The organism is Streptomyces sp. WM6372 (assembly GCF_001279655.1).
GTDB lineage: Bacteria > Actinomycetota > Actinomycetes > Streptomycetales > Streptomycetaceae > Streptomyces.
In genome coordinates this window covers 1-56,810 of record NZ_LGDB01000233.1, presented here as the reverse complement: position 1 = coordinate 56,810, position 56,810 = coordinate 1, and the positions used below count along the sequence as shown (strand labels likewise).

49 protein-coding genes, 6 tRNA genes and 1 pseudogene (1 of these 56 running past the window's edge) are annotated in these 56,810 nt (G+C 72.8%); 30 read left to right on the top strand and 26 right to left on the bottom strand.

The annotated features are described in order from the left end of the window. The 5 genes from purS to ADK52_RS34690 form a co-directional block, all read left to right on the top strand. Nucleotides 1–110: the final stretch of a phosphoribosylformylglycinamidine synthase subunit PurS gene (purS, locus tag ADK52_RS34710; protein WP_008740952.1), read on the top strand. The gene continues 142 nt to the left of window position 1, outside the view; the window shows 110 of its 252 coding nt (coding positions 143–252); the start codon falls outside the window, past its left edge; the stop codon is at nt 108–110. 2 nt (nt 111–112) lie between these two features. After that, the gene (gene purQ, locus ADK52_RS34705) at nt 113–793 is read left to right on the top strand and encodes a phosphoribosylformylglycinamidine synthase subunit PurQ (RefSeq protein ID WP_030160145.1); all 681 of its coding nucleotides are present in this window, start codon (nt 113–115) and stop codon (nt 791–793) included. Then, complete coding sequence (gene purL / locus ADK52_RS34700) at nt 790–3,039, top strand: phosphoribosylformylglycinamidine synthase subunit PurL (protein ID WP_053693836.1); 2,250 nt, start codon at nt 790–792, stop codon at nt 3,037–3,039. The genes purQ and purL overlap by 4 nt, the downstream gene beginning before the upstream one ends. 104 nt (nt 3,040–3,143) lie before the next feature. Further along, complete coding sequence (locus ADK52_RS34695) at nt 3,144–3,935, top strand: maleylpyruvate isomerase family mycothiol-dependent enzyme (protein WP_053693835.1); 792 nt, start codon at nt 3,144–3,146, stop codon at nt 3,933–3,935. 91 nt (nt 3,936–4,026) lie between these two features. Further along, nucleotides 4,027–4,839, top strand: coding sequence for an META domain-containing protein (locus ADK52_RS34690; protein ID WP_053693834.1), 813 nt, complete (start codon nt 4,027–4,029; stop codon nt 4,837–4,839). A gap of 95 nt (nt 4,840–4,934) precedes the next feature. Here the strand turns inward: ADK52_RS34690 and ADK52_RS34685 are convergent, their stop codons facing one another. Both ADK52_RS34685 and ADK52_RS45145 read right to left on the bottom strand, forming a co-directional pair. Beyond that, on the bottom strand, nt 4,935–6,317 hold the full coding sequence (locus tag ADK52_RS34685; protein ID WP_420714991.1) for a sulfatase-like hydrolase/transferase: 1,383 nt from the start codon (nt 6,315–6,317) through the stop codon (nt 4,935–4,937). A 170-nt stretch (nt 6,318–6,487) separates the two neighbouring features. After that, complete coding sequence (locus ADK52_RS45145; RefSeq protein WP_350325720.1) at nt 6,488–6,583, bottom strand: putative leader peptide; 96 nt, start codon at nt 6,581–6,583, stop codon at nt 6,488–6,490. Nucleotides 6,584–6,730: 147 nt separating this feature from the next. Here ADK52_RS45145 and purF point away from each other — a divergent pair, with 147 nt between their 5' ends. Both purF and purM read left to right on the top strand, forming a co-directional pair. After that, on the top strand, nt 6,731–8,248 hold the full coding sequence (purF, locus tag ADK52_RS34680; RefSeq protein ID WP_030160137.1) for an amidophosphoribosyltransferase: 1,518 nt from the start codon (nt 6,731–6,733) through the stop codon (nt 8,246–8,248). A 108-nt stretch (nt 8,249–8,356) separates the two neighbouring features. Continuing rightward, on the top strand, nt 8,357–9,427 hold the full coding sequence (purM, locus tag ADK52_RS34675; RefSeq protein WP_030160135.1) for a phosphoribosylformylglycinamidine cyclo-ligase: 1,071 nt from the start codon (nt 8,357–8,359) through the stop codon (nt 9,425–9,427). Nucleotides 9,428–9,525: 98 nt separating this feature from the next. Here the strand turns inward: purM and ADK52_RS34670 are convergent, their stop codons facing one another. Next, nucleotides 9,526–9,792: a DUF3073 domain-containing protein gene (locus ADK52_RS34670; protein ID WP_030292353.1), complete on the bottom strand. Its 267-nt coding sequence runs from the start codon at nt 9,790–9,792 to the stop codon at nt 9,526–9,528. Between the two features lie 282 nt (nt 9,793–10,074). Continuing rightward, complete coding sequence (locus ADK52_RS34665; RefSeq protein WP_053693832.1) at nt 10,075–11,199, bottom strand: Leu/Phe/Val dehydrogenase; 1,125 nt, start codon at nt 11,197–11,199, stop codon at nt 10,075–10,077. Nucleotides 11,200–11,463: 264 nt separating this feature from the next. On the opposite strand from ADK52_RS34665, the gene ADK52_RS34660 reads away from it, so the two are divergent. Together ADK52_RS34660 and bldC are read left to right on the top strand one after the other, a co-directional pair. Continuing rightward, nucleotides 11,464–12,318, top strand: coding sequence for a hypothetical protein (locus tag ADK52_RS34660; RefSeq protein ID WP_182508621.1), 855 nt, complete (start codon nt 11,464–11,466; stop codon nt 12,316–12,318). A gap of 500 nt (nt 12,319–12,818) precedes the next feature. After that, complete coding sequence (bldC, locus tag ADK52_RS34655) at nt 12,819–13,025, top strand: developmental transcriptional regulator BldC (protein WP_003949541.1); 207 nt, start codon at nt 12,819–12,821, stop codon at nt 13,023–13,025. 462 nt (nt 13,026–13,487) lie between these two features. On the opposite strand, the gene ADK52_RS34650 is transcribed toward bldC, so the two are convergent. Together ADK52_RS34650 and hrpA are read right to left on the bottom strand one after the other, a co-directional pair. Next, nucleotides 13,488–13,561, bottom strand: a tRNA-Asp gene (locus ADK52_RS34650). 69 nt (nt 13,562–13,630) lie between these two features. Then, the gene (gene hrpA / locus ADK52_RS34645) at nt 13,631–17,566 is read right to left on the bottom strand and encodes an ATP-dependent RNA helicase HrpA (protein WP_053693831.1); all 3,936 of its coding nucleotides are present in this window, start codon (nt 17,564–17,566) and stop codon (nt 13,631–13,633) included. 118 nt (nt 17,567–17,684) lie between these two features. On the opposite strand from hrpA, the gene ADK52_RS40815 reads away from it, so the two are divergent. The 3 genes from ADK52_RS40815 to ADK52_RS34630 are packed head-to-tail and all read left to right on the top strand — an operon-like array spanning nt 17,685 to nt 19,840. Further along, nucleotides 17,685–18,101 carry a hypothetical protein gene (locus tag ADK52_RS40815; RefSeq protein WP_234344373.1) on the top strand — a complete coding sequence of 139 codons (417 nt, stop codon included), beginning with the start codon at nt 17,685–17,687 and terminating at the stop codon, nt 18,099–18,101. A 54-nt stretch (nt 18,102–18,155) separates the two neighbouring features. Beyond that, a complete protein-coding gene (locus ADK52_RS34635) occupies nt 18,156–18,995 on the top strand; it encodes a DsbA family protein (protein ID WP_078988821.1) in 840 nt (279 codons plus the stop codon). After that, nucleotides 18,992–19,840, top strand: coding sequence for a cytochrome c biogenesis CcdA family protein (locus ADK52_RS34630; protein WP_053693829.1), 849 nt, complete (start codon nt 18,992–18,994; stop codon nt 19,838–19,840). Before ADK52_RS34635 ends, ADK52_RS34630 begins: the two co-directional genes overlap by 4 nt. Before the next feature lie 36 nt (nt 19,841–19,876). On the opposite strand, the gene ADK52_RS34625 is transcribed toward ADK52_RS34630, so the two are convergent. The 3 genes from ADK52_RS34625 to ADK52_RS34615 form a co-directional block, all read right to left on the bottom strand. Beyond that, nucleotides 19,877–19,953, bottom strand: a tRNA-Phe gene (locus ADK52_RS34625). A 22-nt stretch (nt 19,954–19,975) separates the two neighbouring features. Then, a tRNA-Asp gene (locus tag ADK52_RS34620) sits at nt 19,976–20,049 on the bottom strand. A 39-nt stretch (nt 20,050–20,088) separates the two neighbouring features. Next, nucleotides 20,089–20,161: transfer RNA gene (locus ADK52_RS34615), tRNA-Glu, on the bottom strand. Nucleotides 20,162–20,289: 128 nt separating this feature from the next. On the opposite strand from ADK52_RS34615, the gene ADK52_RS34610 reads away from it, so the two are divergent. From ADK52_RS34610 to ADK52_RS34585, 6 genes and pseudogenes are all read left to right on the top strand, one after another. After that, nucleotides 20,290–20,640, top strand: coding sequence for a metallopeptidase family protein (locus ADK52_RS34610; RefSeq protein WP_030160118.1), 351 nt, complete (start codon nt 20,290–20,292; stop codon nt 20,638–20,640). Between the two features lie 140 nt (nt 20,641–20,780). Beyond that, nucleotides 20,781–21,269, top strand: a complete 489-nt coding sequence (locus ADK52_RS34605) for a fluoride efflux transporter FluC (RefSeq protein ID WP_053693846.1) — start codon at nt 20,781–20,783, stop codon at nt 21,267–21,269. Beyond that, entirely contained in the window at nt 21,266–21,640 is a 375-nt protein-coding gene (locus ADK52_RS34600) for a fluoride efflux transporter FluC (protein ID WP_053693828.1), read from the top strand. Before ADK52_RS34605 ends, ADK52_RS34600 begins: the two co-directional genes overlap by 4 nt. Before the next feature lie 261 nt (nt 21,641–21,901). Next, entirely contained in the window at nt 21,902–22,414 is a 513-nt protein-coding gene (locus ADK52_RS42720) for a hypothetical protein (RefSeq protein ID WP_053693827.1), read from the top strand. 280 nt (nt 22,415–22,694) lie between these two features. Continuing rightward, nucleotides 22,695–24,825: pseudogene (locus tag ADK52_RS34590) on the top strand (DEAD/DEAH box helicase). A gap of 162 nt (nt 24,826–24,987) precedes the next feature. Further along, nucleotides 24,988–25,060, top strand: a tRNA-Lys gene (locus ADK52_RS34585). A gap of 50 nt (nt 25,061–25,110) precedes the next feature. Here the strand turns inward: ADK52_RS34585 and ADK52_RS42715 are convergent. Further along, on the bottom strand, nt 25,111–25,266 hold the full coding sequence (locus tag ADK52_RS42715; RefSeq protein ID WP_159046098.1) for a hypothetical protein: 156 nt from the start codon (nt 25,264–25,266) through the stop codon (nt 25,111–25,113). A 322-nt stretch (nt 25,267–25,588) separates the two neighbouring features. Between ADK52_RS42715 and ADK52_RS34580 the strand changes: the two genes are divergently transcribed. Beyond that, complete coding sequence (locus ADK52_RS34580; protein WP_053693826.1) at nt 25,589–26,572, top strand: helix-turn-helix transcriptional regulator; 984 nt, start codon at nt 25,589–25,591, stop codon at nt 26,570–26,572. A gap of 15 nt (nt 26,573–26,587) precedes the next feature. On the opposite strand, the gene ADK52_RS34575 is transcribed toward ADK52_RS34580, so the two are convergent. The 12 genes from ADK52_RS34575 to ADK52_RS34520 form a co-directional block, all read right to left on the bottom strand. Then, the gene (locus ADK52_RS34575; RefSeq protein ID WP_053693825.1) at nt 26,588–27,073 is read right to left on the bottom strand and encodes a rhodanese-like domain-containing protein; all 486 of its coding nucleotides are present in this window, start codon (nt 27,071–27,073) and stop codon (nt 26,588–26,590) included. Continuing rightward, nucleotides 27,018–28,103, bottom strand: a complete 1,086-nt coding sequence (locus ADK52_RS34570; protein ID WP_053693824.1) for a hypothetical protein — start codon at nt 28,101–28,103, stop codon at nt 27,018–27,020. Before ADK52_RS34570 ends, ADK52_RS34575 begins: the two co-directional genes overlap by 56 nt. Next, nucleotides 28,100–29,743, bottom strand: coding sequence for a methionine--tRNA ligase (locus tag ADK52_RS34565; RefSeq protein WP_053693823.1), 1,644 nt, complete (start codon nt 29,741–29,743; stop codon nt 28,100–28,102). Before ADK52_RS34565 ends, ADK52_RS34570 begins: the two co-directional genes overlap by 4 nt. Continuing rightward, complete coding sequence (gene epsC / locus ADK52_RS34560) at nt 29,740–30,378, bottom strand: serine O-acetyltransferase EpsC (protein ID WP_078988819.1); 639 nt, start codon at nt 30,376–30,378, stop codon at nt 29,740–29,742. Before epsC ends, ADK52_RS34565 begins: the two co-directional genes overlap by 4 nt. Continuing rightward, nucleotides 30,365–31,573: an NAD(P)/FAD-dependent oxidoreductase gene (locus ADK52_RS34555; protein WP_053693822.1), complete on the bottom strand. Its 1,209-nt coding sequence runs from the start codon at nt 31,571–31,573 to the stop codon at nt 30,365–30,367. The genes epsC and ADK52_RS34555 overlap by 14 nt, the downstream gene beginning before the upstream one ends. Next, complete coding sequence (locus ADK52_RS34550) at nt 31,570–32,007, bottom strand: cupin domain-containing protein (RefSeq protein WP_053693821.1); 438 nt, start codon at nt 32,005–32,007, stop codon at nt 31,570–31,572. The genes ADK52_RS34555 and ADK52_RS34550 overlap by 4 nt, the downstream gene beginning before the upstream one ends. A 15-nt stretch (nt 32,008–32,022) precedes the next feature. Next, nucleotides 32,023–33,339, bottom strand: coding sequence for a SidA/IucD/PvdA family monooxygenase (locus ADK52_RS34545; protein WP_053693820.1), 1,317 nt, complete (start codon nt 33,337–33,339; stop codon nt 32,023–32,025). Continuing rightward, nucleotides 33,336–34,751 carry a diaminobutyrate--2-oxoglutarate transaminase family protein gene (locus ADK52_RS34540; protein WP_053693819.1) on the bottom strand — a complete coding sequence of 472 codons (1,416 nt, stop codon included), beginning with the start codon at nt 34,749–34,751 and terminating at the stop codon, nt 33,336–33,338. Before ADK52_RS34540 ends, ADK52_RS34545 begins: the two co-directional genes overlap by 4 nt. Nucleotides 34,752–34,772: 21 nt before the next feature. Beyond that, nucleotides 34,773–36,116, bottom strand: coding sequence for a lysine N(6)-hydroxylase/L-ornithine N(5)-oxygenase family protein (locus tag ADK52_RS34535; RefSeq protein ID WP_053693818.1), 1,344 nt, complete (start codon nt 36,114–36,116; stop codon nt 34,773–34,775). Beyond that, the gene (locus ADK52_RS34530; RefSeq protein ID WP_053693817.1) at nt 36,113–37,636 is read right to left on the bottom strand and encodes an ABC transporter substrate-binding protein; all 1,524 of its coding nucleotides are present in this window, start codon (nt 37,634–37,636) and stop codon (nt 36,113–36,115) included. Before ADK52_RS34530 ends, ADK52_RS34535 begins: the two co-directional genes overlap by 4 nt. Before the next feature lie 130 nt (nt 37,637–37,766). Further along, nucleotides 37,767–39,047 carry an ATP-grasp domain-containing protein gene (locus tag ADK52_RS34525; protein WP_053693816.1) on the bottom strand — a complete coding sequence of 427 codons (1,281 nt, stop codon included), beginning with the start codon at nt 39,045–39,047 and terminating at the stop codon, nt 37,767–37,769. After that, on the bottom strand, nt 39,044–40,324 hold the full coding sequence (locus ADK52_RS34520) for an ATP-grasp domain-containing protein (protein WP_053693815.1): 1,281 nt from the start codon (nt 40,322–40,324) through the stop codon (nt 39,044–39,046). The genes ADK52_RS34525 and ADK52_RS34520 overlap by 4 nt, the downstream gene beginning before the upstream one ends. Before the next feature lie 245 nt (nt 40,325–40,569). Here ADK52_RS34520 and ADK52_RS34515 point away from each other — a divergent pair, with 245 nt between their 5' ends. The 8 genes from ADK52_RS34515 to ADK52_RS34480 all read left to right on the top strand — a co-directional run bounded on the left by ADK52_RS34515 (nt 40,570) and on the right by ADK52_RS34480 (nt 46,821). Beyond that, nucleotides 40,570–41,826, top strand: a complete 1,257-nt coding sequence (locus ADK52_RS34515) for an MFS transporter (protein WP_159046097.1) — start codon at nt 40,570–40,572, stop codon at nt 41,824–41,826. 153 nt (nt 41,827–41,979) lie between these two features. Further along, nucleotides 41,980–42,594: a DinB family protein gene (locus ADK52_RS34510; RefSeq protein WP_053693813.1), complete on the top strand. Its 615-nt coding sequence runs from the start codon at nt 41,980–41,982 to the stop codon at nt 42,592–42,594. A 42-nt stretch (nt 42,595–42,636) separates the two neighbouring features. Then, nucleotides 42,637–43,413, top strand: a complete 777-nt coding sequence (locus ADK52_RS34505) for a 2OG-Fe dioxygenase family protein (protein ID WP_053693812.1) — start codon at nt 42,637–42,639, stop codon at nt 43,411–43,413. Beyond that, the gene (locus ADK52_RS34500) at nt 43,413–43,955 is read left to right on the top strand and encodes a GNAT family N-acetyltransferase (RefSeq protein ID WP_053693811.1); all 543 of its coding nucleotides are present in this window, start codon (nt 43,413–43,415) and stop codon (nt 43,953–43,955) included. Before ADK52_RS34505 ends, ADK52_RS34500 begins: the two co-directional genes overlap by 1 nt. A 116-nt stretch (nt 43,956–44,071) precedes the next feature. Continuing rightward, entirely contained in the window at nt 44,072–44,845 is a 774-nt protein-coding gene (locus ADK52_RS34495) for an AzlC family ABC transporter permease (RefSeq protein WP_063784008.1), read from the top strand. Then, the gene (locus ADK52_RS34490) at nt 44,842–45,168 is read left to right on the top strand and encodes an AzlD domain-containing protein (RefSeq protein ID WP_053693810.1); all 327 of its coding nucleotides are present in this window, start codon (nt 44,842–44,844) and stop codon (nt 45,166–45,168) included. The genes ADK52_RS34495 and ADK52_RS34490 overlap by 4 nt, the downstream gene beginning before the upstream one ends. 121 nt (nt 45,169–45,289) lie before the next feature. Further along, nucleotides 45,290–45,363, top strand: a tRNA-Met gene (locus ADK52_RS34485). Between the two features lie 432 nt (nt 45,364–45,795). Beyond that, on the top strand, nt 45,796–46,821 hold the full coding sequence (locus ADK52_RS34480; RefSeq protein WP_053693809.1) for a M23 family metallopeptidase: 1,026 nt from the start codon (nt 45,796–45,798) through the stop codon (nt 46,819–46,821). Here ADK52_RS34480 and ADK52_RS34475 read toward each other — a convergent pair. The 4 genes from ADK52_RS34475 to ADK52_RS34460 all read right to left on the bottom strand — a co-directional run bounded on the left by ADK52_RS34475 (nt 46,730) and on the right by ADK52_RS34460 (nt 52,109). Beyond that, entirely contained in the window at nt 46,730–48,043 is a 1,314-nt protein-coding gene (locus ADK52_RS34475) for a PrsW family intramembrane metalloprotease (protein ID WP_053693808.1), read from the bottom strand. The genes ADK52_RS34480 and ADK52_RS34475 overlap by 92 nt on opposite strands. Before the next feature lie 52 nt (nt 48,044–48,095). After that, nucleotides 48,096–48,884 carry a tRNA (guanosine(46)-N7)-methyltransferase TrmB gene (gene trmB / locus ADK52_RS34470; RefSeq protein WP_234344374.1) on the bottom strand — a complete coding sequence of 263 codons (789 nt, stop codon included), beginning with the start codon at nt 48,882–48,884 and terminating at the stop codon, nt 48,096–48,098. Nucleotides 48,885–49,064: 180 nt separating this feature from the next. Next, a complete protein-coding gene (gene lhgO / locus ADK52_RS34465; RefSeq protein ID WP_053693845.1) occupies nt 49,065–50,282 on the bottom strand; it encodes an L-2-hydroxyglutarate oxidase in 1,218 nt (405 codons plus the stop codon). 165 nt (nt 50,283–50,447) lie between these two features. Then, complete coding sequence (locus ADK52_RS34460) at nt 50,448–52,109, bottom strand: hypothetical protein (protein ID WP_053693806.1); 1,662 nt, start codon at nt 52,107–52,109, stop codon at nt 50,448–50,450. 739 nt (nt 52,110–52,848) lie between these two features. Here ADK52_RS34460 and ADK52_RS34455 point away from each other — a divergent pair. The 3 genes from ADK52_RS34455 to ADK52_RS34445 all read left to right on the top strand — a co-directional run. Further along, nucleotides 52,849–55,086, top strand: a complete 2,238-nt coding sequence (locus ADK52_RS34455; protein WP_053693805.1) for an asparagine synthase-related protein — start codon at nt 52,849–52,851, stop codon at nt 55,084–55,086. 237 nt (nt 55,087–55,323) lie between these two features. Beyond that, nucleotides 55,324–55,620: a hypothetical protein gene (locus tag ADK52_RS34450; protein WP_053693804.1), complete on the top strand. Its 297-nt coding sequence runs from the start codon at nt 55,324–55,326 to the stop codon at nt 55,618–55,620. Between the two features lie 524 nt (nt 55,621–56,144). Further along, a partial coding sequence (locus tag ADK52_RS34445; RefSeq protein WP_267887313.1) for an AfsR/SARP family transcriptional regulator occupies nt 56,145–56,810 on the top strand: 666 nt, incomplete at its 3' end.

Sequence of the window (56,810 nt, the reverse complement as noted above, 5' to 3'; positions counted from 1 at the left end):
AAGTGGAGGGACCGGTCGACCAGGCCGCCCTCGACCGCATCCACAAGATGGCCGAAACGTTCCTCGCCAACACCGTCATCGAAGACTTCACCGTGAAGGTCGAGGCCTGACGGTGACCACTCGCATCGGAGTCGTCACGTTCCCCGGAACGCTCGACGACCGTGACTCGCTGCGCGCCGTCCGCCTCGCGGGGGCCGAGCCCGTATCGCTGTGGCACCGCGACAAGGACCTGCACCAGGTCGACGCGGTCGTCCTCGCGGGCGGCTTCTCCTACGGGGACTACCTGCGCGCCGGAGCCATCTCCCGGTTCTCGCCGGTGATGGAGACCATCATCGAGCAGGCCAAGGCCGGCATGCCGGTCCTCGGCATCTGCAACGGCTTCCAGGTCCTCACCGAGGCCCACCTGCTGCCGGGGGCGATGCTCCGCAACAACCACCTGCACTTCATCTGCCGCGACCAGAAGCTGCGGGTGGAGAACGCGGAGACCGCGTGGACCGGCGACTACACCGCCGGCCAGGAGATCTCCGTACCGCTCAAGAACATGGACGGCCGGTACGTGGCCGACGAGCGCGTCCTCGACGAGCTCGAGGCCGAAGGCCGCGTGGCCTTCCGGTACGTGGACGTGAACCCGAACGGTTCGCTCCGCGACATCGCCGGCATCACCAACGCCGCGGGCAACGTGGTCGGCCTCATGCCGCACCCCGAGCACGCGGTCGAGCCGCTGATCGGGACGGGCCGCACCGACGGCCTCCCGTTCTTCACCTCGGTCCTGAAGAAGCTGGTCTCCGCATGAGCCTCGACACCGTCAAGAACGCCACCGAGACGCCGGACGCCTCCCAGCCCTGGAAGGAACTCGGCCTCAAGGAGGACGAGTACGCCCGCATCCGGGAGATCCTCGGCCGCCGCCCCACCGGCGCCGAGCTCGCCATGTACTCCGTCATGTGGTCCGAGCACTGCTCGTACAAGAGCAGCAAGGTCCACCTGAAGCAGTTCGGCGAGAAGGTCCCCCAGAACGACGCGATGCTCGTCGGCATCGGCGAGAACGCCGGCGTCGTCGACGTCGGCCAGGGCTACGCGGTCACCTTCAAGGTCGAGTCGCACAACCACCCGAGCTACATCGAGCCCTACCAGGGCGCGGCCACCGGCGTCGGCGGCATCGTCCGCGACATCCTCGCCATGGGCGCCCGCCCGGTCGCGGTCGTCGACCCGCTGCGCTTCGGCGCGGCCGACCACCCCGACACCAAGCGCGTCCTGCCGGGCGTGGTCGCGGGCATCGGCGGCTACGGCAACTGCCTGGGCCTGCCGAACATCGGCGGCGAGGTCGTCTTCGACGCCTGCTACCAGGGCAACCCGCTGGTCAACGCCGGCTGCATCGGCGTGATGAAGCACGAGGACATCCACCTCGCCAAGGCCTCCGGCCCCGGCAACAAGGTCATCCTCTACGGCGCCCGCACCGGCGGCGACGGCATCGGCGGCGTCTCGGTCCTCGCGTCCGAGACCTTCGACGACTCCAAGCCGACCAAGCGTCCCGCCGTGCAGGTCGGCGACCCCTTCCAGGAGAAGCTCCTCATCGAGTGCACCCTGGAGATCTTCAAGGAGAAGCTGGTCGCGGGCATCCAGGACCTCGGCGGCGCCGGGCTCTCCTGCGCCACGTCCGAGCTGGCCTCCGCCGGTTCCGGCGGCATGCGCGTCGAGCTGGACACCGTCCCGCTGCGCGACGCGACGCTCTCGCCCGAGGAAATCCTCATGAGCGAGTCGCAGGAGCGCATGTGCGCGATCGTCGAGCCGCAGTACGTCGACCGCTTCATGGAGATCTGCGAGAAGTGGGACGTCATCGCCACCGTCATCGGTGAGGTGACCGACGGCGAGCGCCTGGAGATCTTCTGGCACGGCGAGCAGATCGTGGACGTGCCCCCGGGCACCGTCGCCCACGAGGGCCCGGTCTACCACCGCCCGTACGCGCGCCCCGAGTGGCAGGACGCCCTCCAGGCCGACGACGCGGGCAAGCTGCCCCGCCCGCAGACCTCCGAGGAGCTCCGCGCGCAGGTCCTGGCGCTGGTCTCGTCCCCGAACCAGGCCTCGAAGTCCTGGGTCACGGACCAGTACGACCGCTTCGTCCAGGGCAACACGGTGCTCTCGCAGCCCGAGGACGCGGGCATGGTCCGCATCGACGAGGAGACCAACCTCGGCGTGGCCATGGCCACCGACGGCAACGGCCGCTTCGCGAAGCTCGACCCGTACACGGGTGCGCAGCTCGCGCTGGCCGAGGCGTACCGCAACGTCGCCGCGACCGGCGCCAAGCCGCTGGCCATCTCCGACTGCCTCAACTTCGGCTCGCCCGAGGACCCGGGCGTCATGTGGCAGTTCGCCGAGGCCACCCGCGGTCTCGCGGACGGCTGCCTGGAGCTGGGCACCCCGGTGACCGGCGGCAACGTCTCGCTGTACAACCAGACCGGTGACATCGCGATCCACCCGACCCCGGTCGTGGCGGTCCTCGGTGTGATCGACGACGTCAACCGCCGTACGCCGATGGCGTTCGCGGAGGACGGCCAGCTGCTGTACCTGCTCGGTGACACGGCCGAGGAGTTCGGCGGGTCGGCCTGGTCCCAGGTCGTCCACGACCACCTCGGCGGCATGCCGCCCAAGGTGGACCTGGGCCGCGAGAAGCTGCTCGGCGAGATCCTCATCTCGGCGTCCCGCGACGGCATGGTCGACGCGGCGCACGACCTGTCCGACGGCGGCGTGATCCAGGCGCTCACCGAGTCCTGCCTGCGCGGCGGCAACGGTGCGCGGATCGTGGTGCCCGAGGGCCTGGACGCGTTCACCTTCCTGTTCTCCGAGTCGGCGGGCCGGGCCATCGTGGCCGTCCCGCGCAGCGAGGAGCTCCGCTTCACCGACATGTGCGGTGCGCGGGGGCTGCCCGCCACCCGCATCGGCGTGGTGGACGGCGAGGAGATCGAGATCCAGGGCGAGTTCACGATTCCGCTCGCGGAGCTGCGGACCGCTCACGAGGCGACGATCCCGGCGCTGCTCGCCTGATCCCGCCCGCGTTCGTTCCCGAGCCCCCGTCCGGAATCCTCCGGGCGGGGGCTCGGGCGCTCGGGTCCCGGCCCGTCGTCGGCTCCGGCGGATAGGGTCGGGCCATGCCACCCGCCAAGAAGAGGGCGCGTACCTACGACGCCGCGAAGGTCCGTGCAGCCGTCACCGCGCAGTTCGGGCATGTGGCCGATGCCGTAGGGGAGTTGGACGACGAGCAGCTCGCGCGGCCCAGCGGGGTCGGCGGGTGGAGCGTCGCCGAGCTCGCCGCGCACATCGCGTGGATCGCCGACTCGCTGGCCGCCGGGCTGGCCCGGCCCCCGGCCGCCGTACCGGAGCTGACGGCCGTCGAATGGCCCTTCGCCACCGCCTCGCTCGCGGGGAAGATCGCCGAGGCGGCCAAGGAGACCCTGGAGGGCGCCCCGCTGCTCGCGCTGTACGAGCGCGCCGGCGCCCGTCTGGCCGAGCAACTGGCCGCGAATCCGGGCAGCCGGGTGCTGGACCTGTGGATCGGGGACATGACCCTGGCCGATTTCCTGGTCACCCGGACCGTGGAGCTCGTGGTGCACACCGACGACCTCAACCGGGCCGCGGGCCTGGACATCCCGATCGAGCGGCAGGCCCTGGCGGCGGGTACCCGGCTGCTCGCCGACGCCCTCGCGCTCAAGGCCCCGGGCGGCTCGGTGGAGGTGCGGATCCCGCCGTACGCGGTGGTCCAGTGCATCGAGGGGCCCCGGCACACCCGCGGGACCCCGCCGAACGTGGTGGAGACGGATCCGCTGACCTGGATCCGACTGGCCACCGGGCGTACGGACTGGGCCGCGGCCGTAGAGGAGGCGCAGGTCAGGGCCAGTGGCGAGCGGGCCGACCTGTCGGCGCTGCTCCCGGTCATGAGCTGAGCCGGCCCGCGTGGGACCCTCGCCGCCGCGATCTCCGCGTGGAACCCGGCCCCGCGTGGAACCGCTTCCGCGCGGGATCCGTCCCAGGGGCATGCGCACGCTACGGCACCTCCCCGCTGCCCTCGTCGCCCTCCTGACCCTGGCCGCCGCCACCGCCTGCAGTGACGGCGGTACGCGCGGCACCTCCCCGGGACACGGTTCGGCCGGGACCTGGTTCGTGCAGAGCCTGACCGTGGGCGGAAAGACCCTCACGGCGCCCTCCGCCGCCCGGGTCACCTTCCCGCAGGCCGAACCCGACCAGGCCACCGGCAACTACGGCTGCAACGGGTTCACCGCCGCGGTCACCCACGACGGCGCGAGCGCCATCACCGTGAAACCGGGCTCCACCACCGCCATGGCCTGCGAGAACACGGAATTCGAGACGGCCTTCGCCAAGCTCTTCACCGGCCGTCTGGCGGTCGACCGGCAGCCGGACCGGCTCACCCTGAAGACCGCCGACGGGAGCACCATCGCGATGAGCTCGGAACCCCCGGCCCCGGACGCCCCGTTCACCACCACCGCGTGGACCGTGACCTCCCTGGTCAGCGGCCAGAGCGCCGCCTCCCTGCCGGCCGAGGCGGCCGGCAAGGCCGTCTTCACCATCAGCGCCGACCTGGCCGCGAGCGGCAGCCTCGGCTGCAACCGGTTCAGCGCCAAGGCCACCGGTGACGGCGCCCAGCTCACCTTCGGGCCGCTGACCACGACGCGGATGGCCTGCGAGGGCCCGGTGGGCGAGGTCGAGCGGAAGCTGACCGAGCTCTTCGCCGCCTCGCCGCTCACCTGGAGCATCAAGGGCGGGACGCTCACCCTCACCGCGCCGGACGGCACGGGCCTGACCGCGACGGCCGCCTCGGCCGCGGAATGACCCGCCCGACGCCCGACGCCCGACGCCCGACGCCCGACGCCCGACGCCCGACGCCCGACGCCCGGCACCCGACGCCGGCACCCGGCACCCGCAGGTCAGCCCGGGTACGGCAGCAGCCCCGCGTCCACCTTCTCCCAGGCCGCGCGGAGCTCCGCCAGCCGGGCCGGTTCCAGGGCCGCCTTGTCGGCCTGTTCGCGGACGTCCCCGGCCAGGTTGAACAGCTGGTCCTTGCCCGTCTTGCCGCGGTAGTACTTCCAGTCCCCGCGGCGCAGGGCCCGCTCCCCGCGCACCCGCCAGAACAGGTTCCGCTCCGGGGTCTTCTCGCCGCGCAGCAGGTATCCGGCCAGGCTCACCCCGTCCAGCGGGTGGGCCGGGTCGGGCCGGGTCCCGGCCAGCTCCAGCAGGGTCGCCGTCCAGTCCGGGGTGAACACCGGGACCCGGCTGACCTGGCCGCCGTCGATCCGGGCGGGCCAGCGCACGATGTTCGGCACCCGGATCCCGCCCTCCTGGAGGGAGGCCTTGTTGCCGGAGAGCGGCCAGTTGTACGAGAACCGCTCGCCGCCGTTGTCGCTGGAGAAGAAGACCAGGGTGTCCTCCTCCTGGCCGGAGCGCTTGAGGGCCTTGAGCACGTCGCCGACCGAGCGGTCGAGGTCCTCCACCATCTGCCGGTACTTCTCGACGGAGCCGCCGTCCTGGTGCCACAGGGCCCGGGCGTCGCCCGCCTTGATCCGCCGCTCGACCTCGGCGCTCTCCGCGGTGTCCCCGTCGGCGATCCACGGCCAGTGCGGGGTGGTGAAGTTGAGGTTCAGCAGCCAGGGCTTGCCACCGTGGTCGCGGGAGACGTACTCGGCGGCGCGCTCGGTGATGATCCGCGTGTAGTAGCGCAGGTCCTTGTAGGTGGCGTCGCCCTCGTAGAGGTCGTACTCGCCGCCCAGGCCCAGCTTGGAGTAGTACTCCAGGGCCCCGCCGAAGTTCCCGAAGAACTCGTCCCAGCCCGACTTGGTCGGGCTGTAGTCGGGCAGGTAGCCGCAGTGCCACTTGCCGATCAGCGCGGTCGCGTAGCCGGAGGCGCGCAGCAGTGAGGCCAGCGTCGGGTGGGTGGGTTCCAGGCCGGCGCTCTTGTCGGCGATGGGCTCGGCGAGCCCGCCGGCGGTCCGGCCCGGGTAGCGGCCGGTGTACAGGCTGAACCGGGTCGGCGAGCAGGTGGCGGAGCCGGAGTAGGCATCGGTGAAGCGGACCCCCTGGCGGGCCAGCCGGTCCAGGTTCGGGGTCTTGATGTGCGGGGAGCCGTACGAGGACAGGTCGGCCCAGCCCAGGTCGTCGCCGAGGATGAACAGGACGTTCGGGCGCCGGGAACGCCGGCCGCGGGCGGCCTGGAACGGACGCTCCTCGGGGCCGGTCCGAGCGGGGTCGGAGGCGGTGTCGGAGGCGGCGGCCGGGCCGGCCCCGAGCCCCACCGCGGCAGCTGCCGCGCTCACTCCGACGGCACTTCCGAAGGCCCGGCGGGACAGATGGTTGTCGTACGAAGACACAGGAACTCCAAGGCGCGGCTCGGCGGCCCCGCCCCGGGCGGGCGCGGGACGGCGCGCGGGCACGGCGGGGCAGGGCTGGGCGGAGCGAAAGGGAAAAGGAAGACGGAGAGTTGTGGCTACGCAGAACAGCGACAGATGGCGCTCGCGACACGGACCAGGTCTACGTGGCGGCGCTCGACGAGGGTGACGGAACGGTCACCGAGAGGCTGCATGAGGCGAGAGCCTGTACGAATACCTTCGTAGATGTCAACAAAGGCTCCGAATAGCGAGACAGAGTCGCGCCGTCACCCTCTGTGCTGTGAGATTTCCCGGCCGTCCCCAATTCGGACCAGTGGTCGATCTCGCCTACACTCGGAAGCGTGCCTCGTGGTGATGGACGACTCAACCACGACCTGCTCCCCGGCGAAAAGGGCCCCCAGGACGCTTGCGGCGTCTTCGGTGTCTGGGCTCCGGGTGAAGAGGTCGCCAAGCTCACCTACTTCGGACTGTATGCGCTGCAGCACCGTGGACAAGAGTCCGCGGGAATCGCTGTGAGCAACGGTTCCCAGATCCTCGTCTTCAAGGACATGGGCCTCGTTTCCCAGGTCTTCGACGAAACCTCTCTCGGCTCGCTCCAGGGTCATATCGCGGTCGGTCACGCCCGCTACTCGACCACCGGAGCCTCCGTCTGGGAGAACGCGCAGCCCACTTTCCGCGCGACCGCCCACGGCTCCATTGCCCTGGGTCACAACGGCAACCTGGTGAACACCGCCGAGCTCGCCGAGATGGTCGCCGACCTCCCCCGTCAGGACGGCCGCGCCACCCAGGTGGCGGCCACCAATGACACCGACCTGGTCACCGCCCTGCTGGCCGGCCAGACGGACGACGACGGCAAGCCCCTGACCATCGAGGAGTCGGCCACCAAGGTCCTCCCGAAGGTCAAGGGCGCGTTCTCGCTCGTGTTCATGGACGAGGGAACCCTCTACACCGCCCGTGACCCGCAGGGCATCCGCCCGCTGGTCCTCGGCCGCCTGGAGCGCGGCTGGGTGGTCGCGAGCGAGACCGCCGCCCTCGACATCTGCGGAGCCAGCTTCGTCCGCGAGGTCGAGCCGGGCGAGCTCATCGCGATCGACGAGAACGGCCTGCGCACCTCTCGCTTCGCGGAAGCAAAGCCCAAGGGCTGTGTCTTCGAGTACGTCTACCTGGCGCGCCCGGACACCGACATCGCCGGCCGGAACGTCTACCTCTCGCGTGTCGAGATGGGCCGGCGCCTGGCCAAGGAAGCCCCCGTCGACGCCGACCTGGTGATAGCGACGCCGGAATCCGGCACGCCCGCCGCCGTCGGCTACGCCGAGGCCAGCGGGATCCCGTACGGCTCCGGCCTGGTCAAGAACGCCTACGTCGGCCGGACCTTCATCCAGCCCTCGCAGACGATCCGCCAGCTGGGCATCCGCCTGAAGCTCAACCCCCTCAAGGAAGTCATCCGGGGCAAGCGCCTGGTGGTCGTCGACGACTCGATCGTCCGCGGCAACACCCAGCGCGCCCTGGTCAAGATGCTCCGCGAGGCCGGCGCGGCCGAGGTCCACATCCGGATCTCCTCGCCGCCGGTGAAGTGGCCGTGCTTCTTCGGCATCGACTTCGCCACCCGGGCCGAGCTGATCGCCAACGGCATGACGGTCGACGAGATCGCCACGTCGCTCGGCGCGGACTCGCTCTCGTACATCTCGCTCGACTCGATGATCGAGGCGACGACCATCCAGAAGCCCAACCTCTGCCGTGCCTGCTTCGACGGCGAGTACCCCATGGAGCTGCCCGACCCGCAGCTCCTGGGCAAGCAGCTCCTGGAGAGCGAGCTGGCCGGCGGCACCGACGCCGCCGACGCGCTCCGGCGCCCGTAGCGCCGCGACCCGCGACCCCGGCTCCACCTGCGCCGGGCCCTGTCTTTACGAGTGCTTCTCCCAGGGCCCGGCACCACCCGCAGTAACGACACGAAAGCTCTCCCTGTCATGACAGAGAAGACCACCGGTGCCAGCTACGCAGCCGCGGGCGTGGACATCGAAGCCGGAGACCGCGCGGTCGAACTGATGAAGGAGTGGGTGAAGAAGACGCAGCGCCCCGAGGTCCTCGGCGGCCTCGGCGGATTCGCCGGCCTCTTCGACGCCTCCGCCCTCAAGCGCTACGAACGCCCGCTGCTGGCCTCCGCGACCGACGGGGTCGGTACGAAGGTGGACATCGCCCGCCAGCTGGGCGTGTACGACACCATCGGCCACGACCTCGTCGCGATGGTCATGGACGACATCGTCGTCTGCGGCGCCGAGCCCCTCTTCATGACCGACTACATCTGCGTGGGCAAGGTCCACCCCGAGCGTGTCGCGGCGATCGTGAAGGGCATCGCCGAGGGCTGTGTCCTCGCCGGCTGCGCCCTGGTGGGCGGCGAGACCGCCGAACACCCGGGTCTGCTGGGCCCGGACGACTTCGACGTGGCGGGCGCCGGAACCGGTGTCGTCGAGTACGACCGCCTGCTCGGCGCGGATCGCATCCGTACGGGTGACGCCGTCATCGCGATGGCATCGTCCGGCCTTCACTCGAACGGGTACTCGCTGGTCCGGCACGTCCTCTTCGACCGCGCCGGCATGTCGCTCGACCAGCACGTGGAGGAGCTCGGGCGGACCCTCGGCGAGGAGCTGCTGGAGCCGACCAAGATCTACTCGCTGGACTGCATGGCTCTCACCCGTACGGCCGAGGTCCACGCGTACTCGCACATCACCGGCGGCGGACTCGCGGCGAACCTGGCCCGGGTCATCCCGGACCACCTGCACGCCACGGTCGACCGTACGACCTGGGCGCCCGGCGCGATCTTCGACCTGGTCGGCAAGGCCGGTCAGGTGGAGCAGCTGGAGCTGGAGAAGACCCTCAACATGGGCGTCGGCATGATGGCCGTGGTCCCGCAGGAGTCGGTGGACGTGGCGCTGACCGCGCTGGCCGACCGGGGCGTGGACGCCTGGGTCGCCGGCGAGATCCTCGACCGGGGTGACCGTACCGAGGGCGCGACCCTCACCGGTTCCTACGCGAGCTGAGCAGCACTGAACCCGGTCCGGGGCGATGCCCTGGACCGGGTTCGGTGTTTTTTGCGTTTATGCCTTCGTGCAGACGCGAAAGAAGACGCGGGAGGGCGTCAAGCGCCGCGACGCTGTGCCGACGGACCGGACTCCTCGTCCTCGTCGTCGTCATCATCGCTGTTGTACAGATCCGCGTACTTGGCGTACGGGTCGTCGTCGTCCAGATCGTCATCGACTTCGACCGGCTCGCTGACAGGCAGCAGCGGTTCCGTCGGCGATGCGCCCAGCTCATTGGCCAGACGCGAGAGGTCAGTCCCGCCGCTGTTGTACTTCAGCTGGCGGGCGACCTTTGTCTGCTTGGCCTTGGCCCGGCCGCGCCCCATGGCTCGACCCCCTCGGTGACGGGGCTCGACGGCCCCAGAGTCTGACACGCGTTCATGGTTCGGAGCGGGCTCTCCGTGGAGAGACCGTCCGTAGGGGTTTAACGGTACCTGCTTCCGCGGCCATACGGTACGCCGCCCGCATGACGTGCCCCGGTGCAGGACCAATGAGGCGCCCCGTCCTCGCTGGTCAGCTGCGATTTTAACCCTTTCCTGGCGGGCGACCCGCCGAAGTGCAGTGAGTTCCGTCTCGCCGCAACCCCGGCGGGCGCACGTCAGGGGCGGTTACGACGCGTCGGCAGCCCGGGACGAGCCCTTCGCGGCCTTCGCCGCACGGGCGTCCGCCATCCGCTGCTCGGCGATCCGGTCGGCCGCCGCGGCCGGCGGGATCCCATCCGCCTTCGCACGAGCGAAGATCTCCAGAGTGGTGTCGAAGATCTTCGTGGCCTTCGCCTTGCAGCGGTCGAAGTCGAAGCCCTGGAGCTCGTCGGCGACCTGGATGACCCCGCCCGCGTTCACCACGTAGTCGGGCGCGTAGAGGATCCCGCGGTCCGCGAGGTCCTTCTCCACGCCCGGGTGGGCGAGCTGGTTGTTGGCCGCGCCGCAGACGACCTTCGCCGTGAGGGCGTTCACCGTCTCGTCGTTCAGGGCCCCGCCGAGCGCGCAGGGGGCGTAGATGTCCAGGCCCTCCACGCGGATCAGCGCCTCCGTGTCGGCGACCGCGGTGACCTTGCCCGGGTGCTTGTCGAGGATCCGTCGCACGGACTCTTCGCGCACGTCCGTGATGACGACCTCGGCGCCGTCCTCCAGCAGGTGCTCGACCAGGTGGTGGCCGACCTTGCCGACGCCCGCCACGCCGACCTTGCGGCCGCGCAGGGTCGGGTCGCCCCACAGGTGCTGGGCGCTGGCCCGCATGCCCTGGAAGACGCCGAAGGCGGTGAGGACCGAGGAGTCGCCGGCGCCGCCGTTCTCGGGGGAGCGGCCGGTCGCCCAGCGGGTTTCGCGGGCCACGACGTCCATGTCCGCCACGTAGGTGCCGACGTCGCAGGCCGTGACGTAGCGGCCGCCGAGGGACTCCACGAACCGGCCGTAGGCCAGCAGCAGTTCCTCGGACTTCAGTACGTCGGGGTCGCCGATGATGACGGCCTTGCCGCCGCCGAGGTCGAGACCGGCGAGGGCGTTCTTGTACGACATGCCGCGCGAGAGGTTCAGCGCGTCGAGGACGGCCTCCTCGTCCGAGGCGTACGCGTGGAAGCGCGTACCGCCGAGGGCGGGGCCCAGGGCGGTGGAGTGGATCGCGATGACGGCCTTCAGGCCGGAGGCTCGGTCCTGGCACAGCACGACTTGCTCGTGGCCGCCCTGTTCCGTGCGGAACAGGGTGTGCAGGACGCCGTCGGTCATTTCGGTCACGGTGGTGACTCCCATGGAAGAGATGCGGCGGAATGACGCCCGCCCTGCGGGTGGGGGGAGGGCGTGCTGGGAGCAGAGTAAGACCTGCGGGCCGTGCGCAGGCGACCTGTCCGGAGATCGGAACACTCCCGAAGTACGGGAGCCCCCCGCGGCGGGGCCGGCGGGGGTCGGCGGGGGCCCGGCGCGGCGCCCGGCGCGGCGCCCGGCGCGGGGTCGGCGGGCGCCCGGCGAGTAGCTCCCCGCGGGGCGGGGGAGTACGAGAGCGTGAGCGAATCCTCCGACCCCAAGCTGCCAGCGGCGCGCTCGGCGCCGACCGTCCCGTACGCCTCCTACCTGCGCGTCTACGAGCCCCTGGCGGCCTTCGCGGAGCCGGAGCGCACGCACTGGGCCTCGTACGCGCGGCGCGGCGTGGTGGCGACGGCCCAGGACGAACTGCGTCGCTCCCTCTCCGACTTGGTGCGGGTCCCGGTGGTCGGGGTGCCGGCGCACGAGAGCGCGGACGCCTTCACGGCGGAGGTGGACGGGGTGCTGCTGGTCTGCCCGTGGCGGACCAGACTGCGCGGCTGGCTGGCGCTCCAGGAGCTGGACGGGCAGTTCCCGCCGCCGGTGCTGGACGCGGCGCTCCCGCCGGGGGCGCGGCGGCGGGCGGCCGAGGAGTACGAGCGCTGGCGCGAGCGGAACCCGGACGCGCGCCCGTGGATCCGTACCGCGGTGTGGCAGGTGCCGCTGCGCTGGTTCGTGCTGGTGGCCGACGACGAGCGGGATTACCTGCCGGGCGAGCGGATGCGCTACCGGACGCCGATGGTGCAGGCCCGGCGGCGGCTCGCGCGGGCGCTGCGGATCCTGCGGGCGGCCGAGGGGTACGCGGGGCTCGCGGAGGGGCTGGTGGACGTCGGCAGCTGGCTGGAGGAGTTCCACCCGCGCTCGATGGTCGAACTGGACTACGCGGGGCTGGTCCACGCGCTGCCGGCGGAGCGGCTGCGCACCGACCGCTCGGCCCGGGACGTGGCGGTGGGGATCGCGGCGCTGCGGGCCGGGGACGAGGCCGCGGCGGCGGAGGCGTACGCGGAGCTGGCGGAGCGCTGGCGGGAGGTCCGGGAGAGACTGTTCGCGAACTGACCCCCGGACCGCTCCCCCGGGTTCTTGATCGCGACACATTCGGGCCTTAGTTCCAGGACCTACGTCCCGATACGGGCCATTGGCTCAAGCGTGACGGACCGCACTATCTACACCCTTGCGCCCTTCCCCTACCCTCGTGCCAAAATAGGACAAGGAGTCCGGGGAGGGTTCCTTCCACCCAACTTTGGGCGGAATGCTCGGCATTGCACTCTACGGGGGGTCCTGACGACTCCTGATCGCTCTGTGACTGATCGTCACAGTGGGGTGACTGTCCGTTATGGGGCGGTCCATCGGCTTCCGCCGCTGATGAACACCTCGGAGGGCAATTCCATCGGTTTGGCCGTCGCGGCTGGACGGATGGTGTAGTTGTAGTGCCGAGGACAAGCCGTTCGTCCTATAACCGACTCGGCCCGCGTGTGTCCATTTCGGGCAACGCGGGCCAAGGTGCAGAATTTAGAGGAAAGAACCGAGATGGTTCGGTTCTCCCGAGGAGGCCGCTCATGACCGCTCGCACCCCTGATGCCGAGCCGCTGCTGACCCCGGCTGAGGTTGCCACGATGTTCCGCGTGGACCCGAAGACGGTCACCCGCTGGGCCAAGGCTGGCAAGCTCACGTCCATCCGCACCCTGGGTGGACACCGCCGTTACCGCGAGGCCGAGGTTCGCGCTCTGCTCGCGGGAATTCCGCAGCAGCGCAGCGAGGCCTGAGGTCGCGCAAGCACCCCGCTTTACCGGGCTTGAATCGGGTCCCCCAATCCGATGAAACCCACAGTGCTTCACACGCTTGGACCTGCCCCAACAGGTTCTTGTCGTCGGATCGCGCTGGACTCCGCCGGGTCCAGCGCGATCCTTTTTTGTGCCCGGGGGGATGGAATCGGGCGCGCGCGGGAGGCCGACAGAGTGGGTGCCATTGCACATATTAAATCGAGCACGCGTATGGGTGCGATAAATGTGCGAGTCTCAAAAACTCATGTGGTGACTCCCGTCACAGGCAGTGACTCTTGTACAACCCGCAATGCACCCGTAAGGGGACGTGCGTCGCAGAGCGCCTCATGCGGACGGGGGATTTTCCCCGCAGGAGTCCGGAGCAGTCCCCGCCGCTCCCGGTGCTCCGGAGACCAAACGAAGCAGGGCCCGCATCCCTTGGGGATGCGGGCCCTGCTCTTCTTGCGAACCTGACGGGACTTGAACCCGCGACCTCCACCTTGACAGGGTGGCGAGCTAACCAACTGCTCCACAGGTCCTCGATTTGCGGCCGCTGGGCGGCTGCGAATCAGACTGTACCCCAGCTCAGGGGGTGCAGTCGAACCCGATCAGCGGGCCGGGCCCGGGGCCGCCGCGTCCACCGCCTTCACGATCCGCTTGTCGGAGATCGGATACGCCGTCCCGAGCGCGTGCGCGAAGTAGCTGACCCGGAGTTCCTCGATCATCCAGCGGATGTCGGTGACCGCGGACGGCACCGGCCGGCCCTTCGGCAGCTGCTCCAGCAGCCACGCGTACTCGTCCTGCATCTCGTGGACCTTCTGCATGCGCGTGGTGTCGCGCTGGGCGCCCGTCGGCATCTGCTGGAGCCGCCGGTCCACCGCCACCAGGTAGCGCATCAGGTCCGGCAGCCGCCGCAGGCCCGTCAGGGTCACGAAGCCGGGCGGTACGAGGGCCGCCAGCTGCGTCCTGACGTCCTGCACGTTCGCCACCAGGGCCAGGCTGTTCGTGGCCTTCAGACGGCGCTCACAGGCCTGCCAGGCGGCCAGCACCTGCTGTACCTGGGCCACCGTCCGCACGGTCGTGTCCACCAGGTCGGCGCGAACGGCCTCGTAGAGCGCGCGGAAGGCCGCCTCGTCCCACGCCGGGCCGCCGTGGTCGGCGATCAGCTTGTCGGCCGCGGCGGTCGCGCAGTCGTCGAACAGCGCCTGGATGGAGCCGTGCGGATTGCGGGACAGGGCCAGCTTCTGCTGGTTGGTCAGGTGGTCCGAGGCGAACTTCGCCGGGTTCACCGGGATGTTCAGCAGGATGAGCCGCCGCGTGCCCAGCCGCATCGCCCGCTGCTGCTCGGCCTCCGTGTCGAAGAGCCGTACGGACACGCTCGCGCCCTCGTCCACCAGCGCCGGGTACGCCTTCACCGGCTGCCCGGCCCGCCGGGTCTCGAAGACCTTGGTCAGCGTGCCGATCGTCCAGTCGGTCAGCCCGGTGCGTTCCAGCGACTCCCCGCCCGCGCGCTCGGCGGTGGCCGCGGCGGCCTTGGAGAGGGCCTGGCGGGCCTTCGGCTTCAGCTTCAGCCGCAGGGCCTCCAGGTCCTTGTCCTCGGCCAGGTTCTTGCGGCGCTCGTCGACGATCCGGAACGTGATCTTCAGGTGGTCCGGGATCCGGCCGAGGTCGAAGTCCTCGGCGGTGACCGGGACCCCGACCATCCGCTGGAGCTCGCGCGCCAGCGTCACCGGCAACGGCTCCTGGAGGGGCACGGCCGTGTCCAGGAAGCGGGTCGCGAAGTTCGGCGCGGGCACGTAGTGCCGGCGGATCGGCTTCGGCAGCGACCGGATCAGCTCGGTGACGACCTCTTCCCGCAGGCCCGGGATCTGCCAGTCGAAGCCCTCGTCGGTGACCTGGTTCAGCACCTGGAGCGGAATGTGGACGGTCACGCCGTCCGCGTCCGCGCCCGGCTCGAACTGGTAGGTCACCCGGAACTTGAGCTGCCCCTGGCGCCAGGAGTCCGGGTAGTCGGCCTTGGTGACCCCGGCCGCCTTCTCGGTGAGCAGCATCTCGCGCTCGAAGTCGAGGAGTTCGGGCTCCTCGCGCCGCTTGTGCTTCCACCAGGAGTCGAAGTGCGCCCCGGAGACCACGTGCTCGGGGATCCGCTGGTCGTAGAAGTCGAAGAGGGTCTCGTCGTCGACCACGATGTCGCGGCGCCGCGCCCGGTTCTCCAGCTCCTCGACCTCGGTGAGGAGCTTGCGGTTGTCGGCGTAGAACTTGTGGTGCGTGCGCCAGTCGCCCTCGACCAGCGCGTTGCGGATGAACAGCTCGCGCGAGACCTCGGCGTCGATCCGGCCGTAGTTGATCTTCCGCTGGGCGACGATCGGCACGCCGTACAGCGTGACCTTCTCGTACGCCATGACGGCCGCCTGGTCCTTCTCCCAGTGCGGCTCGCTGTACGTGCGCTTGATCAGGTGCTGGGCGAGCGGCTCGACCCACTCCGGCTCCACCTTGGCGTTGACCCGGGCCCACAGCCGCGAGGTCTCCACCAGCTCCGCCGACATCAGGAACTTCGGCTGCTTCTTGAAGAGCGCCGAGCCCGGGAAGATCGCGAACTTGGCGGACCGGGCCCCCAGGTACTCGTTCTTGTCGGTGTCCTTGAGGCCGATGTGCGAGAGCAGGCCGGCCAGCAGAGAGATGTGCACGCTCGTCTCGGGGGCGTCGCCCTCGTTGACGTGGATGCCCATGCCCTTGGCGACCGTGCGCAGCTGCGAGTAGATGTCCTGCCACTCGCGGATCCGCAGGAAGTTCAGGTACTCCTGCTTGCACATCCGGCGGAACGAGGACGAGCCGCGCTCCTTCTGCTGCTCCCGGACGTAGCGCCACATGTTGAGGAACGAGAGGAAGTCGCTGGTCTCGTCCTTGAAGCGGGCGTGGTTCTGGTCGGCCTGCGTCTGCTTGTCCGAGGGCCGCTCGCGCGGGTCCTGGATGGACAGGGCCGCCGCGATGACCATGACCTCGCGGACGCAGTTGTTCTTGTCCGCCTCGACGACCATGCGGGCCAGGCGCGGGTCCACGGGGAGCTGGGAGAGCTGGCGGCCCATCGGGGTGAGCCGCTTCTTGGGATCCTTCTCGCCGGGGTCCAGCGCGCCGAGCTCCTGGAGCAGCTGGACGCCGTCGCGGATGTTGCGGTGGTCCGGCGGGTCGATGAAGGGGAACTTCTCGATCTCGCCGAGGCCGGCCGCGGTCATCTGGAGGATGACGGAGGCCAGGTTCGTGCGCAGGATCTCGGCGTCCGTGAACTCGGGACGGGAGAGGAAGTCGTCCTCGGAGTAGAGGCGGATGCAGATGCCGTCGCTGGTACGGCCGCAGCGGCCCTTGCGCTGGTTGGCGCTGGCCTGGGAGATCCGCTCGATGGGCAGGCGCTGGACCTTGGTGCGGTGGCTGTAGCGGGAGATCCGGGCGGTGCCCGGGTCGATCACGTACTTGATGCCGGGGACGGTGAGGGAGGTCTCGGCGACGTTGGTCGCGAGAACGATCCTGCGGCCGGTGTGCTGCTGGAAGACGCGGTGCTGCTCGGCGTGCGAGAGGCGGGCGTAGAGGGGGAGGACCTCCGTGAAGCGGAGGTTGCGCTTGTTGAGCGCGTCCGCCGTGTCGCGGATCTCGCGCTCGCCGGAGAGGAAGACCAGGACGTCGCCGGGGCCCTCGGACTGGAGCTCGTCGACGGCCTCGCAGATCGCGGTGATCTGGTCGCGGTCGCTCTCCTCGCCCTCCTCCTCCAGGAGGGGCCGGTAGCGGACCTCGACGGGGTACGTACGGCCGCTGACCTCGACGATCGGCGCCTCGCCGAAGTGCCGGGAGAAGCGCTCGGGGTCGATCGTGGCCGAGGTGATCACGACCTTGAGGTCGGGGCGCTTCGGCAGCAGCTGGGACAGGTACCCCAGCAGGAAGTCGATGTTGAGGGACCGCTCGTGGGCCTCGTCGATGATGATCGTGTCGTACGCGCGCAGCTCGCGGTCCGTCTGGATCTCGGCGAGCAGGATGCCGTCGGTCATCAGCTTCACGAAGGTCGCGTCCTGGTCCACCTGGTCGGTGAACCGGACCTTCCAGCCGACCGTCTGGCCGATCTCGGACTTGAGCTCCTCGGCGATCCGCTCGGCGACCGTGCGGGCGGCGATCCGGCGGGGCTGGGTGTGCCCGATCATGCCCCGGACGCCGCGGCCCAGCTCCATGCAGATCTTGGGGATCTGCGTGGTCTTGCCGGAACCGGTCTCACCGGCGACGATCACGACCTGGTGGTCGCGTATCGCCTCGGCGATCTCGTCCTTCTTCTGGCTGACGGGCAGGTTCTCGGGATACGTGACCTCCGGCATCCGCGAGGCACGGCCGGCCAGTCGCGCGGCGGCCTTCTCGGCCTCCGCGGCGATCTCGTCGAGCACGGCCTGCTTGGCCTCGGGCTTTCGGATGCGGCGGGCGCCTTCGAGGCGGCGGCCGAGGCGGTGCGCGTCACGGAGGGAGATCTCACCGAGAAGCGTCTGCAGGGCGGCGAAGGAAGTAGACATACCTGATCGAGGATCTCACCCGCGGGCGCCGGGTGGCGAACGCATTTGTGCCCCCTCCCCGTACCATTTCGGGACGAGATCGCCTGAACCGACCCGCTGACCGAGTGAGAGGCCCGCCATGTCCCGCGCCCGTGGTGTGTGGTGGCTGCTCGCCGCCGTGCTCGCGGTGCTGGTGGGGTGCGCGGTGCCCGCGGCGGCGCTTCCGGTTCCGGGTTCCGCTTCTGTTCCGGTTTCGGGCGCTGTGTCCGCTTCGGCAGCTGCTCCGGCGGCTGCTCCGGCGTCCGGCCCGGCGGCTGCGGCGGAGCACGCCGTGGCGTCCGCCGACCGGGGCCCCTCGTGCGATCCCGGGACCCGGGACCGCGGGCAGGCCCCGGGCGTGCCGCCACGGGGCGCCGGGGAGCACGCGCACGCCCCGGTGGGGCGGCCCGCGGTGGAACAGGCCTGGGCGGACCGGGCGCCGTCGGTGCGGGTGCTCGTACGGGGGCCGGACCAGCCGGCTCCGGGTCCGGTGGAGCTGTCCGTGATGCGGGTGTAGAGGACCGGCCTTCCCGCCGGTCCGATTCACCACACGCAGCTCTGGAGCACCCGTATGTCCTCTTCCCGTCCGCGTCCGCGTCCGCGTTCCTCTTCCTCTTCCCCTTCCTCGTCCTCCGCTTCCTCTGCTTCCTCCGCTTCCGCGCGCAAGCGGCTGCTGATCTCCGCCGGGGTCGCGGTCGCCGCCGTCACCCTCGGGGTCGTGTCCTGGCAGGCCACCGCGCCCGAGGACAGGCCCGCCCGGACCTCCTCCGCCGCCGCGGCCGCGCCCAAGGGCTCGGACGTCCACGCCGAGCTGGCGAAGCTGGCGCGGCGCGAGTCCGGCGACAAGCTGGCCGCCGGCCGGGCGGACGCCCCCGTCGTGCTGATCGAGTACTCCGACTTCAAGTGCGGCTACTGCGGCAAATTCGCCCGCGACACCGAACCCGAACTGGTGAAGAAGTACGTCGAGGACGGCACCCTGCGCATCGAGTGGCGCAACTTCCCGATCTTCGGCGCCGACTCCGAGGCCGCCGCCAAGGCCGCCTGGGCCGCCGGGCAGCAGGACCGGTTCGCGCAGTTCCACGCGGCCGCGTACGCCGACGGCTCCAAGGAGAAGGGCTTCGGCCAGGCGAGGCTGCTGGAGCTGGCCCGCGAGGCCGGGGTCCCGGACCTGGAGCGGTTCCAGCGGGACATGGCCGGCGAGGGCGCCGCGGCCGCCCTCCGGAAGGACCAGGAGGAGGGCTACCGCATCGGCGTCACCTCCACCCCGTCCTTCCTGGTCAACGGGCAGCCCATCGCGGGCGCCCAGCCGCTCGACGCCTTCGCCGCGGCGATCGCCAAGGCCAAGGCGCAGGCCACGGCGCAGAACGACGGCCAGGGCGAGCCGCAGGCCGACGGCCGGGCCGCACAGTGACCGGCGTCGGCGAGATCGGGTACCTGGCCGCGCTGCTCGGCGGGCTGCTCGCGCTGCTCAGCCCGTGCAGCGCGCTGCTGCTCCCCGCGTTCTTCGCGTACTCGATCGACTCCCCCTCGCGCCTGCTGGCGCGGACCGGGATCTTCTACGCGGGCCTCGCGAGCACCCTCGTACCGCTGGGCGCGGCGGGCTCGTACGCCGGGCGGTTCTTCCACGGCAACCGCGACGGGCTCGTCCTGGCCGGCGGCTGGCTGATCATCGCGCTCGGGGTCGCTCAGATCCTGGGCCTGGGCTTCGCCTCGAAGCGGATCTCGGAGCTGTCGGGGCGGATCCGGCCGACGACCGCCGTGTCGGTGTACGCGCTGGGCGCGGTCTACGGGCTGGCCGGGTTCTGCGCCGGCCCGATCCTCGGCAGCGTCCTGACGGTCGCGGCGGTCAGCGGCAGCCCGGTCTACGGCGGGCTGCTGCTGGCGGTGTACGCGCTGGGGATGGCCGTACCGCTGTTCCTGCTGGCGCTGCTGTGGGAGCGGTTCGACCTGGGCCGGCGGCGCTGGCTGCGCGGGCGGACCGTCCGGGTGGGCCGCTTCGACCTGCACACCACCTCGCTGCTGTCGGGGCTGTTCTTCATCGCGCTGGGCGCGCTGTTCCTCGCGTACGACGGGGCGAGCGCGCTGCCGGGGCTGCTCGACGTGGACGACTCGTACGCGGTGGAGCAGCGGGTCCGGTCCTTCGCGGACGCGGTCCCGGACTGGGCGTTGCTCGGGCTGGTGGCGGCGGGCGCGGTGGCGGTCGGCGTGACGCAGTGGCGTCGTCGTACCCCCGGCCCCGAGGGAGAGCAGGAGTAACGCAGAAGGCCCCGTCCGATGGACGGGGCCTTCTTGTGGTGGCTGGGGCCGGGGTCGAACCGGCGACCTATCGCTTTTCAGGCGATCGCTCGTACCAACTGAGCTACCCAGCCACGAGACCGTTTCCGGTCTCAGCGATCCTGACGGGACTTGAACCCGCGACCTCCACCTTGACAGGGTGGCGAGCTAACCAACTGCTCCACAGGACCTTGCAGTGTGCGAGAACAAGTCTTGCACACGGTAATGCGTACCCCCAACGGGATTCGAACCCGTGCTACCGCCTTGAAAGGGCGGCGTCCTGGGCCACTAGACGATGAGGGCTAAAGGCCCGCCGGGCACTTCTTCAGCGCGTCGGGGACGTGAGAAGCATATGGGATCCGGGGAGCTATCGCCAAAACGGTTTCTCCCCGGCATGCGGGAGGCGCCCGCACCGGAGGGACAATGGCCCGGTGCTGGAGATGACGCGCGAGGAGTTCGAAGAGCTCGTCGCAGAGGCCCTGGACCGCATCCCGCCGGAGCTGACGCGGCTGATGGACAACGTCGCGGTGTTCGTCGAGGACGAACCGCCGGCGGACGATCCCGAGCTGCTCGGTCTGTACGAGGGAACCCCGCTGACCGACCGCGGCGAGTGGTACGCCGGGGTGCTGCCGGACCGGATCACGATCTACCGGAACCCCACGTTGCGGATGTGCGAGGACCGGGAGAGCGTGATCGCGGAGACGGAGGTCACCGTGGTGCACGAGATCGCCCATCACTTCGGGATCGACGACGAGCGGCTGCACGCGCTGGGCTACGGGTGACCGGGCCGGAGCGGCGGGGTGGAGGCGGGGACGGCGACGGGGGCCCGGGTCCGGGGCCGGGTCCGGGTCCGGGGCCGGATCTGAGCCCGGATCTGAGCCCGGGTCTGAGCCCGGGTCTGAGCCCGGGTCTGAGCCCGGGTCTGGGCTCGGAGGCGATCGATCCGGACGTCGACCTCCACGTGCCCGGGCAGCGCGCCGAACGGCCCGGTCCGGTGCTCGCGGCGATCGCGGCGGGCGGCGCGCTCGGGGCCTCGGCGCGGTACGGGGCCTCGCTGCTGTGGCCGGCCGCCGGGCCCGGGGCCTTCCCGTGGACGACCTTCTGGACCAACGTGAGCGGCTGCGCGCTGATCGGCGTGCTGATGGTGCTGATCAGCGAGGGCGGCCGGAGGGCTCCGCATCCGCTGGTCCGGCCGTTCGTCGGGGTCGGGGTGCTCGGCGGGTTCACCACGTTCTCGACGTACGCGGTGGACTTCTCGCGGCTGCTGGACGCCGGGGAGGCCGGGCGCGCGCTGGCGTACGCCGGGCTCACGGTGGTGGCGGCACTGGGCGCCGTGTGGGCGGGGGCCGCGGCGACCCGCCTCGCGACCGGTCTTCCCGTACGGGGCGGCGGCCCGCGGAGGCGCGCGTGAACTGGCTGCTGGTGGTGGTGGGCGCGGTCGTGGGGGCGCCGCTGCGCTATCTGACGGACCGTGCGGTGCAGGCGCGGCACGATTCGGTGTTCCCGTGGGGGACGTTCGTGGTGAACGCGGGCGCCTGCCTGGTGCTCGGGGTGCTGACCGGGGCGGTGCTGGCCGACGCGGCCCCCGCGCGGCTGAACCTGCTGCTCGGGCCGGGGCTTTGCGGGGCACTGAGCACGTACTCGACGTTCTCGTACGAGACGTTGCGGCTGTACGAGCGCGGCTGGCGGTTCCTGGCGGCGGCGAACGTGGCGGCCTCGGTGCTGGTGGGGCTGGGCGCGGTGACGCTGGGGTCGCAGGTGGCACGGCAGTTGTTCGCCTGAGCCGTCCGGTGTCCGCCCGAGCCGTCCGGTGTTCCCGAGCCGTCCGGTGGGCCGGCGGGTGGCGCGCGGGCGGGTGGCTCGCGGTCGGGCGGTGCGCGGTCGGGTGGCGCGCGAGAGCGGGGCCGGCGGATTGCGGACAGGCGGTGTCCCCAAGGGCGTGTCCCTTACGGGGCAAAGGGAGTTGGGCACATTGACCCGCTCCCCGCGGACCCTGACCGCCCACCTCCGGCTGCCGCCGGGGGGACCCCCAGGAGGTGCCCCGTGCGCCAGTTGTCCGCTTCCCTCCGGCTGGCCGCCGCCGTGCTCGCGGTCGCGGCCTCGGCGGGCTGCATGAGCGTCGGCGAGGACGGCGCGAAGCCCGGGCCCTCCTCGTCGGCGGACCGCAAGGCGGCCGCGGAGGCGGCCGGAGGTTCCGCTTCCGGCAAGGGGTCGGGGGTCCACGGCAACGGCCACGGCTCGAAGCCGGGCGCGACGGGTGCGGACGGGAAGCCGGCCGAGGACGGCAAGGCGTCCGGTGCCACCGGAGCCTCCCCCAGCCCGGGTGCGCCCGCCGGCCGCCCCGGCGCCCCCTCGCCGTCGGCCGGTCCGGGCGGCGGGCCCGGCGGTCAGGGGCAGCAGCCGACCTCGGGTGGATCCGGAAGCAGTGGTTCCGGTGGGACGCAGGTCACGCCGCCGCCGCCGGTCCAGTCGCCGCCCCCCGAGCCGCCCGTGACTTCGCCCACTCCGCCGGCCCCGACGCCCCCGGCTCCGGAGCCCAGCGCGTCGGCCACCTAGGGCGGGTGGCGGCCCCCGGGAGGTCCGTGCCGGGCGGGCGCCGGTCGTCCGACCCGAGGAATCGTCGCAGGTCAGGGCGGTTATGGCCGGAACGACTTGCCAGACCCCGGGGAGGGTGCGTATGGTTATAGATCGTTTGATCCCATTGCCCGGCGCCGAATCCGAAGAGCGCCGTGTGGCGCGTACTCTCCCTAGCCGTGGCTGACCGCATTGAGGCGGTCGATTTGCGATTCACGGAGTTTGGGCGCGTGCCGAGACTCCGGAAGGTTTCGCATTTCGCATGTCCATTTCCAGTTCTGACCGTGCCGTCATGCCCGAGAACGACTCGAACGAGATCGTCGACGCCGTCGAGGCCCTCGTGGTCACCGAGGCGATCGAGGCCGCTGAGGCGGACGAGATCATCGAGGCCCTTGAGGCCGACGTGACGACCGACCAGTCCATCGACGCCGAGGCGGACGACGCCGACGCCGAGCCCACCATCACCTTCGGCGACCTCGGTCTGCCCGAGGGCGTCGTGCGCAAGCTCGCGCAGAACGGTGTCACCGCCCCCTTCCCGATCCAGGCCGCGACCATCCCGGACGCCCTGGCCGGCAAGGACATCCTCGGCCGCGGCCGCACCGGCTCCGGCAAGACCCTCTCCTTCGGTCTGCCCACCCTGGCCCGCCTGGCCGGTGGCCACACCGAGAAGAAGAAGCCCCGCGCGATCATCCTCACGCCGACGCGTGAGCTCGCGATGCAGGTCGCGGACGCCCTCCAGCCGTACGGCGACGTGCTCGGCCTGAAGATGAAGGTCGTCTGCGGCGGTACCTCCATGGGCAACCAGATCTACGCCCTGGAGCGCGGTGTCGACGTCCTCGTCGCCACCCCGGGCCGCCTGCGCGACATCATCAACCGCGGCGCCTGCTCCCTGGAGAACGTCGAGGTGGCCGTCCTCGACGAGGCCGACCAGATGGCCGACCTGGGCTTCCTGCCCGAGGTCACCGAGCTGCTCGACCAGATCCCCGGCGGCGGCCAGCGCATGCTCTTCTCCGCCACCATGGAGAACGAGATCGGCACCCTCGTCAAGCGCTACCTGTCCAACCCCGTCACGCACGAGGTCGACAGCGCGCAGGGCAACGTCACGACCATGACGCACCACGTCCTCGTCGTGAAGCCGAAGGACAAGGCGCCGGTCACGGCCGCCATCGCCGCCCGCAAGGGCCGCACCATCATCTTCGTCCGCACCCAGCTGGGCGCCGACCGCATCGCCGAGCAGCTCGTCGAGGCCGGCGTGAAGGCCGACGCGCTGCACGGCGGCATGACGCAGGGCGCCCGTACCCGCGTCCTCGCGGACTTCAAGGACGGCTACGTCAACGCGCTCGTCGCGACCGACGTCGCCGCCCGCGGCATCCACGTCGACGGCATCGACCTGGTCCTGAACGTGGACCCGGCCGGCGACCACAAGGACTACCTGCACCGCTCGGGCCGTACCGCCCGTGCCGGCAAGTCGGGCGTCGTGGTCTCCCTGGCCCTGCCGCACCAGCGCCGCCAGATCTTCCGCCTGATGGAGGACGCGGGCGTCGACGCCTCGCGCCACATCGTCCAGGGCGCGGGCGCCTTCGACCCGGAGGTCGCCGAGATCACCGGTGCGCGTTCGCTCACCGAGGTCCAGGCCGACTCCGCGAACAACGCCGCCAAGCAGGCCGAGCGCGAGGTCGCCGACCTCACCAAGCAGCTGGAGCGTCTGACGCGCCGTGCCGCCGAGCTGCGCGAGGAGGCCGACCGCCTGGTCGCCCGCTCCGCCCGTGAGCGCGGCGAGGACCCGGAGGCCGCTGTCGCCGAGGTGGTCGAGGCCGCCGAGGCCGAGGTCGCGGCAGCCGTCGCGGCCACGCCGGCCGCCGAGGAGCGTCCGTCCTTCCAGGCCCGCGACGACCGCGGCAACTACGAGCGCCGCGACAACCGTCGTGACGACCGCGGCGGTGACCGTGGCGGCTTCCGCCGCGACGACCGTCCGTCGGGCGGCTTCCGTTTCGGGCGGCTTCCGTTCCGGTGGCGACCGTCGTGACGACAACCGTGGTGGCGGCTTCCGTCGCGACGACCGTCCGTCGGGCGGCTTCAACCGTGACGACAACCGTGGTGGCGGCTTCCGCTCCGGTGGCGACCGTCCGTCCGGTGGCTTCCGCTCCGGTGGCGACCGTCCCTCCGGCGGCTTCCGTCGCGACGACCGTCCGTCGGGCGGCTTCAACCGTGACGACCGCGGTGGCGACCGTGGCGGCTTCCGCCGCGACGACCGTCCCTCCGGTGGCTTCCGCTCCGGCGGCGGCGACCGCCCGTACGGCCGCCGCGACGACAACCGCCCCTCCGGCTCCGGCTCGACCGGCTCCTTCGGCGGCCGCCGCGACGACAAGCCGCGCTGGAAGCGCAACGGCTGACCCAGCCCCCGGCACCACCGGCTGAGCTGACTGCCCGACAGGGCCCCCACGACACCGTCGTGGGGGCCCTGTCCGCGTTTCGTGAGCCGCGCCGGGCCCGGTCAGCCGATACTCGATCGGCTGACGGTTGGTCTCCGGCTATGCTCTGGGGTGAGCACGCGCGGGCCATTAGCTCAATTGGCAGAGCAGCGGACTTTTAATCCGTTGGTTGTCGGTTCGAGTCCGACATGGCCTACGGCTCACGAAGCGCCCCACCCGATCCTTCGGGTGGGGCGCTTCGGATTTTCAGGACCAGCCCGGCTCTTGGACGGCCGGCGCCGACCAGCCCGGCTCCTTGGGCGGGGACGCGAGGTCCTGCGCCTGGCCGGCGGTGCCGGTGGCGATCACGGCGATCAGGGCGGCCGCGGTGACGGTGATCAGAGTGACGAGCTTGCGACGCATGGTGACGATGCCTCTTATCGAGCCGGTGCGGATGCGGACGGTGCGGGGGGTCGTTGGCCGGATCTCTCGTTCCGGCGTGCCGCCATCGTGCCGAGCCGGGCAAGGCCGTGTCCCCGGTTTGAGCTGGCACAAAGCGATCTGACATATCCGTGCCAGCCCGCTCGCCGTGTCCGCGTGATGGACGGTGTTTGTGCGGGCGCTGGCTGATATGGACAATCCAGGGTGCAAGATCGGCCCATCGGAGGGGCCGCACACCGCCAGCGTTGTCGGTTCAGGTTCACAGTCGTGCTGCCGCTCCGAACCGCGAGCTGGGGGGCTCCTCTTGTTGGTTTCTCTTGGGCTGACCGAACGTTCCGACGCGCTCTACCGCCTCGTCCTCAGACAGCCGGACATCGCCGTCGCCGCGGTCACCGCCGAACTCGCGGGGGCCGAGGAGGACGTACGCGCGGACCTGGAGGAGCTGACGCGGCTCTCCCTCCTCGCGCCGTCCTGGCGGACCGACGGGCGGCTGCGGGCGGTGAACCCGAAGGCGGCGCTCGATTCGCTGCTCGCCCATCAGCAGGCGGAGATCGCCCAGCGCCACCGCGCCCTCGCCGAGAGCCAGGCCGCCGCCAGCGCGCTGCTGTCGCAGTACGCCGAACTCCACCCGGCCCCGCCCGCGCACGAGGCCGAGCGCTTCCTCGGCGTCGAGGCGGTCCGGGCCAAGCTCAGCGACATGTCCGCCCGGACCCGCCGCGAGTCGATCAGCTTCCATCCCGGAGGGCCGGTCCCCGCCGCGCAGTTCAAGGCCAGCGAGCCGATCACCGAGGAACTCATCGCGCGCGGCGTGAAGATCCGGACCGTCTACCAGGACGCCATCCGCAACGACGCCGGAAGCCTGGAGCACGCCCGCTGGCTGACCGAGCGGGGCGGCGAGGTGCGGACGGCTCCCTCGCTGCCGATGCGCATGGTCATCGCCGACCGGGAGTCGGCGCTGATGCCGATCGACCCGGCGGACAGCGCGCAGGGCGCGGTCCTGCTGCGCGAGCCGGGCGCCGTCGCCGCCTTCTGCGCGCTGTTCGACTCGGTGTGGGAGACGGCCACCCCGTTCGGCGAGCCGCCCCGGCGCAGCCTCGAAGACCCCGGCTCGCAGCCGCGGGAGCTGCTGCGCCTGCTGGCCCAGGGCTATACGGACGAGGCCGCCGCGCGCCGGCTCGGGATCTCCCTGCGCAGCGAGCGGCGGCTCATCTCGGAGCTGATGGAGAAGCTGGACGCGCAGAGCCGCTTCCAGCTCGGGCAGCGGGCCGTCGAGGAGGGCCTGCTGTGAGCGGGCCGTCCCGGCTCAGCAGCCGCAGGCCGCGCCCTCCCCGACCGGGGCCGTCAGCGGGTCCGGCGGCGACTGGCGGGTACCGGCGGAGTCCTCGACCGGGAAGCCCTCCCTGGACCAGTACTCGAAGCCGCCGAGCATCTCCTTGACCCGGTACCCGGCGCTCGCGAAGGCGTACGCCGCCCGGGTCGCGCCGTTGCAGCCCGGGCCCCAGCAGTAGGTGACCACCGCGCTGCCCGGCGCCACCCGTTCGGCGGCGCGCGCCCCGATCTCGTCGGTGGGCAGGTGCACGGCGCCCGGGATGTGGCCCTGCGCCCAGGCCTCAGCGCTGCGGCTGTCGACGAGGACGAAGCCCCCGGCGCCGGATTCCATGTCCGCGTGCACGTCGGCGACGTCGGCCTCGAAGGTGAAGCGGCGGTGGAAGTGGGCCGCGGCGGTCGCCGGTTCAGCCGGCGGAACGCGCAGCACCTTCGAGGACACGGAAACGGTCTGAGTGGTCATGTTCGGTGGGCTCCTGAGAACGGGGGCGGCGTACGGCCGCCACGGCGATGAGGGTGTACAGGGCCGCGGTGGCTGCACCGGGGCCGATGAGCAGGATGGGCAGGTCCCAGTGGGCGGCCCGCCCGAGGGCGAGCACCGCGAGGGCGATCAGGCCCGCGGCCACGAGCCCGCCGCGCCGGGTCCGGCCGGTCAGCTCGGTCCAACGGGCCGCGGTGGCGTGGAGGTTGGTACGGCAGTACGTCCAGCAGAGCGCGGCGGAGCCGAGCCCGAGTGCGGCCTCGACGGCCGCCGCGGCCGGGAGCGGCGCCTGCGCGGCGGTGGCCGGCGGACCCAGCAGTACGGTGTACAGCGCGGCGGCGAGCGCGATGCCGAGCAGGGTTCCGCCCAGGGCCCGCCGCCGCGGCAGGGCGGGGACCGCCCCTTCGAGGCCGACCCAGCCGAAGAGCAGGGGCACGGCCACCAGCAGCGCGGCCCCGGCCCAGCTCCCTGCCCAGCCCCCGCTCCAGCCCCCGGCCCAGCCCCCGCTCCAGCCGTCGCTTCCCGGCCCCGGCAGCGGCCCGCCGAGGGCCCGCCAGGAGACGGCCAGCGCCAGCACCGCGGCCAGCCGGAGCCGCCGCCCCGCCGGGGACAGCCCCCGCGGGAGGCACCAGGCGTACGCGGCGGCGCTGCACAGCACCCCGGCGGCGACCGCGTACGCCCGCCAGCCGGAGTCCCCGAGCGGTGTGAACTCGGCGGCCCCCAGGGCCACTCCGGCCTGCCCGGTGGCGAAGCCGCCGAAGTAGAGGGCGGTGGCCGCACGGGCCGGCCCCGGGCCGAGGCGGTCCCGTACGAAGGCCACCGGTCCGCAATCCTCCGTACCGCCGGCGGCGGCGACCAGCAGGCACCAGCCGGCCAGCGCCCCCGCCACCGCGACCCCGGTCCAGGGGCCGGGCCGCGGGGCGAGGGCCGCCGGGAGCAGCAGGGCCCCGGCGCCGAGGACCGCGCCCAGCGCCTTCGCCGCGCCCGCGGACCAGGTGTCCGTACGCGTCACGACAACTCGTGGAAGAACAGCGGGGTGGCGGCCGGCAGCGCCGCGCCCTCCGCCAGCAGCCGCCCCTCCACGCCGTCCCACACGGGCATCCGCGTGCCGAGGTCCACCGGCAGGCCCAGGTGCCCGGCGAGGAACGCGGACCAGCCCGGCATCAGCGGCGCCGCGGTGACCGCGACCGCGGCCAGCAGCTCCACGTGCGCCGCGAGCCGTCCGGCGTATTCGGCGCGCGGTCCGGCGGCCCGCAGCAGGGCGAGCTGTCGCAGGTCGGCGTCGGCCCGCTCGATCACGGTGGCCAGGACGTCGGCGGCGCGCTGCGGGGAGAAGGCCTCGGCGCCGAGGGCGGCCGTGATCTGCCCGGGCAGCGCCGCGCGTTCGGCGGCCAGCGGGCCGTCGGCGGGCCCGGCGGCCGGCACGACGGAGTCGAAGTCCTGGGCGAGCAGGTCCAGTACGGTGTCGGTCCACCGTTCCAGACCGCCGGCGAGGACGGTGCTGAGGGTGTCCGCGAACTCCTTCATGGAGAAGTTGTTCTGCGCCCGCTCCGGGCCGGTCAGGCACAGGTGGAAGCGGAGCGCGTCCGCGTTGACCCGGCGCAGGAACTCGCCGCCCCAGATCGCGTGGCCGCGGCTGGTGGAGAACTTGTCGCCCTCCAGCCGGTAGAACTCGTTGATGACCACCTGCGCGGGCAGGGTCAGTTCACCTTGGGCGAGCAGCAGCGCCGGCCACAGCACGGCGTGCGAGAACGAGCAGTCGAAGCCGATGAAGTTGACGATCCGGGTCTCGGGGTCGGTCCACAGCCGCTCCCACGCGGAGCGGTCGCCGTTGGCCTCGGCGACCCGCGCTGTGCCCGCCGCGTAGCCCCAGATGCCGCTGAACCAGGTGTCGAGGATGTGCCCCTCCCAGCCGGGCAGGGGGACCGGGATGCCGTAGTCCGCCTCGCGGCTGATCGCCGTGTCGGGCAGGGCCCGCTCGAACAGGCCGTCCAGGTAGGAGATCAGCCGGGGCCGCCACTCGGCCTTGGCCTGCGCGTCGGCGTAGTACGCCCGGAGGCGGTCGCGGTAGCGCTCCAGCGGGAAGACGATGCGGCGCATGGTCGTGGTCTCGGGGGTGTTCCAGCAGGCGGTGCACCGGGGGGCGGCGAGCCCGGCCGGGTCCTGGGGCAGTCCGCAGGCCTCGCAGTACACGCCGTCGGAGGGCTCGGCGCAGAACTGGCACTCGCCGCGCACCTCGGCCTCGTACAGGTACCGCTCGCAGGGCGCGCAGTGGAAGACGGGCAGCTCCTGCACCTCCAGGGCGCCGGACTCCCACAGTTCGAGGAAGAAGCGCTGCACGAACTCGGTGTGGGTGGAGTCGGTGAGCGGGCGGGTGAACCAGTCGTGGTGCATGGCGCCCAGCGAGAGGGTCTCCTCCATGCGGTCGCCGAAGAGCTTCGCGGTCGGGTACGCGGTGGAGCCGATTTCGGCGGCCCGGCGCGGTACGTAGCAGGAGTGCTCGTCGGAGTAGCCCACGTAGCGCACGTCGTGGCCGCGCTGGCGCAGGTGCCGGGTCAGGACGTCGGCGCCGAGGAAGGGGCCGGAGAGGTGGCCGAGGTGGAGGTCGCCGTTCGGGTTCGGCGGGGCGCTGGTGACGACGTACGAGGTCATGATGCGTGGGTTCCTTCGGGGACGGTCAGGGCGGAGGAGTCGAGGGGGGCCGCGGTGTCGAGCGGCGGCAGGGCGGCGGAGGCGGCGGCGACGACGCGGCTGCGCGGCGGCAGGTCGTCGAGGACGACCGAGTGCGCGCCGATCCGGGAGTCGGCCCCGATGGTGACCGGGCCGAGGACGCTGGCCCCGGTGCCGATGACGACGCGGTCGCCGACGACGGGGTGGCGGCGGGATCCGGAGGGGCGGCGCAGGTCCTTCCACCAGCCGACCGAGCCGAGCGTGACCTGGTGGTAGAGCATCACGTCGTCGCCGATCCGGACGGTCTCGCCGATGACGACGGCGGTGCCGTGGTCGACGAAGAAGCGGCGGCCGATCCGGGCCCCGGGGTGGATCTCGATGCCGGAGACGGCGCGGGCCAGCAGGGACAGGGCGCGGGCGCTGACCCGGTGGCCGCGGCCCCAGAGCCAGTGCGCGACGCGGTAGGTCCACAGGGCGTGGATGTGCGGGTAGAGCAGTACCTCGGCGCGGGAGCCGGCGGCCGGGTCCTTGGCGAGGACGGTCCGCACGTCCTCGCGCAGCACCTCGCGCAGCGGCCGTCGCACTTCGGCCTCCGGGCCGGTCTCACATGTGGTCATACGGGGCCTCCGGACGGATCGGGCGGCCCGCGAGGAAGCGCTGCGGCCGGTACGGCTCCAGCAGCTCCTGGACGGCCTTGCCGGGGACGGCCCCGCCCTCGACGATCTCCTTGGCGGCGAGCTCGGCGACCGCGGGCGCCAGCTTGAAGCCGCCGCCGCTGAACCCGAGGGCCAGGTAGAGCCCGTCGGGGCCGGCCGCGCCCACGACCGGGCGCTTGTCGGGGGTGTAGCCGTCGAGCCCGGAGCGGGTGCCCGCGAGCGGGGCGGTGGCGGCGGCCGGGACGCGGTCCGCGATCGCGGCGATCGCGGACTCCAGCTCGGCCTCGGTCAGCGGCTCCACGTCGCGGCCCAGTTCGGTGTCGGGCTTGCTGGGGACGCCGAAGTAGAAGCGGTCGAGGCCGTCGGGCCGGAAGTAGCTGCCGGTGGTGTCGTCGATGCAGGTCGGTACGGAGGCCGCCGACCCGCGCCGGCCGGCCCCCGGGAGCTCTGCCTGGGCCAGCCCGATCCGGCGCGCGGTGACGGGGATGTGGATGCCCAGGTGCTCGGCGGGGGCGGAGCCCCAGGCGCCGCCGGCGAGGACGACCAGCGGGGCGTCGATGCGGCCGATGGAGGTGAGGACGCCGGTGACGGTGCCCGCGGTCTCCAGCACCTTCATGGCGCGGATGCCCTCGGAGGGGGACACACCGAGCCGGTAGGCGGCGGTGAGCAGCGAGGCGGAGGCGGCCATCGGATCGGCGTAGCCGCCTTCGGGCTCGTACGCGGCGAGGGCGACGCCCTCGGTCCGCAGGCCGGGGTAGATCTCCTTCAGTTCGGCTGCGTCGATGACCTCGACGCGGCGGTATCCGGCGGCGTCCGCGGAGGCGGCGGCGTTGTACCGCAGGTCCTCGGCGTGGTTCTCGCCGACGATCATGACGAAGCCGGTGCGGCGGTAGCCGCAGTCGCCGCCGATGACGTCCGACCACTGCTCGAAGACGGGCAGACTGCGGGCGGCGAGCCGGGTGTCGGCGACGGCCGTGTGGTGCAGCCGCAGCAGCCCGCCGGAGCGGGAGGTGGCGCCCTGGGCGTTGACCCGGCCCTGGTCGCACAGGACGATCCGGCCGATGCCGGCGAGGGCGAGCTGGTGCGCGATGGCCGCGCCGATCACCCCGCCGCCGACGACGATGGCGTCGGCGTGCGCGTGGACGATGGGACTCATGCGTCCACCTGCCGGTCCGCGGCCGCCGCGGGGCCGGAGCCCGGGTCCGTGATGCCGAACTCGGCGGCCCACGTGGCGCGGTCGCGGGCCACGGCGTCCGAGCCGCCCCACCAGATGGTGACGAAGCGCAGCCGGACGTCGCCGTCGTTGGTCAGGTCGTGGTCCTGGAGCGGGGTGATGAACACGGTCTCGCCGGCGCGGACCCGGCGGGTCTCCGCGCCGATCCGCATGACCCCGCTGCCCTCGACGATGAAGAACATCTCGTTCTCGTCGTGGTCGTGCGGGGTGGAGGTGGCGCCGGGCGCCACGTCGACCCAGGCGCCGCCCCAGTTGGGCTCCTCGACGGCCTCGGGCCAGGGGAAGATCCGCCGGCCGCTGACGTTGTACGGCTCCTCGAAGACCATGTCGTCCTCGTGGGCGGTGAAGATGTGCATCGCGTACGGGTCCAATCAGGCGGCGACGGGCTGGCGCAGGCGGGCGCGCAGGTCGCGGTGGATGGTGTCGGCCTTGGCGGCCATCTGGCTGAAGGAGGTGGCGCTGCCGATGCCGTGCCGCCACTCGGTGAGTCCGTCGAGGTAGATCCCGACCTCGCAGTCGTCGGTGGTGCGGGCGCGGTAGGCGCGGGTGACCTCGGGGCGGCCCTGCGCGTCCAGGCGCAGGTGGGGGACCAGGGCGGCGAGCTGGCGGGGCAGCGCGGCCTCGCGGTAGCCGGTGCAGACGATCACGGCGTCGGCCTCGATCAGGCCGCTCTCGCCGGTGAACACCTCGCCGGTGCGCAGCAGCACCCGGCCGTCCGGGGCCTGGTCCACGGCGGTGACCTCGGTGCGCTTGTGCATGTGCAGGCGCTGCCGGCCGGTGAACCGGTCCTGGTAGACGGCCTGGTAGAGGGCGGTGGAGACGTCGGGGTCCACGGCCGCGTAGTTGGTGGCCCGGGCCTGGTCCAGGGCGCGCTCGCGCTGCTCGCCCTCGAGCCCGTAGAAGTAGTCGGTCTCGTCGGGGAAGTACACCTCGTTGCTGAAGTGGCCGAGCTCGTACATCCGGAAGCCCGCGTGCCGTACGACCGAGTGGATCTGCGCGTCCGGGTGCCGGGCCGCCAGGTGCAGGACGATCTCGCCGGCGGTCTGCCCGGCTCCGATGACGGCGATGGAGCGCAGCGGGCGCTCGCCCAGGGCGGCCAGTCCCGGCAGCAGCTTCGAGGCGTGGAAGACCCGCTCGCCCAGGTGCGGGCGGAAGAGCTCCGGTACGTAGGCCTCGTGGCCGGTGGCGAGCGCGATGTTGCGGCCCTCCACGGTGTGCAGGGAGCCGTCGCGGGTGTCCCGGGACAGGACGCGGGCGGTGCGGACGCGGCCGTCGGCGCCGGTGACGGGTTCGACGCTCAGTACCTCGCGGTGGTAGTCGACGGGGCCGCGCACCTGGCCGGCGGCCCACTGCACGTAGTCCGACCACTCCAGGCGGCTGACGTAGCCGCCCATCAGCGTGAACGGGTAGAAGCGGCCGCTCTGCTGGAGGTAGTGGGGGAAGGTGAAGCGGGAGCGGGCATCGCGCGGGGTGGCGAAGTCGCGCAGGAAGTGGTGCTGGATGTCGGTGCCGGGCAGGACCAGGTTGGGCTGCCACGCGGAGTCGGCGGCCTTCTCCAGGTAGCGCGCGGCCAGCGGGGCGGCGCCGGTGGCGTCGTCGTGGTCCTCGACGGCGGCGGCCAGGGCGATCCCGGAGGGGCCGAACCCGGCCACCACCAGGTCCTGGACGGTGGTGTCGTGCGTGCTCACCGGGCACCCGCCGTCGTCAGGCCGAGCGCGGACAGGGCCGCGGTCAGGGATGCGCGGATGATCCGGCCGGCCTGGTCGATCTCGCGGGCCGAGCAGTTCAGCGGCGGCAGCATGCGCACGACGCAGTCGTCGCGGCCGCCGAGCTCGATGATCAGGCCGCGGCTGACGGCCTCCCACTGGACCTGCTTCGCCAGCTCGTCGGCGGGCAGACCGGTCTGCGGGTCGGTCAGCTCGACGCCGGTCATCAGGCCGAGGCCGCGTACGTCGGCCACGTACGGGGTGAGCTCGCGCAGGCCCTGGAGGTGGACCATCAGCTGGTCGGCGCGGGCCCGGACGTTCTCCAGGACGCGCTCGCGGCGGACGACCTTCATGGTGGCGACGCCGGCGGCGAAGGCGGGCTGGTTGCCGCGGAACGTGCCGGAGTGGGCGCCGGGCTTCCAGACGTCCAGCTTCTCGTCGTAGAGGATCACGGAGGCCGGCAGGCCCATGCCGGACAGGGCCTTGGAGGCGCACACGACGTCGGGCTCGATGCCGTACTGCTCGAAGGCGAACCAGGTGCCGGTGCGGCCGCAGCCGCTCTGCACCTCGTCGACGATGAGCGGGATGCCGAGCCGCCGGGTGACCTCGCGGATCCGCTGGACGAACTCGACCTCGGCGGGGATCACCCCGCCCTCGCCCTGCACCAGCTCCATGATCACGGCGGCGGGCAGGGTGATCCCGCCGTTGACGTCGGTCAGCGCCTTCTCCAGGAACGCGGCGCAGTTGACCTGGCAGTCGTCCCGCTTCAGACCGAGCGGGCAGTTGTGGCAGTTGGAGTACGGGAAGAAGTGCACGCCCGGCATCCGGCCGCGGACCGGCTCCTTCTGCTCGACGAGCCCGGTCACGCTCAGCGCGGCCAGGGTCGCCCCGTGGAAGCCGCCCTGGAAGGTGATGATCTCCTCGCGGCCGGTGGCGGTCTTGCAGAGCTTGAGGGCGGCGTCGACGGCGTTGGCGCCGGTCGGCCCGCAGAAGTGGATCCGGGTGCGCTCGCGCATCGGCTCCGGCAGCATCCCGATGGTCAGCTCGGTGAACTCGTCCTTGACCGGGGTGGGGAAGTCCAGCCCGTGCACGAACTCGTCGAGCTGGCGGTGGGCGGCCGCGAGCGGCTCGGGGTGGTTGTGGCCCAGGGAGAGCACCCCGGCGCCGCTGAGGAAGTCGAGGAAGACGTTCCCGTCGAGGTCCTCCACGTACGAGCCCTTGCCGCGGCGGATCGCCATCGGCAGCTTGCGCGGGTAGGAGCGGGAGTTGGACTCGCGGCCGGCCTGGCGGTCCAGCAGCTCGGCGCTGCGCGGACCGGGGAGCGGGCCGGTGATCACGGGGGCGGTGTAGACCGGCGGGGCCGGGGCGACCGGGGTGTCGATGGTGGCGGTCATGGGGAACGGGGACCTTTCCGGTCAGGCGGCGGCGAGTACGGCGCTGCGGTCGGCGGCGGTGGTGGCGGCGCCGGTCAGGCGGGCGGTCAGGGCGTCGGTGAGGCTGGCGGCGCGCAGCGACAGGAGGCTGAAGGAGCCCGCGTCGCCGATGCCGTGGCTGGACTCGCACAGGCCGTTCAGGAAGAGCGGCGGGGTGCCGTCGGCGACCGGTTCGAGCGCGTAGTCGGCGGAGACCTGGAGACGTCCGTCCGGCTCGGTGGCGAAGAGCTCCGCGAGCGGGGCCATCAGCGGCGGGCACAGCTCCTCGTGCGGGCCGGGACCCATGTTCCGGAAGCCGGTGGCGAGGACCGCGAAGTCCACGGTCTCGCTGATCCGCTCGCCGGTGGTCCGCTCCAGGAAGTCCAGGGCGATCCGGTCCCCGCCCGCCCGGGTCACGCCCACGGCCTCGTGGTTGCCGCGGACGAACACCTTCTGGTCGCCGTCGAGCTCCTGCTCGTAGATCGTCATGTAGAGGTCGCGCAGGACGTCGCCGTCGGCGGAGGAGTAGTTCGTGCCGTGCATGTACGCGTCCAGGGCCTTCTTGCCCTCGCGGGAGGCCCGGAAGTAGTACTCGGTGAACTCGGGGAAGTAGCCCTCCTCGCTGAAGGGGCTGGTGTCCTTCAGGCGCAGCGAGTGCGAGCGCGTGTACGTGGTCACCTTGGTCCGCGGGAACCGGCGGTGCAGGTCCAGGGCGAGCTCGACGGCGCTCTGGCTGCCGCCGATGACGGCCACCGACTCGGGTGCGCGCCCCTCGCCGGTCAGCTCCGCCAGCTTCGGCAGGTACTGGGTCAGGTGGAAGATCCGCGGGGTGCGCAGCGTGTCGTACGGGGCCGGGACGTACGGGGTGCGGCCCGGGCCCATCACCAGCGTGCGGCCGAGGTAGCGGCTGCCCGCCATGGTGGTGACCTCGTAGAGCCGCTCGCCGAACTCCTCGACGATCTCGACGCGGGCGGCCCGCTGGTTGCAGTCGACCAGGTGCGAGAAGAACCCGGCGGCCCAGCGGATGTAGCCCGCGTACTCCTTGCGGAGCGGGAACTCCGAGGGGAGGTTGAGGTGGCGCAGCAGCCGGCCCTGCTCGTGCAGGTAGTTCAGGAAGGTGTAGCGGCTGCGCGGATTGCGCAGGGTCACCAGGTCGCGGCTCGGGTGGTTCTGGATGTCGGAGCCGTCCAGCAGCATCCCGGGCTGCCACTCGGGGCTCGGGCGGGCCTCCAGGAAGCGGGCCGTCAGCGGCGATTCGCGCTCCTCCAGGGCGATCGCGAGGGCCAGGTTCGCCGGGCCGAAGCCGATGCCGAGGATGTCGTGGACGGGAGTCGTGCTCGCACTCATCGGGTGGTCTTCCTTGCCTTGACAGTGGTGAGGGTGGGGTTTCCGTCGAAGTCGATGCGCAGGCCGGTGATCCGGCCGGCGGCGTGGACCCGCTGGTCGGTCCGGTACCAGAGCGGGATCAGCGCCAGGTCCGCCATCGCGGTACGGTCCGCGCGGCGCCAGGCGTCGGCGCGCTCGGCGGGGTCCGTCGAGGCCCGGGCGCGTGCCACGAGGGCGTCGAACTCCGGGTTCACGTACCGGCCTTCGTTGTCGCCGTGGGCCGTGCCCTCGGCGTCGGGCGCCGTGCACGAGGAGTGCAGCAGCGGGAAGAGCATGTTGTCGGGGGTCGGGTAGTCGCAGGCCCAGCCGGCCCGGCAGAACCCGGCCGCCGCGATCGAGGTGCGGTGGTCGACCAGCCCGCGGGCGTCGGTCCGCAGCAGCTCGACCCGCCAGCCGAGAACGTCCTCCAGGCCGCGGGCCAGCGCCTTGACCCAGTCGTCGTGCCCGGCGCCGGTGTTGTACGCGAACTCGACGCGGCTGCCGGGCCCGAGGCCCGCCCGCAGGGCCGCCGCACGGGCCCGCGCGGGGTCGAAGGCCGACCAGCCGGAGTCCGGGTCGTCGGCGCTCAGCTCAGCGAGCGGGGTGTGGGCCTTGCCGAACCACGGGGAGAGCAGGGAGTGGGCCGCGCTGCGCCGCCCCTGGAAGTACGTGTCGATCAGCCCCTGGCGGTCGATGGCCGCGGACAGGGCCCGGCGGGCGTCCAGCGAGTCCATCGGCGCCTGGTGGCAGAACGGGATCAGGTAGAAGAGGCCGGCGCCCTCCTGCTCCAGGAAGCCGTCCTGGGCCGCCGCCTCGGCGGTGCGCGCCGGGGGGATCCGGGCGTAGTCGTACGTGCCGGCCAGGAAGCGCCCGTACTCGTCGTCCAGGCCGGTCACCGCGTCGAGGATGTCGATGTGCACTTCGCGCACCTCGGGCGCGGGCCCCGCCCACAGCTCGTTGCGCTCCAGCCGGATCGCCACCCCGTGCTCCCAGGGGCCGGCCATCTTGAACGGACCGTTGCCGACCGGGAGGTCGTTGTACTGAGGGTTCAGCGCCGGGCCGGCGCACTCCGGCACCGGGCTGAAGATCGGCTGGAGGGTCTTCAGATCGAACTGCACGTCCGGCTCCGACAATTCGACCACCAGCGTGGTCTCGTCGACCGCCGTGAAGGAGCGCACGCCCGCCAGGTGGTACGCGGTCTCCGTGTTCGCCTCGGGGTCCAGCGCCCGCTGCCAGCCCCGTACGAAGCTGTGCGCGGTGACCGGCTCGCCGTTGCTGAACACCGTGCCGGCGCGCAGCGTGAAGGTCCAGGTGGTGGCGGTCGGGTCGCTCTCCCAGGACCGGGCGGTGGCCGGGATCAGCGCGCCGTCCTCGTCGAGGGCGAGGAGTCCGGTGAACAGGGCCTTGCAGACGAGGATTCCCTCCCCTTCCTGGGCCTTGTACGGGTCGATGGCGGTGGGCTCCGTGATTCCCATCCGGAACACGGGGTCGTTGGCGTGCACGTGGGGCTCTTTCCGCGGTCGGTGGAGTGTGGAGTGCAGGGACGCCGGCCGATGTTTCACGTGAAACAGGCGAAGTCCCGGACATCAGGCGACGTTTCACGTGAAACGTCGCTGCGGGCGGGGCGATCTGTCAGGCCGCCGGTACGACGACCACGTCGAGCCGCTCGTCCAGATCGGCGGCGATGCGCTCCACCCGGTCGATGTCGGCGGCGCTCCGGTAGGGCGCGGCCACCGCGAGCGAGCCGGCGATCTCGTACCAGCCCTCGGGGGCGCGCCGCAGCCGGTCGCCCGGCTTCGAGGCGGGGATGTACGAGCGGAAGTACGGGGAGTGCGTCGCGTCGCCGGAGTTGTTGCGGACGAGGGTCCCGGTCCGGTACGCGAACTTGATGCAGGTGGCGGCGCGCGGGGCCGCGGCCCGGAGCACCTCGCCGTCCAGGAGCGTGCCGAGGGCGCAGACGTCGTCCCCGGCGAGCACGGCCTTGGCGTAGAGGCGGACCGCGTCAATGCCGTGTACCTCGCGCAGGTTGCGGTAGTTCTGGCCGCCGCTCATCCGGGTGGCGAACTCCACGACCCGGTAGCGGCCCTCGGAGTCCTGCCGGAACTCGGCGTTGAACAGGCAGTGCCGCACGCCCAGGCCCGCCACGATGCCCTCGGCGACCGCGACCAGCTCCGGCTCCTCCTCCGGGGTGCGGAACGGGAGGGTGTAGAAGTCCTCCTCGAAGTACGGGCCCGGCATCTGCATCTTGTTGGTGACGCCCACCAGGTGGAACGTGCCGTCCAGGACCACCCCGTCGAGGGTGACCTCCTTGCCCGGCAGGAACTCCTCCAGCAGCGCGATCTCGGGGCCGTCGCTGGGGAAGTAGCCGCCCCACTCCTCGGCGAGGCGGGCCACGTCGGCCAGCGCCCGCTCCAGCTCGGCGCGGTCGCGGACCAGGCTGACGCCGATGCTGGCGGCCAGCGCGCTCGGCTTGACGATGAACGGGTACGTGAAGGCCTCCGCGGCGGCGAGACCCGCCTCGACGCCGGTGACACCCGCGAACTTCGGACCCGGCAGACCGTGCCGCTCCAGGAAGGAGCGCTGGAGCTGCTTGTCGCGGGAGACCAGGTCGGCCTCGGGGCGCGGCCAGTCGTGCCCGAGGAGCTGGTTGACCCGGGAGGTGACGGCGATGTCGCTGTCGTAGAAGGTGATCGCCGAGGCGATGCCCAGCCGGCGGGCCGCGGTCGCGCAGAACTCGGCGAGTTCCGCCCCCTCCAGCTCCTCCGGGATCGCTACGACGTTCGCGAACCGGCCGTCGTCGGCGGCCTGCGCGACCCGGGTCGCCAGGTGGATCTCCAGACCCATCCGCTCCAGGGTCTCGATGTGCTCGCGGTGCCATGCGTACGTGTTCCGCATGATCAGCAGGATCTTCATGACGCGGTCTTTCCATGGGAGGCGTGCAGGGGGGTGGTGCTGGTGGTGACGACGGTGACCTTCTCGGTGAGCCGCTCGGCGGTGGCGACGGCGGCCTCGGTGTCCGCCCCGGTGACCAGCACCTGGCCGACCCGGTCCCAGTTGCCGCGCAGTTCCCCGACGGCGTCGCCGGGTCGCACGGTGGTCTCCACGTCGATGACGTCGGGCAGGGCCCTGGCCTCGTCCACGCCCTGGATCTCCACGACCGTGCCCGGCTCGGCGGACAGGAAGCGGGTGGCCGCCGCGTGGCGGGGGACGGGGCGTTCGGTGAGGGCGGGGACCAGCCCGAACTGCCAGGCCACGATCCACTCTTCGAGGTCGATGCCGTAGGCCGAGGCCAGCAGGTCGAAGATCCGGTCGCCGCCCATGCGGTTGTGGCTCTCGATGATCTGCGGGCCCGTCGGGGACAGCCGCAGCTCGGTGTGGGCGGCCCCGTCGGTGAGGCCCATCGCGTCCAGGAAGCGGGCGACGGCCTCCTCGACGCGCCGCTCGTCCGCCGGGTCGAGGCGGGCCGGCAGGGCGTGGCCGAGCTCGATGAACCCGCCGCCGGTGAGCTTCTCGGTCACCGCGAGGACGATGTGCCGGCCGGCGAACGAGAAGCTCTCGACGCTGTACTCGGGGCCGGGGATGTACTGCTCGGCGATGAAGCGGCCGATGGTGAAGAACGCACCCCACTGGAGGTCGGTGCGGGCCCGCAGGGCCTCCACACCGGCCCAGGCCTCGGCGGCCTGCTCCGGCCCGTCGATCCGTACGACGCCCAGGCTGGCGGTGGCGTCCACGGGCTTGAGTACGAACGGGTAGCCGTGCTCGGCGCCGAAGGCGGTCAGCGCCTGCGCACTGTCGACCTCGGCGGCGGCCACCGACAGGGCCCGCACCTGCGGGGAGGGGGACGCGGCCAGGTGGCGGCGCATCGCGTGCTTGTCGCGCAGCAGCTCGGCGACCTCCTCCGAGGTGTTGCCGAGCCCCAGGTGGTCGCTGATCCGGCCGGCCGGGACCAGGCCCGGCTCCGTGATCGAGGCGACCCGGGTGAACCCGTACGCCTGCTGCGCGGCCTCCACCAGCGGACGGGTGACGTCCCAGTCGGTGTAGTCGGCGATGAGGACGGCCTCGGCCAGCTCGGCGGCCTCGGGCACGAACTGGTCCTTGTGCTGGATCAGCACGAAGCGGATTCCGAGGGCCGCCGCCTTGCGCAGCGTCTGTATCCGTCCGCCGACGACGAGAAGCATGTGTTCGGTCATGGCCAGAACACTGCAGCAGAATTCCGGGCCGGGAAATGGATTCCGGCTGGCACAAGAATGCCCGGCACGAATGACGCAGCAGCCGCCCGCGGGTGATCTTGAAACGGTCCGGTCCCGGTGCCCGGGCAGGAATGTGCCAGCCCCCTTTGTGCCAGCCCTCAGCCCTGTGCAGGGCCTTGACCGGTGGGTTTCATGGTGGACGCCACCGCATCCGTGATGCATCCCCGATCGAGAAGGAGCCCCCCATGGCCGGCGAGGACCCCTTGCGCCGACGATTGCAGGACCTGCCCAGAAGCGCCTGGGTGATCTTCTCCGGAATGTTCCTCATCAAATTCGGCAATTTCCTGAACGTATTCCTGGTGCTCTTCCTGGTCGCCCAGGGATTCTCCGCGTTCCAGGCCGGCGTGGCCCTCGGCGTCGTCGGAGTCGGCGCCTTCATCGGCAACGCGGTGGGCGGCACGGTCGCCGACCGGTTCGGCCGGCGCACCGCCATCGCCGTGTCGATGTTCGGCAGCAGCGTCGCCACCGCCCTCGTCCCCCTGACGGACGGGCTGTTCGCGACCACCGCGCTGGTCGGGCTCGTCGGCGTCTTCGCCCAGCTGTACCGGCCCGCCGCCGGCGCGCTGCTCGTCGACGTGGTCCCCGAGAAGCAGCGGGTGACGGCCTTCGCCGTCCTGCGCCTCGCCATCAACGTCGGCATGGCGGTCGGCCCGCTCGTCGGCGGCCTCCTCAGCGGGGCCTCGTACACGTACGTCTTCCTCGGCGACGCCCTGTTCTCCTTCGCCTTCGGCGTGCTCGCGCTGAGCACGCTGCCGGGCGGGCGCCCGCCGGTGGAAGCACCCGCGCCGGAGGCGGCGGCCAAGGGCACGGGCACGGGCAAGGGGGGCTACCGCGAGGTGCTCTCCGACCGCCCGTACCTGCTCTTCCTCGGCTCGATGGTCGCCGCGACCTTCGTGTACGGGCAGTCCACCGCGACCCTCCCGCTGCACGTGACCGACGCCGGGTTCGACAACAAGGTGTACGGCCTGCTGCTCGGCCTCAACGCTCTGCTCTGCGTGGTGATCGAACTCCCGCTCACCAAGCACACCGAGCGCCGCAACCCGCGCCGGGTGATCGCCGCCGGACTGGCCCTGCTGGGCATCGGGATGGCCCTCACGGGCGCGATGCAGGCCGTCTGGCTGCTGGCGCTGACGGTGGTCGTGTGGACGGTCGCCGAGACCGTGTACACCCCGATCGCCAACGCGTACCCCGCCGAGTTCTCACCGGCCCACCTGCGCGGCCGCTACCAGGGCGCGGAAGGCATCGCCCACACCCTCGGCGGCGCCCTCGGCCCCGCCGTCGGCGGCCTGCTCTACAGCATCTCGCCGCCGCTGCACTGGACGGCCTGCGCGGCCGTCGCCGCCCTCGGCGCCCTCCTGATCCTGGGCGCCGACCCGGGCCACCGCAGGGCGGTGAGCGCCCCGCAGCCCGCCGAGACCCCCGAACCGGCCCCGGCGGCCTGACCTCCTCCAGCTTCCGGCGCCGGATCCGCAGTACCCGTACCCGCGCCATCCGTACGTGCGGCATCCGTACCCCCGGCATCCGTACCCGACAAGCCCGCCCACTCGACAAGCCCGCCCACTCGACAAGTCCACCCACCCGAAAGGCACCTCCGCATGACCACCCGCACCGCAGCCGCCGCCGACGTCCACCGGATCGACATCCCCTCCGCCACCGAGGACCCCGCCGCGTACGTCTCCGCGCTCCTCGAAGTCGCCGGTGAGCGCGACGCGTTCGACGTGCTCGCCAAGACCCCCGTCTGGGCGGCGCAGCTCTTCGCCGACCTGCCCACCGAACTCGCCGAGACCGTCCCCGAGCCGGGCGAGTGGCCCGCCGCCTTCATCGTCGGCCACCTCTTCGACGTCGACATCGTCTACGGCTTCCGCTGGCGCCTCGTGGCCACCGAGGACAACCCCGTCTACCCCGGCTACGACGAGCAGCTGTGGGCCCCGCTGCCCCGGCTCCCGTTCCGCCAGATGCTCGACGCCTGGACCGGCCTGCGCGCGTCCAACGTCGCCCTCCTCGCCGCGCTCCCGCCCGAGGACTGGCAGCGCACCGGCCGCCACGGCGAGCAGGGCGGCGAAACGATGGAGGTCATGATCCGCAAGGTCATCGGTCACGACATCGCGCACATCAACCAGATCTACCGGGCCATCCGCCTCGTCCGCGAGGCCGCCGGCCTCGACGTCGCCGAGCTGGACGCCACGTACGAATCGCTGGGCCTGCGCTGACCCCGCGCCTCCTTCCTCCGCCTCCAGAGAGAGAACACCGCCGTGACCACCGTCGCCCACAAGCCCGCCCCCGACACCATCACCTCCGTCGGCCCCGACCTCCGCGACATCCTGCGCGAGCAGCGCTACGCCCTCGTGCCGGCCGCCGACCTGACCCTGTCCCCCGAGCTCGCCGCCGCCTTCGACGGCCTCCAGGCCTCCTGGGGCCGGCTCACCCCCGACACCCACTTCGGCGGCGGCGACCGCGCCGTCCGCACCCGCCGCTACAGCGATTTCACGTACGTGCCCGTCACCGGCGAGCTCGCCCCGCTCGACCACGTCGCGTACTACCAGAGCGAGGCGATGAACGCCTTCGTCGGCGGCATCGAGCGCCACTTCGGCGACGTCGAGGAGGCCACGTACCGCAACCCGCTCTTCCAGGCCCTGGTCCGCTACGACTTCGACAGCCTGCCGATCGAGGACGAGTACCGCGCCCGCGCCTGGGTCTGCCAGATCCACCAGATCCGCATCGAGATCAACCCGGGCCAGTACAACGAGCTGGTCCCGGAGGGCATCCACTCCGACGGCTACCCGTGGGCCGGCCTGCACCTCATCTCCCGCGTCGACGTGGAGGGCGGCCACAGCACCGTCTTCACCTGGGACGAGGAGCCGCTCGCCAAGGGCACCTTCCTCACGCCGCTCGACTCGCTGATCTTCGAGGACCGCGCCATGAAGCACCACGTCACCGGCCTCAGCGCGGCCGAGGACAGGGGCGGCTACCGCGACGTCCTCGCGATCTCCTTCTCCCTGCCCGGCTCCCCGTACGAGACGCTGGTCTGATGAGCGCCGCAGCCCTGGCGCTCGACGAGCCGCACGTACTGGTCGGGCCGTACGGGCCCCGGACGTCCGCCCCCGCTCCGGCCGCACCGGCCGCACCGGCCGCTCCGGCCGCTCCGGCCGCACCGGCCCTCTCCGAGCCCATGACCGCGGCCGACATCCCGCAGGTGATCGAGCTGCTGCGGGCCGCCCCGCAGGCCGCGTACTGCGAATGGGAGGACGAGCGGCTGCTCTCCGGGCACCTCGCCCACTCCTCCGACCTCTGCCGGGTGATCCGCACCCCCGCGGGCCGGGTCGTCGCGGCGCTGCTCGCCGGCTCGTTCGGCGTACGGGGCAGCATCAGCCACGCCGTGGTCGACCCCGGCCACCGCAGGCTGGGGCTGGCCCGGGTGATGGCGGTCGACACCCTGGCGGCCTTCCGCCGTCGCGGGGTCAACCGGATCTTCCTCGCCGTCCTCGACGGGAACGAGGCCGCGACCGCCCTCTGGACGGGCGTGGGCTTCCGCCCGGCCCTGGGGGAGAGGACCTTCGAGTGCGATCTGTAGCGACCGAACCCCCGGCCCCGGCGCACCACGCCGCGGCCGGGGCCACCGGGGCGGGGGCCGTCCGACCGGCCGCCCCCGCCCCGGCCGGGCCGGCCGAGGCGCCCCATGTGCCCCATGTGCCCCATGCATCCCGCGCGTCCCGCGCGTCCCAGGCCGCCTGGGCGGCGGGGTTCGGGCAGGCCGTCCCCGTGATGCTCGGATACGTGCCGGTGGCCTTCGCGTTCGGCGTGCTGGGCCACACCGCGGGCCTGCCCTGGTGGGCGATGGTCGCCATGTCGGCCTTCGTGTACGGGGGTTCCTCGCAGTTCGCGGCCCTCCAGCTGCTGGCCGTCGGAGCCGCCCCGTACGCCATCGTCCTCACCACCTTCGTGGTCAACCTGCGCCATCTGCTGCTGTCCGCCGCGATCGCGCCCCGGCTCGCCGGGTGGCGCCGCCGCGAGCAGGCGCTCTTCGCGTACGAGCTCACCGACGAGGCCTTCGCGGTGCACTCCGCCCAGTACGCGGACCGCGCGGAGCGCCCCAAGGCGGAGGTCTTCACCTTCAACACCGCCGTGCACGGTTCCTGGGTGGCGGGCACGCTCGTGGGCGTGCTGGCCGGGGACCTGGTCACCGACGTGGAGGCGCTGGGCCTCGACTACGCCCTGCCCGCCATGTTCATGGCCCTGCTGGCGGCCGGGATCATCGCCGACCGGCGCGGGCTCGCCGTAGCCGTCGTCGCGGGAGGTGGCGCGGTGGGCCTGACCCTGCTCGGCCTCCAGTACTGGGCCGTGCTCGTCGCGGCGGCCGCCGCGGCCACCTTCGGCCTGGCCATCGCACCCCGCGAGGAACACACGGACGCCGCGGCCGACGGCCCGGACCCCCGCGACGAGGAAGGAGCACCGGGCCGATGAACGACCTCACGCTCGCCCTGACCATCGCCGGCATGGCGGCCGTCACCTTCGGCCCCCGCCTGGTGCCCACCCTCTTCCTCGCCGCGGCCGCCCTGCCCCGGCCCGTCGTGGTCTGGCTGCGGCAGGTGCCGCCCGCGGTGATCGCCGCCCTGCTCGCCCCGTCCCTGTTCGCGCCTTCCGGCACGCTGGACCTCGGCCCCGGCAACTACGGCCTCTGGCTGGCCGTGCCGACCCTGCTGCTGGCCTGGCGCACCCGGAACTTCTACCTCACCATCGCCTTCGGCATCGGGTCCCTGGCCCTGCTCCGCCTGGCCACGGGCTGATGCGAGCCGTCTTTCCGGCCTTCTCTACGGCTCTGACCTGCGGATATGTCGGTCCTGGAGGTGGCGGGAAGGTTAATTGGCGCAGCCCCTCCCCGCGATGACGTAGAGTTGTGTTTACCGACGCGGGGTGGAGCAGCTCGGTAGCTCGCTGGGCTCATAACCCAGAGGTCGCAGGTTCAAATCCTGTCCCCGCTACTCAGTACGAAGGCCCGGTTCCCCTTGGGAACCGGGCCTTCGTCGTTCTCGCCCGCTCCGTCTCCCCCCGCTCCCCCCGCGATCCTCATCAACCCGGTCGCCGGAGCGCGGGCGTACCGTCCCCGTGGTCGCTCGGTGACAGTGCGTGAGCGAAAAGGTGTGCCCTGAAAGGTTTATGACGGTCCGTCAAGGTGCGCGTGTGGCTGGGGAGATGTGGATCTTGCTTGATTTTTGCCCGAGTTGATCCGCTTAAGCGGCTTTAGTCATGGCCAAGGCCCCGCAGAGGGTGGCCGATTAGTGCCATCGATCCATCGCAACGGCTTGGAATCACTCCCCTCCGTATATTACCGTTCGATAACGCAGCGCGGTCGTCCCAGCCGTCGCAAGAGACGGCGCCGTGCGCGTGCGCGTCCCCCTGAGGAGTGTGGCCCGGTGGCCTCCAACTCGCCTGCCCCCGAAGGCATAGAGCTCCAGGAAGAGCCCACCGCGGGCGCCTGGGGTGAGTGGAACCCCACCGAGGACTCGGCCCGCCCGCCCCGCGGCAAGCACCGGGTCGCCAAGCAGCGCGGGGGACTTGCCCGCAGCTCCACCGTGCTCGGCGTCGGCGTGATCGCGGCCGTCGGAGCCGGCGGCATCGCCACCGCGCAGGACCGGCCCCAAGTCGCCATCTCCATGCCCTCGTTGCCCGACTTCGGCATGGGTGGCGGCGGGGGCGACGGACAGCGGCACGCGGAAGCGGAAGGCGCCGCGGCGGGCACCGCGGCCTCCGGGAGATCGACCGGAATCATCGCGCAGCAGGCGGTTCAGCACACCGACGCCGGAGCGACCCTCGTGGGCCGCATCCTCCAGCAGGCCGAGTCCCAGGAGAGCGCCGCCGAGGCCCAGACCCGGGCGCAGGCCGAGCGGGAGGCGCAGGAGGCCGCCGCCGCGGAGGCCAAGGCCAAGCGGGAGGCGGCGCAGAAGGAGGTGGAGGACGCCCGGCTGGCCGCCGAGAAGGCGGCGAAGGAGGCCCAGGAGGCCGCCGGCGCCAAGGCCGAGCAGGAACGCATCGCCAAGCTCGCCGGCAGCTTCTCCCTCCCCACCTCCGCCTACACCCTCACCTCGCACTACGGTGACGCCGGCTCCATGTGGTCCTCCGGCCACCACACCGGCCTGGACTTCGCCGCCCCGACCGGCACCCCCGTCAAGGCCGTCGGCGCCGGGAAGATCACCTCGGCCGGCTGGTCCGGGGCGTACGGGTACCGGATCGTGCTGGAGCTCGATGACGGTACGGAGATCTGGTACTGCCACCTGTCCTCGATGTCGGTGACCTCCGGCTCGGTCGGCGCGGGCGACACCATCGGCCGCGTCGGCGCCACCGGCAACGTCACCGGACCCCATCTCCACCTGGAAGTGCGCAAGGGCGGCTCGACGGTCGACCCCCTGGCGTGGCTGGAGTCCAAGGGCCTGAACGTCTAGCGGGCGGTACGAAGACCCGCTCCAGGGGTTCCAACGGCGCGAGGGGCACCGGGCGGGCCGGAAGGAGTTCCTCCAGGACCGCGGCCCGGGCCAGCGCGGGCCCCGCCGTCGCCCGGCGCAGCCACAGCCGGCGCAGCAACTCCCGTTCCCGGCACGCGAAATCGGGCACCCCCGCAGGCCCCCCGTGCCGGGCCCGGTGCCGCAGCAGGGCCAGCGCGGCCGCGTCCGCCTCGTACAGGGCGACGGCCCGCCCCGCCGCCCGGCCCCCGGTGGACCGGGCCAGTGCCCGGGCCAGCGACCGGGCCGGCATCGACACCAGGGCCGGCACCTCGGCCGGGCGCAGCCAGCCCGCGGCCGCGTACACCGCCAGCTCCCCGGCCACGGCCCGCAGCCGGCGCCGCCTTATGCGCACCGCCAGCCACAGCAGCAGCCCGAACACCGGGACCATCACGCAGCCGTAGACCACGTAGAACCCGTACTCACCGAAGCGCGACGAGCTGTTCCACAGCGCGTGCAGGCCCATCGCGGCCAGTAGCCCGAGCAGCGGCAGCCCGATCCGGCGCATCCGGCCCGCGCCGAGCGCGGCCGCGCCGAAGCCGAGCCCGGTGAGCACCGTGAACAGCGGGTGCGCGAACGGCGAGACCACGATCCGTACGAAGAAGGTCGCGGCCGTCACCGAGTCGAGCGCGGCGGCGCCGCTCTCCACGTCCTCGCCGAACGCGTTGCCCAGATAGAGGACGTTCTCGGTGCACGCGAAGCCGGTGGCGGTGAACCCGGCCACCACGAACCCGTCGGCGGGGCCGGTGAACTGGCGCCTTCGGAACACGAACACCAGCAGCAGGGCCGCCGCCTTGGCGCTCTCCTCGACCACCGGGGCGATCGCCACCGAGCCGAGCCGGTCGGCGGCCGAGGCGTCGGCGGTGGCCGCCGTTATCCACTCGGTGGCGAAGTTGTTGGCCAGTATCGCGATCAGGGCCGCGGTGCAGGCGCCCCAGCCGAAGCAGGACAGCAACTGTGCCCAGGGGCGGGGCGCGGCCCGGCCGAGCCACCGGAAGGCCGCCATGAGCGGCGGCACCGGCAGCACGGCCAGCCCGAGGCCGACGAAGAACCCCGCGGTGCCGGTCTGCTCCCGCACGAGTTCGAGGATCGCCAGCCCCGACAGCGACAGCACGGCGAGCACGCACGCACGGACACCGCGGACAGCAGGGAGCGCTCGGAACACACGATGACTCTAGCGAGCCGCTCTGACACGAGGAGTGACGTGTCCGGTTTCTCTACTCGTTCGGGGACGCGTGGCCCCGGCGGGCGAAGAGCAGATCGTGCACGACGTGGCCCTTGTCGAGGCCCTGCCCCTCGAAGCGGGTGAGCGGCCGGAAATCGGGCCGCGGCGCGTAGCCGCCGTCCGCCTGGGTGTTCTCGAACTCCGGGTGCGCGGTGAGCACTTCGAGCATCTGCTCGGCGTACGGCTCCCAGTCGGTCGCACAGTGCAGTACGGCCCCGGGGGCCAGGCGGGTCGCGGCCAGGTCGAGGAACTCGGGCTGGATCAGCCGCCGCTTGTGGTGGCGGGCCTTGGGCCACGGGTCCGGGAAGTACACGCGCAGGCCGGCGAGGGAGTCGGGCGCCAGCATCTCGCGGAGCAGGATGATGGCATCGCCGTTGGCGACGCGGACGTTGTCGAGCCCGCTCCGCTCGGCGAGCGCGAGCAGGTTCCCCTGGCCGGGGGTGTGCACGTCGGCGGCGAGGATCCCGGTCGCGGGGTCGGCGGCGGCCATCTGCGCGGTGGCCTCGCCCATCCCGAAGCCGATCTCCAGGACGACGGGCAGCCCGCGCCCGCCGAACAGCTGGTCGAGATCGATGACGGAGTGTCCGTCGATGTCGAGCCCCCAGGTCCCCCAGAGCCGCTTCAGGGCCTCGCCCTGCCCGGTGGTGACCCGGCTGCGCCGCGGCTGGAAGCTCCGGATCCGCCGCTCGTGGTGCGAACCGGCCGGATCGGGGGCGGGCCCGTCGGGAAACCGCGGCTCGGTCCGCCACTTCGGGGGCACGTAGGAATTCGCCTCCGGCACGGTCTCCGGGGCGCTGGGCTGGGGGGTGAGGGACTCAGACACAATGCCCAGATTCTACGACCCCGACCTCGACCCCGGTCCCGGTCCGGCCCCGACCCCGGCCCCGGTCCGACCCCGACCCCGGTCCGGCCCCGCCACCGCCAGCCCGGCATGATCCACCAGACGCCCCCTGGGTGCGGGCTATGACGCGCGGAGCGACGACAGGGCCCGGCGGGCGATTTCACGGCCGATCGGGAGCGAAGCCGTCGCGGCCGGCGACGGCGCGTTCAGGACGTGCACCGTGCGCGGGCCCTCCTTGATCAGGAAGTCGTCCACCAGCGTCCCGTCCCGCAGCACGGCCTGCGCCCGGACCCCGGACCCGGCCGGGGCCAGGTCCGCCGCCGACACCGCCGGCAGGAGCCGCCGTACCGCCTCCGTGAACGCCTGCTTCGACAGCGAGCGGTGGATCTCGCCCGCCCCGTACCGCCAGTGCCGCCGGGCCATCCGCCAGGATCCCGGCCAGGCCAGCTCGTCCGCGACGTCCCGCGGCCGGACCACGCCCCACCCGTACCCCTCGCGGGCCAGCGCCGGCACCGCGTTCGGCCCGACGTGGACCCCGCCGCCGATCCCGCGCGTCAGGTGCACGCCGAGGAAGGGGAACGCCGGGTCCGGGACCGGGTAGACCAGCCCGCGGACCAGCGAAGGCCGCGCCAGATCGTAGTACTCCCCGCGGAACGGCACGATCCGCATGCCCGGGTCGTCCCCGGCCAGCCGCGCGACCCGGTCGCACTGCAGGCCCGCGCAGTTCACCAGGACGCGGGAGCGGACCACCAGCCCGGACGTGGTGCGGACCGCCACCCCCGACGCGCGCCGCGAGATCAGGTCCACCGCCCCGCCGTAGACGATCTCCGCCCCGGAGGACTCCGCGAGCTGGCGCGCCACCTGCCCGTAGTCCACGATCCCGGTGGTGCCGACGTGGATCGCGGCCAGGCCCCGCACCTCCGGCTCGTACTCCGAGATCTGCGCCGGGCCCAGCTCGCGCACCGGGATGCCGTTCTCGCGGCCCCGCTGCACCAGCGCGTGCAGCCGCGGCAGCTCGTCCCGCCCGGTGGCGACGATCAGCTTCCCGGTGACCTCGTGGGCGATCCCGTGTTCCGCGCAGAACTTCACCATCTCGGCGGCCCCGCGCACCGCGAAGCGCGCCTTGAGCGAGCCCGGCCGGTAGTAGATCCCGCTGTGGATCACCCCGCTGTTGCGGCCCGTCTGGTGCCGGGCGGGGCCGGACTCCTTCTCCAGCACCACCACCCGCGTCCCCGGAGCCCGCTGCGCCAGGGCGTGCGCCGTCGACAGGCCGACGATGCCACCGCCGATCACCAGCACATCGCAGTCGACCCTGCCCGCGCTGCCCACGCTGCCCATGCCGCCGCCCAAGCCGCCACCTCCCACCCCTGCATACTGCACCCCGCCACTGACAATGCGGCCACGCGGGTCCGCACCCGCGTGGCCGCCGGGCCCGCGCCCGCGACGCCGCCGGGGTCCGTACCCGCGGCACCGGCGGGTTCCGTACCCGCGCCGCCGGCGGGTCTAAGCCTGCGCCACCAGCAGCGGCCGTGCCCGCTCCCGCAGCTCCGCCACGCGCGGCTCGTCCCCGTACGGTTCGAGCCGGTGCAGCAGGTCCCGTACGTACTCGGTCGTCCGCGCCGAGGAGATCCGGCCCGCGACCTCCACCGCCCGGGTGCCGGCCGCGCACGCCGCGTCCAGGTTGCCCGACTCCAGCTCCGCCACCGCGCTCACCACCAGCCGCAGCCCGTGCGAGCGCACGTACTCCTCCGTCGGGCGCGACAGCGCCTGCTCGGTGAAGCGCCGTACCTGCCGCGGCAGCTTGAGGTCCCGGTAGCATTCCGCCGCATCCGCCGCGAACCGGTCGTACGAGTAGAAACCCAGCCAGGTCGGATCCGGGTCGCCCTCGCGCGCCCGCTCCAGCCAGCCCTCAGCCGCCCGCAGCGCCGCCCCGGCGGCCGCCGAATCGCCCGCCTTCGCGTGCGCCCGCGCCTCGACGAGCCGGAAGAAGCTCATGGTGCGCGCGGTGGCCAGGCCGCGGTTGCGCTCCACGGCCGCCTGCGCCAGGTCCACGCCCTCGTCCGGGAAGTCCCGGTACGTCGCCTGGAGCGACATGGAGGCCAGTACGTACCCGCCCAGCGGTACGTCGGCGGCCGCGCGGGCCAGGCGCAGCGCCTGGATGTAGTAGCGCTGGGCCGCCTCCTGCTGGCCGGTGTCGAAGGCCATCCACCCGGCCAGCCGGGTCAGTTCGGCGGTCGCGCCGAAGAGTGCTCGGCCCACGTCGTCGCTGTACGAGCCGAGCAGCAGCGGCGCCGCGTCGACGCGCAGGCATTCCGGCACCATCGACGAACGCCAGTCCCCGCCGCCGTACTTGGAGTCCCAGCGGCGTGCGTCCTCGGCCGCCTCGCGCAGCTTGGTCACGTCGCTGTGGCCCACGCGCTGCGGCGCCGGGTCGTACAGCCCCACGACCGCGGCGGGCGCGGAGACGGGTACGGCCGCGTGCCCGAGCGGGGCGTGCGGCGGGGCGTGCGGCGTTTCACCCGAAGACTGGGCGGGCAAACCCGTTGACGAAGACGACGGCGAAGACGGCGAAGACGACGACGAAGACGCAGAGGAAGGCGACGAGGACATCGGCGAGGGCGAGGCCGTACCCGCCGCCGGCTCGCGCGACGCCACGGTCTCGCGGGGCGGGGCCGCGGGCTCGCGCGCCACCGAACCGTCCGCCGGAGATATCAGCCAACGCGAGGCGGGCGTCGCGTATGCGGACACCGCGAAGGAGCCGGCCAGCGACTGCCAGATCCCGCCACCGCCGCCGGCGCCGCCCCTGCGGCCCGCGAGGTCCAGCCGGTACAGATCGGTGGCCGAGCGCACCGCCTCACCCACGTCCCGCGGGAAGGCCAGGCCGACCTCGGGCGCGGGGTCCGCGTCCGCCAGCCCGATCTCGTGCAGCGGCACCGGCCGCCCCAGCTTCGCGCCGATGGCGGCGGCGATCAGATGCGGGGCCGCGCCCTGCGGCACCATCCCCTTCGACACCCACCGGGCCACCGACGTCTTGTCGTAGCGAAGCGTCAGGCCGCGCTGGGCGCCGAGGTCGTTGACCCGCCGGGCCAGCCCGGCGTTGCTGATGCCGGCGAGGGCGAGGACGGCGCCGAGCTTCTCATTGGGCTCGCGGAGCTCCCTGGACATGCGCCACCCCTCGTCACACGCGGAACGCACACAACGCATACGCCGCCGAGGCATAGTTGCCCGGCATTTCGTAAACCCAGCGTAGTTCCCCGCCTCCCAAGCGTTAAGGCCTCGACTTCCGTATGGCGGGATTGTTGTCCGCCCGCACAGTCGGGGCGGGGCCCGCGCCGCGGGCGCACGCCCCCTCCCGTGCTCCGTGCGTGTGGCCGTGCGCCCGCCCGTGCGCTCTGGCCGGTCAGCGGGCCCGGCGATTCGATGTGCCCTGCGTGGGTCGGCCCGCTGCGTGGATCCGGCGGGCCGGGGGATGCCGCCGCCTCAATCCCCGCGGGTGGCGGAACGGTCCGGGGGGCGAATCCCGCCTCCCGGACCGCGCCCGCGGGCCGGTGCGGCCGGGCGCCTCCAGGGCGTGCGGCGGCGCCACGTGCGGGCTCAGTGCGCCGGCAGAGTGCTCGTGGTGCGGCTGCGGTGCCGCCTCGGCATGGCCGCAGTACGGCCGCAGTACGGCCTCGGCACGGCCGAAGAATGGCCGAAACCGACCTATGGGGCGGTGGGAACGGAACGCCAAATACCGCGTGTCCGCGGCGTGTTCGTTTGCACGTGCGCCCTCCTGGGTCACTCTCGCACGCCTGTCTCGTGGCAGCATGGACCCCGAGCCACCCGGGGTCCCGTCGGCCGCGCCCTCAGCGCTGACCACGACGTTCCCGCCCCGGTCAATTGCCCACGGGCTGGGGAGGCGGCGGTGCGCTGGTTGGTCGGGTGGAGCAGTATCGCCGCGAGCTTCGGCACGGCCGGCCGCGTCGCCGGCCAGGGCGGATCCGGCCCCGCCGGTTCCCACGGCTCCCACGGTTCCCACGGCTCGTACGGCTCCCATGGCCCCGGCGGTCCCGGCGGCGGCCCTGTGAGCGGCGGGCTCGCGGACGCCGACGCCGCCCGTCCGGACGACCCCACCGCCGAACGCACCGTCGTCCCGGTCGGCGCCCAACTGCTGTGGGGAGACCCCGACCCCCTCTGGGCCGTCGGCGACTGGCGCCCCGACGAGATCCGCACCCTGGCCGCCGACCCCGCCGACCCCTTCACCCGGCTCGCCGTCCTCGGCTGCTGCGGCGCCACCGACGCCGAACTGCGCAGCGCGCTCCTCGCCGCCCGCGGCGGAGCCCTGCGCCACCTCACCCAGTGGTCCGGCAGCTACACCGCCGTCGTCCAGACCGGCCGCCGCATCACGGTCGTCGGCGACCTCGCGGGCGCCCGGCCCGTCTTCTACACCCCCTGGGCGGGCGGGACCGCGTACGCCACCGCCGCGCTGCCGCTCGCCGACCTCATCGAGGCGCAGCTCGACATCGGCCACCTCGCCGCCCTGCTGGCCTGCCCCGACAGCCCGGAGGCACTGGGCGACGGCACACCGTACGTCGGCGTGCGGCGCATCCCGCCCGGGCACGCGCTGATCCTGCGCGAGGGCTCGCGCGAGATCACCGGGTACGAGCCGGTGGCCTCCCTCGCGGTGGCGGCGCCCGCGGCCGATCCCGAGCACGCGGTGGAGGGCGTACGCGAAGCTTTGGTGGATGCCGTGCGCGCCCGGCTCACGGCCCCGCGGCATGCCCCCGACATGCCGCCCCACGACCCCGGCCCGGTGCCCGGAATGGGCCCCGCCGACCGGCGCGCGGCCCGGGGCGCACCCGCGCCCGCGCCGGGCGTGGGCGCCGACCTCTCCGGAGGCAGCGCTTCCGCGACCCTCGCGCTGCTCGCCGCCGGGCTCCCCGGGGCGCCCGGCACGGTGCTGAAGCAGTCCGGCGAACGGCTCCTGGCCGTCACCTTCAACGACCTGGCCACCCCCCAGGGCCGCGAGGCCGAACTCGAACGCGCCCGGGCCATCGCCGCCAGCCCCCGGCTGCACCACGTCGTCGTGGCCGCCGCCGAGGAAGCCCTCCCGTACGCCGACCTCGACGGTCCCCTCACCGACGAACCCGGCCCCTCGCTGGTCACCGCCGCCCGCGAGCGGCGCAGGCTGGCGGCCGGCTCGGCGGACCACTTCGTCGGGCACGGCGCCCGCCAGGTCCTCGACGCGCACCCGGCCCGGCTCGCCGACCTCCTGATGGACCGCCGCAGACGCCACCTGCTGCGCCCGGTCGCCGCGCTGGCCCGCTCGGCGCCGGGCGACGCCGCCCTGTCCCTGCTGGTCCCGTTCTCCGTCTACTCGGCGGCCCGCCGGCTCGCCCGTACGCCGTACCGCGCGGGCATGGAGGCCGCGGCGGCCCGGCTGCGCGAAGGGGCCGTCGCGGGCGGCGCGTCGAACCCGGTGGACGCCTCGCTCGCCGCCCTGACCTGGTCCCGCCCGGGCCCGGCGGCGGGCTGGCTGACGGGGGAGGCACTGGCGGAAGTATCGATCCGCCTGGCAACCGCCGCAGGCCGCCCGCCCCTTTCCCTGCGCCCCGGCGAGGCCCGTGCCCGCGCCGCGCTGACCCGGCACGCGGCCGACCACCGGGTCTTCGAACAGGCCGTGGAGGTCCGCAGCCAGCGCCTGCACGCCCCGTTCCTGGACAACCAGGTCGTACGGGCGGCCCGCGCCCTCCCGGAATCCCTGAGGGTCCAGCCCGGCGCCCGCGCGGCGATCCTGCGCACCGTCCTCTCCTCGGCCGGCGTACGCGAACTCCCGCCGGGCTGGGGCGCCCCGACCCACACCCCGAACGAGACGGCGACCCGAGTGGGCCTGAGGGCGGCGCTGCCCTCGCTGCTGTCCCTGTTCACCGCCCCCCTCCTGGCGGACGCGGGCCTGATCGAGGCCCGGGTGGTCCAACAGGCTCTGCTGGACGCGGCGGAGGGGCACCCCGTCCCCCTGGACGGGCTGGCGGAACTCGTCTCGATGGAACTGTGGCTGGGCCGCCTCCTGGCCCGCCGGGGCACCTGCTGGACGGGCACGTCCACCCCCCGCCGCAGGGCGGTCCCCGAGGGCGTCCCCACCCCCCGACCCGCCCTGTCCTGACAAGGCTTGGGCAGGTTCGGGCGGCTGCGTTACGTTCATGCAGCACGCACCGGTGGAGCCCGACCGGTCCAACCGGTCGGGCAGACAAGGCCGTTCGCGCGGGAGGCGGATCCGGGAGCGGTTCGGGACCGAAAGTGTCCACGCCGACGGCTCCACGAACAGGAGCCTGATCTCAGCCTCTTCGTGCATGACGCAAAGGGAAGAACACGTGAACCACAACACGATGCGCGTCGCCGCGTGAACACTCCTTCAGCCGCGTCGCACGCCGCCGAAGGACAGCAGAAGCCGGGATGGTTCCTGACCGCTTCCCTCTTCGGTGCGGCGAACGCCGTTCTCGGTCTTGCGGACGTCTGGTCCTGGTGGGCCCTGCTGTGGGCGCCGTTGCTGGTCCTCGCCGTCGGCTCCGCGGCGTACGAGTGGCGGCTGTCGGCCCGCAGCCGATGGCGTATGGGCCCACCGGAACGGGTGCTCCTCGCCGTCTCCCACATCGGATGCGCCGCTTCCCTCACGGCCATCTGGCTCGCCACGCACTGAGTACCCGCGTCCGGGCCCTCCACGCCGTGACCGGTCGGGCGGCAGCCGTCCCGGTCGCCGGGGGAGGCTGAGCCGGGCGGCGGCGTGTTGCCAAGGGCCTCGGCGACCTCGGCGACCTCGGGGACTTCGGGGAGCTCGGCGACTTTCGCCGCTTCGGGAGCCGATCGGGGTGGCCCCCGCTCCGGGACCCTTGCCCGTGGGCGGGGCGGGAAGCCGACGGGGAGGCCCTCCACGCGCACCCTCGGTTCCGACGGGCGGCACGGGGAGCCGGGGCGGATCCCGGGAGCGGCGTCGCAGCACCTGCCCACCGGCGGCCGGCCGCGACTGCCCGTCAAGCCCCGACGGGCGCACACCCGGCACCCCGCCCCTGGTCCCCGGCCCCGCCGGCACCTGAGGCGCGAGGGGCCCGGGGCCGGCCTGCGGCAAGGGCGCGGCACACGCCACCGGCGGCCCCGCCGGCACCTGAGGCGCGGGCCCCGCGAAAACCTCCGGCACCCCCGGCAGGGGCAAGGCAGAATTGCCCGGTGCGGTATCTCATCCTTGGCGTCACCGAGGCGCGCGACGAGACCGGCGCCCCCCTCCCCGTCAGCGGCGCCCGCCTGCGCGCGCTCCTCGCCGCCCTCGCACTCCGCGCCGGCGGCCCGGCCGCCGCAACCGTCGCCGACCTCGTCGACGACATCTGGGGCGACGACCCGCCCCAGGACGCCCCCGCCGCCCTCCAGGCCCTCGTCGCCCGGCTCCGCCGGGCCCTCGGCGGCCGGGACACCGTCCCCGCCGACCCCGCCGGCGGCTACCGCCTCGCCGTCGCCGACCGCGACGACGTCGACCTCCACCGCTTCACCCGCCTCGCCCGCCAAGGCGCCGGGCAGCTGGCCGACGACCCCGCCACCGCCGCCGGAACCCTCCGCGCCGCCCTCGCCCTTTGGCGCGGCCCCGCCCTCGCCGACCTCGCCGAGCCCGCCCGCACCGCCTACGCCGCCACCCCCGAAGCGCACCGCGCGGCCGCCCTCCGCGCCCGGATCGACGCCGAACTCCGCAGCGGGGCCGCCGACCCGGAGTCCCTCCTCCCGGAGATCGAGGCGCTGATCCGGGAGCGCCCGTACGACGAGCCCCTGCGCGCCCAGCAGCTCCGCGCCCTCCGCGCGTCCGGCCGCCCCGCCGACGCCCTCGCCGCGTACGAGGACACCCGC

Excerpts from the sequence above, each read along its gene's own strand:
- ADK52_RS34555 (WP_053693822.1), bottom strand. The coding sequence starts at position 31,573 with ATGAGTCCCATCGTCCACGCGCACGCCGACGCCATCGTCGTCGGCGGC.
- ADK52_RS34515 (WP_159046097.1), top strand. The coding sequence starts at position 40,570 with ATGGCCGGCGAGGACCCCTTGCGCCGACGATTGCAGGACCTGCCCAGA.
- ADK52_RS34490 (WP_053693810.1), top strand. The coding sequence starts at position 44,842 with ATGAACGACCTCACGCTCGCCCTGACCATCGCCGGCATGGCGGCCGTC.
- ADK52_RS34565 (WP_053693823.1), bottom strand. The coding sequence starts at position 29,743 with ATGACCTCGTACGTCGTCACCAGCGCCCCGCCGAACCCGAACGGCGAC.
- ADK52_RS34550 (WP_053693821.1), bottom strand. The coding sequence starts at position 32,007 with ATGCACATCTTCACCGCCCACGAGGACGACATGGTCTTCGAGGAGCCG.
- ADK52_RS34535 (WP_053693818.1), bottom strand. The coding sequence starts at position 36,116 with ATGAGTGCGAGCACGACTCCCGTCCACGACATCCTCGGCATCGGCTTC.
- ADK52_RS34510 (WP_053693813.1), top strand. The coding sequence starts at position 41,980 with ATGACCACCCGCACCGCAGCCGCCGCCGACGTCCACCGGATCGACATC.
- epsC (WP_078988819.1), bottom strand. The coding sequence starts at position 30,378 with ATGACCACATGTGAGACCGGCCCGGAGGCCGAAGTGCGACGGCCGCTG.
- ADK52_RS34540 (WP_053693819.1), bottom strand. The coding sequence starts at position 34,751 with ATGACCGCCACCATCGACACCCCGGTCGCCCCGGCCCCGCCGGTCTAC.
- ADK52_RS34575 (WP_053693825.1), bottom strand. The coding sequence starts at position 27,073 with ATGACCACTCAGACCGTTTCCGTGTCCTCGAAGGTGCTGCGCGTTCCG.
- ADK52_RS34670 (WP_030292353.1), bottom strand. The coding sequence starts at position 9,792 with ATGGGGCGCGGCCGGGCCAAGGCCAAGCAGACAAAGGTCGCCCGCCAG.
- hrpA (WP_053693831.1), bottom strand. The coding sequence starts at position 17,566 with ATGTCTACTTCCTTCGCCGCCCTGCAGACGCTTCTCGGTGAGATCTCC.
- lhgO (WP_053693845.1), bottom strand. The coding sequence starts at position 50,282 with ATGGGCAGCGTGGGCAGCGCGGGCAGGGTCGACTGCGATGTGCTGGTG.
- ADK52_RS34460 (WP_053693806.1), bottom strand. The coding sequence starts at position 52,109 with ATGTCCAGGGAGCTCCGCGAGCCCAATGAGAAGCTCGGCGCCGTCCTC.
- ADK52_RS40815 (WP_234344373.1), top strand. The coding sequence starts at position 17,685 with ATGTCCCGCGCCCGTGGTGTGTGGTGGCTGCTCGCCGCCGTGCTCGCG.
- ADK52_RS34525 (WP_053693816.1), bottom strand. The coding sequence starts at position 39,047 with ATGAAGATCCTGCTGATCATGCGGAACACGTACGCATGGCACCGCGAG.
- ADK52_RS34690 (WP_053693834.1), top strand. The coding sequence starts at position 4,027 with ATGCGCACGCTACGGCACCTCCCCGCTGCCCTCGTCGCCCTCCTGACC.
- bldC (WP_003949541.1), top strand. The coding sequence starts at position 12,819 with ATGACCGCTCGCACCCCTGATGCCGAGCCGCTGCTGACCCCGGCTGAG.
- ADK52_RS34635 (WP_078988821.1), top strand. The coding sequence starts at position 18,156 with ATGTCCTCTTCCCGTCCGCGTCCGCGTCCGCGTTCCTCTTCCTCTTCC.
- ADK52_RS34520 (WP_053693815.1), bottom strand. The coding sequence starts at position 40,324 with ATGACCGAACACATGCTTCTCGTCGTCGGCGGACGGATACAGACGCTG.
- ADK52_RS42715 (WP_159046098.1), bottom strand. The coding sequence starts at position 25,266 with ATGCGTCGCAAGCTCGTCACTCTGATCACCGTCACCGCGGCCGCCCTG.
- ADK52_RS34500 (WP_053693811.1), top strand. The coding sequence starts at position 43,413 with ATGAGCGCCGCAGCCCTGGCGCTCGACGAGCCGCACGTACTGGTCGGG.
- ADK52_RS45145 (WP_350325720.1), bottom strand. The coding sequence starts at position 6,583 with ATGCAGCCTCTCGGTGACCGTTCCGTCACCCTCGTCGAGCGCCGCCAC.
- purL (WP_053693836.1), top strand. The coding sequence starts at position 790 with ATGAGCCTCGACACCGTCAAGAACGCCACCGAGACGCCGGACGCCTCC.
- purM (WP_030160135.1), top strand. The coding sequence starts at position 8,357 with ATGACAGAGAAGACCACCGGTGCCAGCTACGCAGCCGCGGGCGTGGAC.
- ADK52_RS34695 (WP_053693835.1), top strand. The coding sequence starts at position 3,144 with ATGCCACCCGCCAAGAAGAGGGCGCGTACCTACGACGCCGCGAAGGTC.